The following is a 44,314-nucleotide window of genomic DNA, read 5'->3' on the forward strand; positions in this document are numbered from 1 at the left end:
GTTTGATGTTCTAACGTAGGTCCCTTATCGGGATTGCGGACAGTGTCTGGTGGGTAGTTTGACTGGGGCGGTCTCCTCCCAAAGAGTAACGGAGGAGCACGAAGGTTGGCTAAACATGGTTGGACATCATGTGGTTAGTGCAAAGGCATAAGCCAGCTTAACTGCGAGACAGACACGTCGAGCAGGTACGAAAGTAGGTCTTAGTGATCCGGTGGTTCTGAATGGAAGGGCCATCGCTCAACGGATAAAAGGTACTCCGGGGATAACAGGCTGATACCGCCCAAGAGTTCATATCGACGGCGGTGTTTGGCACCTCGATGTCGGCTCATCACATCCTGGGGCTGAAGTTGGTCCCAAGGGTATGGCTGTTCGCCATTTAAAGTGGTACGCGAGCTGGGTTTAGAACGTCGTGAGACAGTTCGGTCCCTATCTGCCGTGGGCGTTTGAGAATTGAGAGGAGCTGCTCCTAGTACGAGAGGACCGGAGTGGACGAACCACTGGTGTTCGGGTTGTCATGCCAATGGCATTGCCCGGTAGCTAAGTTCGGAACTGATAACCGCTGAAAGCATCTAAGCGGGAAGCAGGCCTCGAGATGAGTTCTCACTGGAGCTTTAAGCTCCCTGAAGGGCCGTTGGAGACTACAACGTTGATAGGCAAGGTGTGTAAGTGCTGTGAGGCATTGAGCTAACTTGTACTAATTACCCGTGAGGCTTAACCATACAAATTAAAGTATGATTAATTGAAATTTGACTTAAGAATTGATTGAACACTTTATGTTTTAAAGACTTCTTTATTTATAGCTTTTCAGATTTACAATAGAAACGTAAGTTTCTTATATAGAAAGCAAACCAGATTTGCTTGGTGACCATAGTGTTGCGGTACCACCTGACTCCATTCCGAACTCAGTAGTGAAACGTAATAACGCCGATGGTAGTGTGGGGTTTCCCCATGTGAGAGTAGGGCATCGCCAAGCGCCAAATTAAATTCAAAGCGTAGCTTTGAATAAGAGCAGATGATTCGTAAGACTCGAAGAATTTGTTTGGTGACCATAGTGTTGCGGTACCACCTGATCCCATTCCGAACTCAGTAGTGAAACGTAATAACGCCGATGGTAGTGTGGGGTTTCCCCATGTGAGAGTAGGGCATCGCCAAACGCTAAATCAAGATTCAAGACGCTGTCTTGAACGAAAAAAGCCGATATCATTGATATCGGCTTTTTTATATCTGTAATTTATTAACAGCTAAAACTAAGTGCTGCGTCTTGAACTGTGAAACCCTGATGAATTAAGAATGCTGATAACTCAGGTGTTATTTGCGTCGTTTTCATTATTTTAACAGTTTTAAAATTTTTCGTTCTAGCATGCTCGATTACTTGTTGGATTAGATACTTACCAACTCCGCGTTGCTGGGTTATCTCTCTCACTGCAATGCAGCTTAATACTAGCGCTGAGCTGCTATAATGCATGATGAGCCCACCAATGTGGCGATCATTAAATTTAGCTACAAATAATGCTTTGCTGCTATCTTGAAGCAGTTCATCGAAATCGTTTTTAATTTCTGCTTCATTAGATTGAAATGGTAGATACAATTTAGTCATATCAATTAGTAACTGTGGTGTCGACTCTGTTACGGTAAATGCTGATAATCTCATGCTGTTCCCTTTTTTAGATGCAGGATGATACTACGCTATAATCATTAGATATTTAAGGTTTGTTTTATGCAATGCAGAATGAATTGTGGCGCGTGTTGCGAAGCGCCAAGCATTACCAGTTATATTCCGGGAATGCCTGATGGCAAGCCTGCAGGCGTGCGCTGTGTTAATTTATCTGCGGATAATTTATGTCTGATATTTACCGACCCTGAGCGACCAGCATTGTGTGATACGTTTAAGGCCGCTAGTGATGTCTGTGGTGAAAACCGTGATGAAGCATTATTTCTCATCACTGATTTAGAAATACAAACAGCGTAATGCTATGAACGCTTAAGCCATGAGCGTGGGTTAACTGCTTTACCTTTATGGCGGATCTCGAAGTAAACGCCAGACACTAGTTGGCCACCACTACGCCCAGCTAATGAAATCACATCACCTTTACGTACTTTTTCTCCGGTCACTTTGAGTAATGTTTGGTTGTGGCCATACAGGCTCATATATCCCTGACCGTGATCAATAATCATCACCATACCGAAACCGCGTAACCAATCCGCAAAGACTACCTTGCCTGCACTCACTGCTTTCACTTTAGCGCCTTCACTCGCACTGATAACGAGACCTCGCCAACTGACATTATTAAAACGCTTGCTGTTAAAGTTGTGAAGCACTTTGCCTTTTATTGGCCAGTCGAGTTTTCCTTTATAGCCTTTTAAGCCTGCGAGTGATATCTGCAAGCTCTGTTTTTGTCTTAATAATGCGATTTGTTGTTTTAGTTTTTGTTCTGAAATGCTGAGTTCTGTCAGGGTCTTCTTTTGTTTACTAATGTTACGGGCGATATTTTTATTGCTTTTTTTCTGTTGGTTTTTTTGTTGTGCTAACTGTCTGGCTTTTTGCTGTTGTGAGGTCTTGATGACAATTAACTGTCGCTTAATTTTTTCCTGCTCGAACTCATTTTCAGTTATTTTATCTATCGTGATATTAAATTCTACAATCGACTGGGCTCGCGCTGCATGGAGGTGCTTATAATAAACCAATGAGCGTTCAATTTCGCTGCTGTCCTGTTGATTTAAAAGTAATTTAAGGTAATCATTATTACCACTTAAGTAGGCGGTTTCGATTTGCGCAGAAAGAATATTTTGCTGCTTTTTTTTATTTTTAAATAATACTTTTTGTTGCGCAACGAGTGCGCTGAGATCTTGCTCAATATTACGGATTAAAGATTTGGTATTACTCAGCTGTGCTGCGACTTTACTAATCGCGCGATCGGTGTTTTGTGTTTGTGTTGATAAATTGTTTAAGTAGCGATGCTGCTTTTTGATGGCTGCATTTTGGGCTTTGATTTGGTTGCGAAGTTGATTCAGCTCAGACTGATTATTGGCTGCAAAAGCGTTTAATGATAGCAATATCAGCAGGCCTATAACGCTATAGGCCATGCTGTTTTTTAAAAATTTCATGACGTCATCCTTTCCCCGTAGGGAAACGATTATTTCAGATTCATCAGGTTCTTACCAGTCATTTCCGCTGGAATTTCTTGACCAAGTAAAGTTAACATGGTCGGAGCCAAATCACATAGGCGACCTGTCTCGGCAGGCTCGGCATCACGCCCAAAATAAATAAGTGGTACAGGTAAGTTAGTATGTGCAGTATGAACTCCACCTGTTTCTGGATTGATCATCATCTCAGCATTACCGTGATCGGCTGTGATCAAGCATTCACCACCGACTTTTTCTAATGCTTCAACGACACGACCAATTGATTGATCAACGGCTTCACACGCTTTTACTGCCGCATCAAATACACCGGTATGGCCAACCATATCTCCGTTCGGATAGTTACAAATGATCACATCGTACTTTTCACTCTCAATTGCCGCTACGAACTTGTCAGTGAGCATTTCTGAATTCATTTCAGGTTGTAAGTCGTAAGTTGCTACTTGGGGTGATGGGATCAATTCACGATCTTCACCTGTGAAAGGGTCTTCAACGCCACCATTAAAAAAGAAGGTCACGTGGGCATATTTTTCTGTTTCAGAAATACGTAATTGGGTTTTATTTTGCTGCTCAAGTATTGAACCTAAGGTATTAACTAATTTAACAGAAGGAAAAGCGATGCTAGTATCAATGCTCGCTGCATATTCAGTTAGCATAACGAAATCAGCAAGTTTCGGTGTTACTGCGCGTTCAAAGCCAGTGAAATCAGTATCGACGAATGCACGGGTAATTTCGCGTGCACGATCGGCACGGAAATTCATAAAGATGACAGCATCACCATCCGAAATTGGAGCAGCTTCGCCAATGACTGTTGCTTTGACGAACTCATCATTTTCATCACGTGCATAAGCGGCGTCAAGACCTGCTACTGCAGTATCTGCTGTATATTGGCTTTCAGCTTGAGTAAATAATTTATATGCTTCTTCAACACGGTCCCAGCGATTATCTCGGTCCATTGCAAAATAGCGACCGATTAATGTGGCCGTTTTACCTGCACCAACTTCAGCAAATTTAGCATCAAATTTTTCTAATGTAGCCAGTGCGCTACGCGGAGGAGTATCACGGCCATCTAAGAATGCGTGTAGATAAATCTTTGTTGCACCTTGCCTTGCTGCAAGTTCGATCATGGCTAAGATCTGATCATCATGACTGTGTACGCCACCTGGTGACGCTAAGCCTAGGATATGCACTGCTTTATCATTCGCCACTGCTGCATCAACTGCCTTAACAAGTGCTGGATTTTGATAGAATTCGCCATCACCGATTGCTTTATCGATTTTAGTTAAATTTTGATACACGATACGACCAGCACCAATATTGACATGGCCGACTTCTGAATTACCCATTTGACCATCTGGCAATCCCACATCTAAACCTGAACTTGAAATCAACATGCTTGGGTAATCTTGCCAAAGCTTATCTAAAATGGGTGTTTTTGCATGGGCAATGGCATTATCTTGTTGATCAAGGCGGTGGCCCCAGCCATCCATAATGATAAGTGCAATTGTTTTCTTCGCCTTAGACATGAGTTTACCTCTCGGTTATTAAAGTTAAATATAGGAATATTACTACACTTTCCGGGGATAAATTGGCTCTTATTTATGATCCAGGTAGAATATTGAAGATATTTACTGGTAAATATCGGTAATATTACTACATATCCAGCTATTTCATCCTACGAGTTCTGCGTGTCATTATACAAATCACGTGATTAACGTTATCTTTGAGTTATTCATAACGGTGGTGAGGAATGTATTATTGAGCTGCTTTTATTCCTTGGCACATGTATACTGCGTTGAGAATAATCCATTATTATTAAATTTTAGAGTCATAATCACATGCAAGAATATATTGAATTTGCTTCAAATAATCCAGCCTTATCTCTCGCTTGGGTAGCTATTGCTGGTTTCCTTATTTATTCATTTGGCACCAGTGCCCTGTCAAAAGTGAAGTCGGTGAACAATCAAGAAGCGACAACTTTGATGAATAAAGAAAATGCTATTGTTGTTGATGTTCGCGCTGCAGAACATTATCGTAAGTCACATATTTTAAACGCAATTAACGTTCCTACTGCTGATATCGAAGCAAATAAGCTAACGATGATTGAAAAATACAAAAATACCCCAATTATCGTTATGTGTGACACAGGAATGAGTTCAGGTCGCGCTGCGAATCGTCTATCTAAAATGGACTTTACTACTGTTTATAATTTATCTGGTGGCATGGCAGCTTGGCAAGAAGCCAACTTACCGACTGTTAAAAAATAATAGTCTACTAGCCAGATAACTAAGCAATTAATTATTCAGTTTGAAACTATAAAATATTGGAATTTACTTATGTCAGAATCAGCAAGCCAACAAGAATTTAATATCCAACGCATTTTCATCAAAGATGTATCTTTTGAATGTCCTAATTCTCCAGCGATCTTCCAACAAGAATGGAAACCTGAAGTTAAATTAGATCTTGATACGCGTAGCTCTAAGTTGGGTGACGGTGTATTTGAAGTTGTATTATCACTTACTGTAACCGCTAAAGATGGCGACACAGTGGCGTTCCTATGTGAAGTTCAACAAGCGGGTATCTTTAGTGTTGGCGAATTAAGCGAAGGTCAACTAGCACATTGTCTCGGTGCTTTCTGTCCAAATATCTTATTCCCATATGCGCGTGAAACAATTGCTAGCTTAGTAAGTCGTGGTTCTTTCCCACAACTTAATCTTGCGCCAGTTAACTTCGATGCACTGTTTGCATCTTATGTTCAACAAGCACAACAAGCAGCTGAAGCTCCTGCTCTTGCAGAGCAAAAACTGGACTCTTAAGTGATGGCGACTGATACAGCTTTGATTACAGTTCTGGGTGCTGGTTCTTACGGTACTTCATTAGCGATGTCCTTAGCACGTAATGGTAACAAAACCGTGTTGTGGGGTCATAATCCACAGCACGTTGCCGAGCTTGCTAAAGCGCGCAGTAATGAAGCTTACTTACCTGGTATCGCTTTTCCGGATGCTTTGGTATTGGAGGCGGATCTTGAACAAGCTGTGGCCGCAAGTCGAGATATTCTGATTGTGGTACCGAGCCATGTTTTTGGTGATGTATTAAAGCAGATTAAACCATTTTTGCGTGAAAACTCGCGTATATCTTGGGCTACAAAAGGGCTAGAAGCTGACACGGGACGTCTATTGCAAGATGTTGCGACTGATATTCTTGGCAGTGGTTATCCATTAGCGGTACTTTCTGGACCTACATTTGCGAAAGAGTTAGCTGCTGGTTTACCAACTGCAATCAGTATCTCGTCAACGGATCCAAAATTTGCTGATGATATCTCACACTTATTGCATTGTGGCCGTAGCTTACGTACTTATACCAATAATGATTTTATTGGCGTGCAACTTGGCGGCGCGGTGAAAAACGTGATTGCTATTGGCGCTGGTTTATCTGATGGACTTGGTTTTGGTGCTAATGCGCGTACTGCATTAATTACTCGCGGTTTGGCAGAGTTATGTCGTCTTGGTGAAGCATTAGGTGCAGAAAAAAATACCTTTATGGGTATGTCTTGCTTGGGTGATTTAGTACTAACCTGTACTGATAATCAAAGTCGAAATCGTCGTTTTGGTCTTGCACTGGGTGCAGGTAAAGGCGTTGATGAAGCACAAGTTGAGATTGGTCAAGTTGTTGAAGGCTATCGCAATACCAAAGAAGTTTATTTGTTATCTGCGCGTCTTGGTGTGGAAATGCCAATTACGGAGCAAATATATCTAGTGTTATATGAGAATAAGCCTCCCAAAGAAGCTGCTTTAGCATTATTAGCACGAGATAAAAAAGGCGAATAAATATTTTTGTCTATAAAAAAAGTGACGGCTAAGACCGTCACTTTTTATCTATTCTATCGTTTAATTTTAACTGTACTTGATTGATTAAAGCTTAGTAGTAAGAATGCTCACCAGCTTGGTGTTCTGTCGCATCTTTAACAGCCGTTAGTTCTTCAGGGAACAATTCGAGTAACTGTTTTTCAATCCCTTCTTTCAACGTAAAGTCTACTTGGCTACAACCATTACAACCGCCACCAAACTGTAAGATAGCAATGCCATCATCAGTAATTTCAGTCAATACCACGTTACCGCCATGTCCTGCAAGTTGTGGATTAACTTCAGTTTGGATCACATAGTCAACGCGTTCTGTCAGTGGTGCATCATCTGCAACCGCTCTTATTTTTGCGTTAGGCGCTTTAAGTGTTAATTGAGAACCCATTTTATCCGTCACAAAATCGATATAAGCATCGGTTAGGAATGGTTTGCTCATGTCATCAATTAATGCATCAAAGCCACTGTATGGTAATACAATATCAGTACTTTCAATTGCTTCAGGTGGACAATATGATACGCCACACTCTGCATTTGCTGTGCCTGGATTAACGACGAATACACGAATGTTAGTGCCGTCTTTTTGGTTGCTAAGTAATTTTACAAAATGAGTTTGTGCCGCTTCAGTAATTGTTATCATGGTGCCCTCGTTGTCATACCTGACTAATTTACTATGTCTTTAATTGTAACGCTATTTAAGATGATAAACCACTAATCCGCTAATGTTCTGGCTATACACCATATATCAATACGTTCTATTCCTGCTGCAAATAATGTTAAGCAGGCTGCTTTGATGGTCTCACCTGTCGTGACGACATCATCTATCAGGGCGATATGTTTAACGCTAAAACGCTGAGTTACTTGAAATGCATTGTGCATATTGGCGCTACGCTCGGCTGCTGTTTGTTGTGCTTGCGGAGCTGTATATCTTGCGCGGATAAACTGTTTTTCGGCAATGAGCGGTATTTGTAATTGTTTAGATATAGCACTGGCAAGTAACTGGGCTTGGTTATAACCCCGTTTGGCTTGACGTTTTTTATGTAGCGGAATGCAAATTAGCGCTTCAGGTAAATTGTAATTATGTTGCATTATATTGCTGGTTATTGTGCGGCTTAATAAACCAGAAAAGAGTAAATGCAATTGTGGTTGATGGGAAAATTTGTATTGTTTAATTAAATATTGGCATTCTAAGGTATAGCTCATACAGGCAATTAATTGCTGCCAAGGTGGTGTTTGTTGGTTGCATTCATCACATTGTTGCTGATTTTTACGTTGTGGTAGCGCGCAACGAAGGCAGTGCGAATTGGGTAAATAAGGCAGTTCTTGTAAGCATAATAAACATAGAAAAGGTTGCGGATTATCGATGGGCATATCGCACAAATAACAACGAGGTTGTAATAGTGTCATGCTGAGTTTGCGGATCATGGCTATATCTACACGTTTGATTAGTATATCCTCATTGCTAAGTAATTCGTCAAGTGTAGAGTCAAATGTCAGAAATCGTCGTCACAGAAAGTAAAAATGTAAGCCCTTGCACAACGTTGTATGTCGACATTGTCGGTGATGGCCCAGATTTAGTGCTGTTACATGGTTGGGGACTAAATGGTGCGTGTTGGCAATCGATTGTGCCGTTATTATCTCAACATTATCGCTTACATTTAGTTGATCTACCTGGTTTTGGTTTTAGTCATGACAGTCATGTTGCCAGCGGTACTCTTGCTGATATCACTGACGCCTTAATAAAGGTCGCCCCTGCTAATGCAGTTTGGTTGGGGTGGTCGTTAGGTGGACTTTGCGCCACTGATTTTGCATTACAATATCCGCACCGGGTTTCTGCTTTGGTTACTGTTGCTAGCTCGCCGAAATTTATGGCGGCATCAAAAGTCGATGACTCTGCGACTTGGCCTGGCATTGCTGAACAAGTATTAGCGCAATTTCAACAACAGTTGCAACAGGATCTCTCGCAAACCATCAATCGATTTTTAGCTATCCAGGGCATGGGTAGTGCAACAGCGAAGCAAGATATTAAGCAATTAAAATTATTATTAGCCGCCAGACCACAGCCGCATGAACAAGCGCTTAGTAATGGCTTAACGTTATTATCGACGGTGGATTTACGTGCTCAGTTAGCAACTTTAACAATGCCATTCTATCGTTGTTATGGGCGGTTAGATTCGCTGGTGCCACAAGCGACTGTTGCGTGGATGGATAACTATCTGCCGCAATCCCCGAGTTGGATATTTAAAGCGTCTTCTCATGCGCCTTTTATTTCTGAACCCACGCTTTTTGTTAATAAACTACAGGCATTTATTAACCATTCGTTATAAACTCAACTAGCTTGGGTATATTGATGATGTGCTGCTGAGCCGTTATTTATAATAATGAGGGAAAGATATGTTCATACCATTACAAGTTACGATTAGTGATCTGCACTGTATGAATATTATCAAGGGAGACGCTAGCACATGGTATTAGTTATTCCACCTCCTACGGGGATCCCTAATGCATTAAATCCAACCACCGCTGCGGTAGAGCGTGACGCGGAAAAGCGTGAGATCACGCCAGCGATCACCCCTGATAGTGCATCTGCCTCAACGAGTGACAGCACAGAAGAGAAAGATCTTCTCAGTTATAACCCGAAGAAAAACGACCCTGACCGTAAGAAAAAGTCCGCTCAAGATCCATCGCTGCTTACATCTGATGACGATGAAACTGCAGTCGTTATCGAACATCTGGTCGATGACGTAGGTACGAGCTACAATGGTTTTGGACCCGTTACATTGCCGATTGATATGACGGATCCCCCTGAAACTATTATTGTTGCAGTGCTGCTGTTACGACAGGCGATCTTAGCTAAACCAGCGCTCGATATTGAAGATCGCCGGCAACTTGCTGAAATTAATCACATCATTAAAAATGCGCTTGCCGATCTATTACGATTGAAGCAGCTTGATGAGATTAAAGAGTTAGCGGCACAGCTCCCCGGTGTAACAGGGGTATTAAAAGGTAACAATGTGCATTCTCACGTTGTCGCACTGGATGATCTTTTTGCTGCTTCTTTTGATGATGATGTCGATGTAGCAAAGGGGTCTGTATCGGCAAAATCCAAATTAGCCGGCGCTGTTGTTGGTTATTTTTATGGCGAGAATATCGAACCGCAGCCACCTTCTCAGATCGATCACCAAGAATAATTTATATTTATTGTCGGTTTATAGATAACTTCCTTTGTGCTTTGCTAATATGGACTTATAACCATACTAATAACGAGGATGTCATGTCAGAGCAACGGATACAGCAAGCAATACAATTAATTGATGAAATAAATCAGTGTGATCCAGTCAGTGAAATTGTAGATGGAATAGCACAGCCAAAAGAATGGTTATATGGTCTGCGTATGAGTGAATGCTTGGCTGAGTTTATGCCTGAAGCATCCACAGCATTGCAGATAGCTGCACGTGCACAGCATATTAAACGTTGGAGTATTCCGCGTAGCGAGCATCCATTAGGGCGTGAAGGTTATTACAAATGGCGTCAATCATTAGGTCGTCTGCATGCTGAAGAAGCCATGGCGATTGCTGCACAAGTAGGTTGTGAGCAAGCCGAAATACAAGCTATTGGCCGCATGTTACGTAAAGAGAAATTAAAACGTGATCCACAGGTTCAAGCGCTAGAAGATGTTATCTGCTTGGTATTCTTAAAATATTATTTTACCGCATTTACAGAAAAGCACACACCAGAGAAATTGATTGTGATTGTGCAAAAGACCTGGGCTAAAATGTCAGAAAAGGGCCATGAAGCGGCATTGAAATTACCGTTTACACCAGATCAGCAAGCCTTACTGGCTAAAGCGCTCGGTTAATATAATCGGTGTTATTACCTAATTGAGTCATAACTAATTCACTGTGCTGTGTGTCAGTGAATTATAATTTCTATTTTCACTGTTACTCTTTATCTTCTTTCATTTCCTCTGCCAATATCACCAAGCTTACTGACTGCATTGCCCCGTTTTATTAGCAATAGTGTATATGACTATTTTAGTGGTTGTATTTCTTTGCTTTTGACTATCATTAAAGCCTTTATATATGCTATCTCTCTGGTATATTGAATTCAGCAATTACAGTCGGCTAATTGGATGATTTAGGGAGTTTAAGTTAATGGAAATGGAAATAATCTCGGCAGCGGTGATGCTATTTTTGATCATGGATCCGCTAGGTAACTTACCAATATTTTTGTCTATTTTAAAACATATTGATAAAAAGCGTCGACGTGCGGTCATGATCCGCGAGTTGCTAATTGCCCTGTTTGTAATGCTGCTATTCTTATTCTTAGGAGAAAAGATCCTTGGTTTCTTAAGTTTAAAACAAGAAGCGGTGAGGATCGCCGGTGGTATTATTTTATTCTTGATTGCCATTAAGATGATCTTCCCGACCGAAGGTGGATTAACCGGCCTAGCTGCAGGTGAAGAACCATTTATTGTGCCAATGGCGATCCCATTATTAGCGGGACCATCAATCCTCGCTGCATTGTTGTTATTAGCCCATCAAGATCCCGATAAAATGTTTGAATGGTCTGCGGCCTTGCTTATTGCCTGGGGATTGAGTGCCTTTATTCTGATGTTTTATGAAGGATTTAATCGTATTCTCGGTGATAAAGGCCTAGCGGCTGTTGAGCGATTAATGGGCATGTTACTCGTGATGATATCGGTGCAGATGTTACTGGATGGTATTGCTGATTATCTGGCGACGTTAAGTTGATAAACTTTTTTGTAACTGAAATGTAAACAAAACTTTGCTTTGTTGTTTTCAATACGCCGTTGCAATGGTAAATTAATCTATCTTAATACCTAAAAGCTTAACAGATAGTTTAGAACGTAGGGCAAAGCAGTATCATTTAGAGATACTGCTTCTGATCATAAGTTCTCACAATATGACAAGGAAAGTGAATGAGCATTACCTCTTTTTACCCACCACAACGTACTTTGATGGGCCCAGGTCCTTCAGATGTTTATCCTAATGTATTACAGGCATTAAGCCGCCCGACCATTGGCCACCTTGATCCGGTCTTTGTAAACATGATGGATGAAGTAAAAGAACTGCTGCAATATGCATTTCAAACCAAGAACCCTTGTACTATGGCTGTTTCTGCTCCGGGCTCTGCAGGGATGGAAACTTGCTTTGTGAATTTAATTGAGCCAGGTGACAAAGTCATTGTGTGTATCAATGGTGTGTTTGGTGGCCGTATGGCTGAAAACGTCACCCGCTCTGGTGGTGTACTGGTGAAAGTCGAAGATGAATGGGGTAAACCTGTTGATCCTGCAAAACTGGAAGCCGCGTTAAAAGCCCATCCGGATGCAAAAATTGTCGCGTTTGTACATGCTGAAACCTCAACCGGTGTACTTTCTGATGCCAAAACATTATGTGCGTTAGCCAGACAATACGGTTGTTTATCCATTGTTGATGCGGTGACATCACTTGGCGGTGTCCCTCTGTATGTCGATGATTGGGGTATTGATGCGATTTATTCTGGTACCCAGAAATGTTTGTCGTGTGTTCCGGGTATTTCACCAGTGAGCTTCAGTCCTGCAGCTGTTGAAAGAATTCAAAACCGAACTGTACCAGTGCAAAGTTGGTTCTTAGATCAAACACTCGTGATGAGCTATTGGTCAGGTGAAGGTAAACGCAGTTATCACCATACAGCGCCAGTAAATACTTTATATGCATTACACGAATCTCTGGTGCAATTACAAACTGAAGGTCTAGAGAACGCATGGGCACGCCATGCACAACAACATTTAGCATTACGTGCTGGTTTAGAAAAAATGGGCATTGAGTTTATTGTTGATGAGGCGTGTCGTTTACCACAGCTTAATACCGTCGTTATTCCTGACGGTGTTGATGACGCCGCGGTACGTAACCACTTATTACAAACCTATAATCTTGAAATTGGTGCTGGTCTGGGGGCATTCGCAGGCAAAGCATGGCGTATTGGGTTAATGGGTTATGCTGCACGTGCCGAAAATGTGGCTCTGTGTTTACGTGCGCTAGAAGAAACGTTGAACTAGATTGATGTAGTTCAGCTAATCAAGCGTATTAAGATGTAAAAGCCACACCTCATGGATCCTGAAGTGTGGCTTTTTTGATTTTATTCTGCAGGAAATAAACGTCCGTTTTTATCTACTTAGGTTGAGTATCAGCCTTAATCGCGGCAAACCGTTGTACCAATCGATTACCTGGGTAGAGTAGGGCTGTCTGTTGCATTAATATCTTCGCCTCTGCGTTTTTCCCGAGCTTGGTTAATACGCGTACCCAATTAATATAAATATTCGCTCTGGGTGTTTTCTGACTTATCTCAGTAGCCCAATTTAAGTAGTTATTCAGCTCTTCGATGTCATTGTTGTACATGGCGATTTGCAAGCGATACATCATGGCATTGAACTCTAATCGGGTGATCCAAGCCACCGGATTAACGACTTTTGTTAGCGGGGTGATATCACTGCGATCACTGCGCTCATATTGCGTGAGCAGTTTATTGGTATGTAACGTGGTTAACATGAACAAACCAGTTACCAAGGGGATCAATAAGGCTAAAGTACGTAATAAAAAGGTGTAATTGAATGCAATGCTCTTCGTATTGCCATAACGACTGCCGATATACCAAACCAAGGTTAAGAATACTAACCAGTGTACGATAGCATGGTAAAACGGGTATTCGGTCTGGCTATGTAAGACCAGGGGGAATACGAGTCCCAATAGCGCCAGTGCCTGCCAGAATGGCTGTTTGAGGATAATACGTAGGAAACCAATCACCAATAAAGCGATGCCGGATAACGCTATCAAGCCACCTTCAATGCCCCAATACAGTAATTCATTATGGGGATGATCAAGATTCTCTGGTGATCCTGGTAAGGCCAATCCTTGGCTTAGCGCGTCACTGTATGAGTTAAGATAAGCCACTTCAAAACTGCCATAACCCCAACCTAGTATTGGCTTGTCTAACCACATAGCCAAACCATGTAGATAGATAGGAACACGTGCGCCTGGATCGGTGAGAGCTGCAGCTGAACGCGTGACTTTTTCGACTGTTTCTAACGAATAAACACCAATGCCAACCGCTATGACACCGCAAACGAGCCAAAGTAATAAGCTTTTTGATTGTTCAGTATCACGTAATTGTTGCCACGCCCAAGGTAATAGCAGCAATGGTGCGATCAATAATGACAAATAACCAGTACGAGACTGCAATAACACCACTGGAATAACTGCCATGAAGGTGGTGACATAACAAAATAGTCGTTTGTTTTTTTCATCTAACTTGGTGAGTGTCAGCAGGTATAAGGCAAGGGCAATACCGGTAGTTAAAAATGACGCGGAAACATTGGGTTGTTGAAAAATACCATAAGGGCGATTGGCAATCTTCTGATAACCAACGGTATTATTGACTGGTAATAGGTAATATTGCACCAGACTAAATAACGCCTCGACAAATACCGCCGCTAATATTAGATACAATAACAGCAGCCGTTGTTGTTGATTAAGCTGCAATTGTTGCAAGGCAATAAAAAACAATAACCCCCCGATTAAACCGAATAATCGGGTATAGCTGAGACCTGCAACTATTGGGTCGGCATATAATACCGGAATGAGCATCACTAGCGTGGCGGCGATAAACATTAAGCTCAGTGGGGAGTAAACCAACTTCCCTTGCAATGTGGCTTGCCACAGACCAATGCCGATTAAGGTTGAAATAAACATCCAACCTATGGCATTAAAAGGCAGGTGCAGACCTGAACCGCCACCATTATGCTGAAAATAGTGCATCCCGATCAGCATATAGACGGCGAACGTAATGAAAAATCCTTTTTTCAATGGTGTTAAGTTCATACTATGACTCTTGGTTGATAATACTTTTTTGGTTGATAGTACTAAGCTGTTTCGCGCGTTCTAACATAGGTTTTAAGAAGCGTGCTGTATGGCTATCAGGGTGCTCAGATACGGTTTCCGGTGTTCCTGCAACCAGAATTTCACCGCCGCCACTGCCGCCTTCAGGGCCGAGATCGATAACCCAATCTGCTGTTTTCACCACATCAAGATTATGTTCAATAATGACGATGGTATTGCCGTGATCACGTAAGCGATGTAATACTTTCATGAGTAACTTAATATCATGAAAATGCAGACCTGTGGTTGGCTCGTCTAAGATATACAAGGTTTGGCCGGTATCGCGTTTGGATAACTCTTTCGCCAGTTTCACCCGTTGTGCTTCACCACCGGATAACGTCGTCGCTGATTGGCCAAGGCGTATGTAAGACAGCCCGACATCCACTAAGGTTTGTAACTTACGTGCGATAGGGGGGATCGGTGCAAAGAAGGTATTGGCTTCTTCGACTGTCATATCCAATACTTCGTGAATATTTTTGCCTTTGTAACGGACTTCCAATGTTTCACGGTTATAACGTTGGCTCTTACAGTTGTCACAAGGAACGTACACATCCGGTAAGAAGTGCATCTCGACTTTGATTAGGCCATCACCTTGGCAAGCTTCACAGCGGCCGCCCTTAACGTTGAAGCTAAAGCGTCCTGGTTTATAACCACGAGAACGCGCTTCGTGGGTGCCTGCAAATATCTCGCGGATAGCCGTGAAAATACCGGTATAGGTTGCTGGGTTAGAGCGTGGGGTACGGCCGATTGGACTTTGATCAATATCGACGACTTTATCAAGCTGATCTAAGCCTTCAATCGAGGTATAAGGTGACGGGGTTGTCACCGTAGCGCCATTTAATTCGATATGGGCGATCTTAAAGAAGGTATCATTAATGAGGGTCGATTTACCTGAACCTGATACTCCGGTGACACACGTCATCACGCCAATAGGCACGGACAAATCAACATTTTTAAGGTTGTTACCGCTGGCGCCTTTTAAATGCACCCATTTGCCGGTTAATGGGGTGCGTTGCGCTGGCACCGCGATGCACTTACGGCCACTGAGGTAATCGGCGGTCAGTGAATTTTCACTTTTTAAGATATCATCAATACTGCCTCGGGCCACGATCTCACCGCCGTGCACACCAGCGCCAGGACCAATATCCAGCACATAGTCGGCAGCGCGGATCGCATCTTCATCGTGTTCAACCACAATCACGGTATTACCAAGATCACGTAGATGGATCAGGGTTTGTAATAAGCGTTCGTTATCCCGTTGGTGCAAACCGATCGAGGGCTCATCGAGTACGTACATCACGCCAACTAAGCCTGCACCAATTTGGCTGGCAAGACGAATGCGCTGCGCTTCACCACCAGATAATGTTTCGGCGCTGCGCTCTAGACTTAAATAATTCAGGCCGACATTGACTAAGAAACCCAGACGATCACCAATTTCTTTAAGGATCTTTTCGGCTATCTGGCCTTTTTGACCCGGTAGCGTCATTTTGGAAAAGAATTCGAATGCATCACCAATCGCCATACGTGATACTTCTGGCAATGTTGTTTCTTGAATATAAACATGGCGAGCTTCTTGGCGCAGTCGCGAACCTGAGCAGGTTTCGCAAGATTTGGTGGTTAGGTATTTACCGAGCTCGTCACGGACCGCATTGGATTCTGTTTCTTTATAGCGGCGTTGCATGTTGGGAATAATGCCTTCAAAAGCGTGGCGGCGAATGACAATATCACCGCGATCATTGACATAGTTAAATTCAATCTCTTGTTCGCCACTGCCTTGCAGGATGTAATCTTGTACTTCACTGGTTAAGGAATTAAACGGTTTGGTGACATCGAATTTATAGTGCTTAGCCAGTGAGGTGAGCATTTGGAAGTAATAAAAATTACGTTTATCCCAACCGCGGATGGCCCCCCCTGAGAGACTAAGACCCGCATTAATGATGACACGATCGAGGTCAAAGTATTGTTGAATACCAAGACCGTCACAGGTATGGCAGGCGCCGGCTGGATTGTTGAATGAGAAGACCCTCGGTTCAAGCTCGGCCATGCTGTAACCACACTGTGGGCAAGCAAAGTTAGCCGAAAACACGATCGGCTCTGCCTCGCTGTCATCCATATCGCTAATATAAGCAGTGCCGCCAGACATATTGAGTGCGGTTTCAAACGATTCCGCCAGACGCAGTTGCAGATCATCACGCACTTTAAAGCGATCGATCACAACCTCAATGGTATGCTTTTTATGTAGGTCTAATGTTGGTGGATCGGACAGATCACAGACTTCACCGTCAATACGCGCCCGGATATAACCTTGGCTGGCTAAACTGGCTAGGGTTTTAACATGCTCACCTTTACGCTCTTTCACGATCGGCGCGAGTAACATCAGTTTACGGCCAGTCTCTAATTCCAACACATGATCGACCATTTGGGTAATGGTTTGCGCCGCTAAAGGGGCATTATGGGTTGGACAGCGTGGTTCACCAACACGGGCAAATAACAAGCGCAGGTAATCATAGATCTCGGTAATGGTGCCGACCGTTGAGCGTGGGTTATGGGATGTTGATTTTTGCTCGATTGAGATCGCGGGTGACAGACCTTCAATATGGTCGACATCAGGCTTCTCCATCAAGGATAAGAACTGTCTGGCGTAGGCAGAAAGCGATTCTACATAACGGCGTTGACCTTCTGCATAAAGCGTATCAAATGCTAATGACGATTTGCCAGAACCCGATAACCCTGTGATCACAATCAGCTTATCGCGAGGTAGTTCAACATTGATATCTTTAAGGTTATGGGTGCGTGCGCCCCGAACAATGATTTGATCCATACATAACTCACACTACATAAAATAATCAATCAGTATCGCATATTAGGGCTTGTTAGGCATTACTTTAGAAGAAACTCTGTTCAATATTCAGAATGTCATCAGGTGAGACATGATCGTCAGTTGTCACCTTATGTCCTTGCTTGAGGTTGCTGTTATTCGACAGCATAATAGATTGTCTTGCCGCGCGCTCAGTGAAACCGCCTGCCAGCGCTATGGCTTTATCGACGGTTAATCCTGGCCTAAATGGATAGCCTCCGGGACGTTTTACTTCACCTTTAATATAAAACTGTCGAAATGAAGCGATACTGACCATGACTTTAGGTGAGATCAGGTAGGGACCTTTTAATCCGCGATAAATCTTTTGTTTGATTTCAGCGGGGGTGAAACCGACAACGTGAATTTCGCCAAGGTAGGGGTAATCAATACTGCCTGAGGTATCAATCAATACTGACATACTGAGGTCTGCTTCGCCATAGACCTTAATCGCGATCTTATCGCCTGCCCCCAGTTTATAATTGTGCTGTTCCTGCGCCATTGTTTGACTACTTAATAACAGTAGGAACACCAGTATAATACGTTGTGATTGCATGAATCCGTTCATTAAAATACACCTTACAGTTAAAATACCAAGCGACTGGTTAACCCATAAATATTGTTGTCATAACCTAAGCGAACATCTGATGATGACTTGGTCTCATGCTCATAGCTCAGTCCAAATGTTAGCCAATACCTTAATTGATAAGACAGCGCGATATTGATGCTATTGCTGTTATCCTCACGCGCACTGTATTGGTACGTCTCATTGACATGTTGGTAAGCCAGTGTAGTGGATAAATTATAACGCCAAACGTGCTGCCAGTTAACCGAGCCCGTATTTTCTTTTATACTGTCGGCGGCGGTGATGGCATTCGTGATTTTTTGACTGGCCTTGATGTTGAATATGGAGTACGTTTTTGGCGACCAGCGAATACCGATATCCCAACTTGGGTTGGTTTTAGAGCCGCGGCTATTATCGGTAACATTAATTTTTTCATAGCCGAGTTTAACGCTGCCCTGTGTTTTACCACTGATATCCCAATTGATACCGCTATAGAGTAGGCTATTGATACTGTCTTTTGCGTTACTGTTGCCAGGGTAATTAGTCACCTTGTTACTGATATCCACTAATAAGTTAACGCTGGCTGCGAGACGATAATAGAGCGCTATCCCGTAGTGATACTCATTAAAATCTGCCAAGGGTGTGTAATTGCTATTGCCCTCATCATAGCGTTTATTATTAACACTCAGCCTAGGAGCAAAGGTTAGTGTCGAGGATTGACTGCCATAGCGATAGTTAAGCGCTATATCCTGAGTATAAAAAATAGCGGGATCTGTCGCTTGGTCGTTACCCTCTGATATCCCGGTGTTAGCCGCGTCGTGGCTACGTTCAAATTGATATGATACTGCCAGTTGATGATGACTGTTCATCGCACGATTAATGTCTGCTTGTAATTTGTGGTCAGTATAGTTACTGGCTTTATTGTCACGGTATAAGCTTTGTTTGGCGCTGTAACTGAGAGAAAATTGATTGTTGTATTTCTCTCCTTGAATACGTAATTCTGGCATTATTTCAACTAAATTAGAGGCTTGCTTGTTATTCTTTACATTGGTGACGTTGTCATCGTGTTTATAATTAATCGCAATAGTGGGTATTATCTCAATGCCTAAGTCAACCATACCGGAGGGGGCGGGTGACGAGGCTGCAAGCAAGTAAAATGGCGCGGCGCATAGGGTGAATAATAAGTAACGTAATATCAGCATTGGTGATTAAGCACGACTATGATGCCAGTGCCGTCTCCTTCTTATATTGATACTGGTACTGATAGCGTTTATCGTTTTTTAATGATTCTTGATTTAATATAATGCCATCGGTACTGACGCCATGTTTTGCCAGTAATTCGATAGTATTGCTGAGATCGCCAATTTTAGATTTGTTTGAACGGGTCACTAAAATATTAAAATCAGAGTGTTGACCAATAATGAATGCGTCACTGACTAACAGGCTTGGTGGTGAATCAATAATAATATAATCATATTGCGCTCTTAAAATGGCCAGGCAGCTGGCGAAGCGTGTTGAGCTAAGTAAATTTGACGGACTATCGGTTAATTCACCGGCACAAAGCACGGCTAATTTTGAGTGTGGGTCATGCCAGATATAGCTATTTAAATTACCACTTGTGGTCAAAATATCGACCAATCCCTTTTGGGTATTTGGGATCCCCATTTTTTTTCTTACCGATGGTTTCCTCATATCTGCTTCTAAAATAATGGTTTTATGAGATTGTGCTAATGCCATGGCGAGATAAATAGCCGAGGTACTTTTACCTTCCGCTATGGTGCTTGAGGTGAGCATAATGATTTGCTGCTTTTTGGTTCTCGCTGATAACTGCAGTGACGTACGTAAACTTTGGGTGGCTTCAAAAATCATGCTGTTGGTCAGGAATAACTGTTGTGGAGACTTTAGGTGGAATTTTTTATCAATCATTTTTAAATTTGGCAGTGAGCCTAATAATGGCACAGATAAATTTTTCAGATTGTCTTGGTTGACGAAAAATAATGCGGTGATTAGCGCGTGTGCCACTAGCAGCATTAGCGTTAACAGGATCACTAACACTAATATCAATACCCGTTTGGGTTTGAAAGGGGAACGCGGCGTTTTGGCTATGTCGGTGATGGTGACTGTGGATAGATTAAGATCATTGGTTAAACTGGTTTCTTTTAACCGCATCAAAAACATATTATAGAGTTGGTTACTGGACGTTAACTCGCGATTGAGCTCTGTATAGCGTGCTTTTTGTTTTATCAGGGTGCGGTGATCGGCTTTTTTTGCTTCTAATGCAGCAATTACCGCAGATTCATTTTGTTCCAGCAAGGTTAAGCTTTTTTTAAAACCGAGCGCCAATTGCTGCAGCGCTTTTTGGGCATTATCTTCTGCGACACTGAGTTGGGCATTGGCGTGGATCATTTTATCGTGAAGCGGGCCATAACGTTTCGATAGTTGCGCTATATTATTTTTGGCGCGGGTATAATCATTTCTTAACTCGACGATCACGACTTGATTCGATAACGCTTTGATTGATGTCGAGGTGAGTAAATCTAAATCTTGCGCTTGATTGATTTGTCGGTATAAGGTTTGCGCGCTGATTAACTCACTTCTGATGGTATTTAATTTGGTGGTGAGGTTTTGTAACTCTGTGGTGGTGAAATTATCAATACCGCTGTCATGAATTAAGTTTTCTTGCTGCAGGAAATCGGTCAGATTACTTTCTGCTAGATTCAAATTATCTTTGAGTACCTGTACGCCATCTTTGAGCCAGAGTGACGCGGTGACCGTCTGCTGCACCCGAAAATTACGATTATGCTGGATATATACATCGGCATAAGTATTGGCGATTAATGCCGCTAAATCTGCCGAGTAATGTTCATAACTGATAGTCAGTAATGGGGTGTTTTTAATCAGGCTAATATGGACTGCGGATTTTATTTGGCCAATAAAATCTTGTGGGTCAATGATCGGTACTGACGTTGTTGTTGGTGACAGTCTGTTTTTTAGGTTATGCAATATTTCGGCGAATTTATTGCGCGGTTTATGCTGGGTGTAAAAAGGATGCTGAGATAGCGTTAATTTGCTAATGACTTTTTCGGTGATTAAATCGGAACGTAAGATCTCTATTTGAGTTTGAAAGTAGTCTTTATTGTTTATATCGTTTTGCAACACACCTTGGATGGCGATGGGTTTAGCTTGTTGTATTTGTAATTGTAAAACGGTACTGGCTTTATAAATCGGCGGCAGGTCGGATATAAACATGGCGGCAATAATGGCGACCAGGGTGGTGAGTACACAGATCCGCAAGAAAGAACGTCTAATTATATTAACTAGGTGCGTCAGATCAATTTCGTCTTGGCCTTGGCCTCCTTGTTGGAGTCCGCTGTGCGTCTCGAATTTTTGCCCCACTTCAGATCCTTTGAATGCTGAGCGATAAGTTCACGTATCCATACGTCCTCATTACTTAGCATTAGAAGTACCATGATTTTAACAAAAATGAAACATCATAAGTGGGAGCGGTCACAGAATTATTTAATTTAATGATAAAAAAACCATATTGGCTATGGTTTTTAAGAAGTTTAGTCTAAGGGACTTTTGCTTAGCTGCTTTTTTAGATAAGACTTTCTTTTGCCCAAGATACTGCTTGCAGGCGATTTTTGACTTTGATCTTTTTAAATACATTATATAAATGTGACTTGATCGTGTGCTCACTGACATATAATGCATCGGCAATTTCTAAATTTGATGATCCCGTCATTAGCTGGCGTAAGATCTCTTGTTCACGTGTTGTTAGCTCTGGTTTTCGGTCTAAATCAACGGCTTTAGTTGAACGATAAATAGAGATCAAGGAGCTTAGCGTGCGTCTTGGCATCCAGAATTCACCTTCAGTGATCTTTTGTATGCCTTTGCACACCACATCGAGTTCATCACGCTTATTAAACACGCCGAATATCGATGGCCAAGTGGAAATGTTTTCCATCGTGGTATCATCACTTAAATTAATCAATGCTAACCGAAACATACCGTGATATTGCTTTAATTTGTTTTTCAGTTGTTCTTGCGAAGTGGCACTGAGATTATCTGTATCAACGAGTAATAATAAGTTGTCATCAATCGAGATCCGTTCAATCTCAGCTACTTCACGCAGCTGTTGCACCGGTATATCGAGTTTAGCTCTTAAGCAAGAGACTAACGTGGCAACTTGCAGACTAGGCTGAGACAGCAGTACTACATTTGGGTAATCCGACATATGACTAAATCCTTTAGTTTGTGTGGTGATATCCATATCTATGCTTAATTGCATTATAAAGCGATTAAACTTAGCTAATGACTTAATTAAAGTGTTAAATGTAGTACCTAAGTTCAATGTAACTTGGTACTAAAGTATTAACGCCTAGTGGAGGCGGCAAGTTAACCTCGCTGGAAACTTAATGTTAACCAGTTGTTAACTTCAGTTAACATATCGGGGTGGCATAAATGAGTCAAGTTGGCATTGAGTTTTATCGCGACTCATACTTTTATCTTTTAGCTATATTGATGGTTTAATCGGGTGTAAAACTTTTGTTTTCATTGTGTTAGCAGGTTATATTGGCGTTTTATTTCGTTAGATATTATTAACTTGGTGTTTTACGGTTATTTTTGTTTTTTGTTAATGCTAAAGCATGGCTAGCATCATTGTGGTTGTTTTAAATAAATTTTATTGTCAGCTGGAATGACGTGTTAACATGGCGCTGTAAATATTAAGGGGTTGATGGATTAATTATGGATAATGTAGCTTTATCTAAATTAGAGCAAAAAACAGCAGTGTCGTTAGCATTGGTCTTTGGCTTAAGAATGCTTGGTTTATTTATGATCATGCCGGTTTTTGCTATTTATGGACGCGATTTAATTGGTTATTCACCACTTTGGGTCGGTATCGTCATTGGTGCTTATGGGTTAACCCAAGCGATATTGCAAATACCGATGGGACAATTATCTGACCGTATCGGTCGTAAGCCGGTTATTATTGCGGGTTTAGGTTTGTTTTGTGTAGGCAGTATCGTTGCTGGTATGGCTGATTCTGTTTATGGTGTGGCTTTTGGACGTATAATCCAAGGTACGGGGGCTGTTGCCAGTGCAATTCTTGCGTTAGCGGCGGATATAACCCGTGAGCAACAACGTCCGAAAGTGATGGCTGTTATCGGTATGTGTATCGGGCTGTCCTTTGCTTTTTCGCTGGTGGCTGGACCAGTTTTAGCACAGTGGATCGGCCTTAAAGGTATTTTCTTTGTCACTGCAGCATTGGCGATTGTTGGTATGTTGGTGGTGCATTATATTGTACCGAACTCGACAACCAAAGCACCTGCTGGTGATGCGAGTACCAATAGCAAAAAATTAAGAGCCATGTTGCGTAATCCGCAATTATTGCGTCTCGATGTTGGTATCTTTTTATTACACTTAACCCTGACGGCGGTATTTGTATCACTGCCATTTGAATTAGAAGCGGCAGGACTGGTTGGTGAGCACCACTGGTGGGTATATTTCCCGGCATTACTGCTATCATTTGTACTGATGGTGCCTATGTTGATTATTGCGGCGAAAAAGAAAATGAATAAACAATTTTTCTTATTCTCGATTGCATTAATGGGCCTTGCGCTGTGCGTGATGGGTTTTGCAAGTGGTAGTGTGTGGTTATTTGCACTTGCTATCGTGTTGTATTTTACCGCCTTTAACTTTTTAGAAGCATCGTTACCTGCGATGATCTCGATGTCGGCACCGGCGGGTGCAAAAGGCTCGGCAATGGGCATCTATTCTACATCACAATTTGCAGGTGCATTTTGTGGCGGTATTATCGCCGGTAGTTTGTATTCTCAACTGGGTTCACAAGGTTTATTTTTTATCATTGCTGCAGTAATGATAGTGTGGTTTGTTATTTCTTTGGGTTTAGAAAATGTCGGTCAAGTGAAGGCGCATACCATCGCAGTGACGATCGCAAACCAAAGAGAAGCTGAATTAATAGCCGAAAAGCTAATATCGCTTTCCGGTATTAATGAAGCTGTAGTAGTATTAGAAGAGCAGGTTGCTTATTTAAAAGCGACCAAAGATTTTGAAATAGACCAGGCTTTGAACCTGGTTCGTGAACAGCACAGGAGCTAGCATGGCCAGTCGTGGCGTAAATAAAGTAATTATTCTTGGTAATTTAGGTAATGATCCTGAAATCCGCTCATTTCCAAATGGTGGCGCGGTTGCCAATCTAACAATTGCGACAAGTGAATCATGGCGTGATAAGCAAACTGGCGAACAGCGTGAGAAAACAGAGTGGCACCGTGTTGCAGTATTCGGGAAATTAGCTGAAATTGCAGGTGAATACTTACGTAAAGGTTCACAGGTGTATATTGAAGGCGCATTACAAACACGTAAATGGCAAGATCAAAATGGCCAAGACCGTTACACTACAGAAGTAGTAGTACAAGGTTTTAACGGCGTAATGCAAATGATTGGTTCGCGTCAAGGCGGTCAACAACAGCCTGCTGCTGGTGGTACTTACAATAGTAATAGCAACCAACAGCCACAACAGCAGAACCAAAATGCGGGTTGGGGTCAACCACAACAGCCTGCTGCTGCACCGCAACAACAGGGTGGTTATAACCAACAACCACAACAACCATCACAGCAAGCACCACAACAGGCGCCACAGCAACAAAGTTATGCTCCACAACAGCAAACTCCAGCTGCAGCACCTCAGCAACAAGCTCCGCAACAAGGTTTTAACGAACCGTCTGCAGATTTTGATGATGATATTCCGTTCTAGATCCCGTATTTATTAAAAGTGTAATAATAAGTACCTTTAACTAGATGAATATCCCTAAACCCAGCGTAACTGCTGGGTTTTTTTATTTTTGATGATTTTGGAGTAATCGATAATTATCTATGCTTAGTGTCTGCTTTGGTATTTTTTATTGTGTTAAGACCACATGATATTAGTTTTTTATATGTTATTAACAGCAGAATACAGTAGAATAATTAACTATATCGGTACTCTGTTGCCGTTACCATAATTTGTGTTTTAATCATGAAATTCTGATATAGGGATGTATAAGAATATATGAAATTTACCAATAAACTGATTGGTTTTATTATTTTTTGTGTGCTCTCATCAGTCGGTGTGGTACTGCTCGGCGGCGGCGTTAGTTTACGTGGTCTGGCGATTGAAACCCAAAAACAAAATATCTCTCGATTGATTGATGTGATGGATGAGCAGTTGGCAATGGAAGATAGCGAACCACGCTTTGCATTCTGGCTACCTGAATTATTACGTGCGCATTCGGTATTAGAGCTTACGGTGGAAAAAAATGGCATCGTCAGTTACGACTTTAGGGCGCTAACGCCAGATACCTTTGCCGTCACTTCTTTCCTGAAAGAATACCATTTTGAGTTGCAAGCAAACAGTGATTTTACGGCTAAAGTTGTCATGCTTTCGCCGTATTATGCGATGGAATACCCACCGGAATTATTCACCGGTGTAAGTATGGGGTTACTCATTGCTTTGTTCGGGTTAGTTATTGCAATTAGGCTGCTTAAAAAGGGCATGTATGGGGCTGAATTACTGTCCATGCGCAGTTATAAGATCCTTAATGGCGATCACGTTAAAGTGGCGGTGGGCTCTGAGTCTGAGTGGCCCAAAGCAACTAGCCGAGCGTTTGATAAACTCATTGCCGATCTCGAAGATACCAAGCAAGAGCGTAGTCGTTTTGATTCTTATATGCGTACCAATGCTTTTGTTGACGCATCTACTGGTATTGGTAATCGTGACTTCTTTTTAAATCAATTAGAAGCGATGCTATCTGATCCCGGTGTCATCGCGGGTACCGTTATCAAGATTGAACTCTATGAGTTATCGCAATTAAATTATGACCATGGTGTTGCAGGTGTCGACGGAATGGTGAAGTCGGTCAGTGAACTGTTAAGTAAATTTGTCGACCGTTTTACTGGCTCTGTGCTGGCGCGCTACCGCGGTGATCAGTTTATGATTTTGCTGCCCAGGATCACCGGCTCGGAATCTGAAATTGTGATGAAGCAGTTGTATAAACTGCTAACGAGAGTGGGCTTATCAACGCCGGTCGATTGCGATGAGTTGTTTTATACTGGTGTCGCTATCTATCATTATGGCGAACAGGCAGAAGAGGTATTAGAAAACGTTGATCAAGCATTAAAAATTGCGGTGTTACAAGGCTGTTCAGGTTGGTTTTTATATGAGCAAGATGAGCAGACGCCTGTCTATGCCAAAGGTACCGTAAGATGGCGTGGCTTGTTTGAGCAAACCTTTAAAAATAACGCGTTTCATTATGAGCAGCAATTAATTCTAAGCATGGCTGATAATAAGGTACTGGGTCATGAAATTTACCCAAGATTGCAAGATGAAAATAATGAATGGATCCATGCTGGGGTCTTTTTGCCGATGGCAGAGAAGTGTGGTGTATTGAAACGAATTGACCGTCTGACTGTGGAACATGCAATTTCTAATTTAGAGACTAGTGACCCTATTGCTTGCGGGATAAACTTAGATATTCAGAGTTATTTAGATAAGCGCTTTATGCGCGCTGTGTACTTAGATATTATTCGCTTACCCGTGGCATTACGTTCATTATTGTATTTTGAGATCCATGAATATCAAATTAATCGTAATCTGGAGATGTTATTAGAACCGGCTAAAAACCTAAAAGCACTCGGTTGTTGCATCGCCGTGGATATGGTTGGTCAGGATGTGGTTGATTCTTCTTATATTAAGAAATTAAACGTGGACGTTATTAAGATCCACCCGAGTTTGGTACGTGACTTACATAAACGCCAAATCAATCAATTAGCGATTCGAAGTATTCTTGGTGGCACTGTTAACTTGGCCACGACTGTGGTCGCTGTTGGTGTTGAGTCGAAAGGTGAATGGGATGCGCTCAATAAACTGGGTGTTTATGGCGCCCAAGGTTATTTTTGTAATAAAGTCAGTGTATTGGAAGAATCATAAAGTGACTTTACGGAGATGATTTTATTATTTTAAAGTGTCGTTATTGTGCTAACCTCACACTTTGCTTACTACTTAAAGCCGATTAAAGTATGATGGCCATCAAGTGATTTATAATGTAAGTATTCATTTATTTAGGTGCAATAGAATTTTATGCGTATACCCTGGTTAAAAAATCGTAAGGCACAAGCAAAACTGGGTGTTTTTATCGCTAAACAGCGCGTTGATATTTGTGCTTTATCAGCGGGTAATGAGGCAATTGCAGTACTTGACTCAAGTGCGTTTAATGATGTTTCGGAACTGATTAAAACCCTCAGTGAGCTGATTTCAAAACATAATCTGCAGGCTGCAACTTGCCATGTGGTGCTGTCGAATCAACTGTATCAGTTATTACAAATTGATAAGCCAAATGTGCCTGATGATGAAATTTCCAGTTCATTACCTTTCATTGCTAAAGAATTTATTAATGAAGCGATTGATACAGTCGTCTTTGATTATTTTTCGGTACCGAATCAAAATAAAATTAATCTCGTTTATTGTCCGAAAAATTTGGTTGAATTAATTGTTACAGCAATCCAGCAAGCAAAACTCGAACTGGTAACTATCGGCATTGAGGAATTAGCGACAGCCAATCTATTTAATACCAGTGCTGATGATGACCGAAAAAGTACCCAAATGTTAATTGCTCAGCAGGATCACCAAGAAATTAATTTGACGATTATTCATGATAATCAGCTGTATTTCTCACGACGCTTACGTGGTTTTTCGCGATTACGTGATTTACAGGAAGATCAACTTGATACCGCGCTATTAGATAATTTTAGTTTAGAAATTCAACGCTCAGCTGATTTTGTTGTTAGCCAATTAAAGTTACCTGAAGTAAAAGAAATTAACTTAGCCTTGCCGAGTACGATTTTAGCACCGTTAATTGCCCGCCTTCAACTCAACTTCACCATTCCGGTGACGCCGTTAAAGCATGCGTTTATTGCTGATAATGTCGATACTGGATTTTTACCTGCCATTGGCGGCGCGTTGGAAAAACTGTGATGAAGACTCGCGTAAATTTATATACTCAGGCGTTTAGGCCAAAGAAAGAGCGTCTTACCTTAACGCAGGCGATTGTTGCTATTGCCGGTTCTTTATTGCTGATGCTGACATTGACCATACTGTCTGAAAATGAAAATAGCTTGCTAACGCACAAAGTGGCGCTGGCGAAAAAAGCGGTGAGTGAGTTAGCTGGTGAAGTCGACGTATTATCTGCTAAGGTTGCGCGTCATGTGCAAAATCCAGCCTTAGCTCAACAATTAGCATTATTGAATACCCGCTTACAATATCGTGACGAGTTACTTGTGCAACTGTCTGCATTGGCGCAGGTGCAAACTAGTGGTTTCGCAATTCTGATGTCTGATCTGGCCGCACAGCGAGATAAAGATATTCGCATCACTCAAATTCGTTTAGCGGGTGAGAGTATGACGTTGACTGGTCTTGCGCGAAATCATGATGCGATACCACGCTGGATTGGTAAATTTTCGGCCGCTAAATCGTTGCAAGGACGAGAGTTTAGCCAGTTAAATATTACCCGTAACGAGGACGATATTATCGTGTTTACCTTGACGAATCAGGCGATCACGGAGGCCAGTAAATGATGAAGCAACATTGGCTAACGATTAATGATAAATTCAGACAATTATCGATGCGTGAGCGTATCCTTATTGTCGTGTCATTAGTCGCATCGGTTATTTATGTTATTGATAGCTTTGTGCTGGCACCAAATTATGCTCGTCATAAACAACTAACATCACAATTGTCGTCTTTAGGCCAACAGCAACGCCAACACGGCTTTACTCTCGCTGAGTTACAGCGTGTATTGGCGACAGACCCGAATAAAGTGATAAAACTACGTATTTTACGTGCTGAAAATACGCTTAAAAAAGCCAATGGTAAATTAACGGATCTGACTGCGGATTTAATCAATTCCAATCAAATGGCCTTGGTGCTTGGTGATGTATTAAGTCGAGCAAAAAAGGTGAAGTTGATCGCTATTGAATCATTACCGGTAACAATAATCACGGGCAATAGTAATAAGCAGGCATTAGCAAAAGACCAAGGTAAAGCTAAACCGAAATTGACGAGTCGCAAAGGTAAAGATCTCAATGCAGATGAAATTACCAACAAGCAACCGCTGACCAGCAATATTGATACCATGCTCGACTCGAGCGGTGCTGAAGTACTGCTTTATCGTCATGGTTTACGCATTACTATGACGGGCGCATTTTTTGATATTCAAGCCTACCTCGATTCAATTGAGCAATTACCGAAGAAATTTTATTGGAAAGTATTTGATTATCAAATGCAAGAATATCCAACTGCCGAAGTGGTAATGGAAATCTATACCTTGAGTATTAATAAGGAGTTTATTCGTGGTTAAACTACTACTGCCTATATTCATACTATTAAGCGCAAGCATCGCGCAAGCAGGTCAAGGTGTGATTAATGGCAATGTACTTGATGATCCAACCGGTCCTTGGGGTGCGGCAGATCCCGTTGTACGCAGTCAAAACAAAGCAAAGGTGAAGATCCCCCGCTTACAGGCTATTTTTGTGCGAGATAATAGCCATATCGCCATTATGAACGATAAAGAAGTCGCCGCTGGCAGCTGGGTATCGGGCTTTCAGGTACGTCGCATTACCGACGATTTTGTGTATTTTATACGTAACGATAAAGAATTTAGATTGTCATTATTCGGCAGCAAAATTAAACATTAAGGCTCAGATTTAATTATGAATAAGTTGTATCTTGCAATTATTTTAGGGATGTTTTTAACGGGTTGCGAAACAACGCGTAGTTCACTTGAGCCTGTGGAGATCAAAGCATCCATTCAAGCAGAACTTGCTCGTGCTGATGCCCAACAACAAGCTTGGACTGTCCCTGATGATGTGAATGCTGAATTGTTACCAGAATTTGATGGTCATGATGCGTTAAACCGTCCGATGATTGAGCCGCGTATGGATATTTCGGCTAAATCAGTCACCGCGCGTCAATTCTTTGGGTCGTTATTAAAAGGCACTAAATATAACTTAACCGTTAGCCCTGATGTATCGGGTCGTATCACGGTGGTGCTCAATGATGTGACGATTGCAGAAACTATGGATGCGGTTGCCGATATGTATGGTTATGATATTAAGCGTCAAGGTAATACCTACCGTGTTAATGGTGCCGGCGTTCGCACCGAAATCATCCCGATGAATTATTTATTGATGAAGCGTAATGGGTTATCAAACAGCTCGATTAGCTCGGGTTATCTCACCGATAATAGTTCGTCGAGCAGTTCTTCAGATAATGACAGTTCATCAAGTTCGTCATCAAGCAGTACCGGCACCGAAATTTCAACGCAAACTAATACCGATTATTGGGCGGAATTAGAGTATACCTTATTAGCATTAACGGCGAATCAAGAAGAGACCCAGGTGATCATCAGCCCACAAGCCGGTTTAGTGACAGTACAGGGTTATCCAAAAGATATTCGTAAGATCAAAGATTTTCTGGCTAAATCTGAGCAGCATTTACAACGTCAAGTCTTGCTTGAAGTGAAAATCATGGAAGTGACGTTAAATGACGGTTATAAGCAAGGTATTGATTGGAACGTCAATAATAGCAACGTCGCCGCAGATTCATCGTTCAATTTTAGTATTACTGATATTACCGACCTCGCGTCTGGTGCTGGGGTGTTCACACTGGCAGGTAATGACTTTAGTGCGGCGATCAGTTTGTTAAAAACCCAAGGTGATGTCAACGTCCTCTCTAGCCCACGGGTCACTGCGCTGAATAATCAAAAGGCGGTGATTAAAGTCGGCAGTGATGAATACTTTGTGACGGGTTACAGCAGTACCAAATCAACATCATCAGACGATGATTCTATTGAGCAAGATGTTGAGTTAACCCCATTTTTCTCTGGTATCGCGCTCGATGTTACACCGCAAATTGATAGCGACGGCGGGGTATTATTACACGTTCATCCGTCGATTATAGAGGTCACTGACTCAAATAAAATTGTTGCCGGTATTGAATTACCGTTGGCGAAAAGCGATGTGCGGGAAACCGATACCGTGGTAAAAGCGAAAAGCGGTGAAATTATTGTGATTGGCGGTTTAATGAAAACAGCGAATAAAGATCTGGTTTCTAAAGTACCCTTCTTAGGCGATATTCCTTGGTTAGGCGAACTCTTTACGTATCGTTCGCAATCAGTACAAAAAACCGAATTAATCATTTTAATTAAACCGATTGTGGTTGATCAAAATACCTGGCGTATTGAGCTAGAGCGATCAGCTGAATTACTTGAGCAATGGTATCCAACTGAATCAAAAAATGAGCAAGAGTAATGTATAAAGCGCATTTTGGTTTGACCGAAGTACCGTTCGGTCTGACCCCCAACACGCAATTTTACCATCCGTTAGTGCCCCATTTTGAAGCGCTGCAAGTGTTGACGACAGCGCTTGCTGCTGGCGAAGGTTTTATTAAAGTCACGGGTGAGGTAGGGACGGGTAAAACACTCATTTGCCGGAAATTGCTGAATGAGCTTGGCGACAATTATGTCATCGCTTATTTACCGAATCCGTATTTAACGCCAAATGAAATACGGGCGGCGATTGCCAGTGAATTAAGTATTGATGCAAGTTTAGATCAGCACCAGTTAACCGAAGCCTTAAATCATCATTTAATTGCATTATCAGCAGCAGATAAACAAGTTGTGCTGTTAATTGATGAAGCACAGGTGCTGCCACATGAAACATTAGAGGCTTTGCGTTTAATTAGTAATTTAGAGACTGAAAGCAAAAAACTGCTGCAGGTGGTGTTATTTGGTCAGCCCGAATTAGACACTCGCTTGCAGCAAGATAATTTACGCCAGTTACGTCAGCGTATTACTTTCTCTTACCAACTTCGTCCTTTACTCGCTAATGAAACCTCGAGCTATGTTGAACATCGTTTAACGATCTCGGGTTATCGTGGTGCACCGTTGTTTGAAGTAAAAGCATTGCGATTATTACATCAGGCCAGTGGCGGCATTCCACGTTTAATCAATATATTAGCGCATAAATGCTTAATGTTAAGTTATGGCGAAAACGTGCGGAATATTAATACCAATTTAGTGAAACTCGCGATACAAGATACAGAGAGTGCCATGCAGCCACGTAATCTCCGGTTACCGATAATGGCGGGTATTTTAGTGATTGAAATGATGTTAGTCATTTGGTGGTTTGGAGAATCAATACTGTGAGTGTTATTAATCAAATGCTGCAAGGCCTAGATAAAGGGACACAGCAGCAACAAGCCGATGTTGAATCGAGTGGCGCGGTGATTGTGGCGGCGCCAAAAAGTCAAAATAAACTTGTCATCGTATTGATCTCTTCCATTGTTATTTTTGCTGCGCTAGCAGGGTATTTGTTTGTACAAAAACAAAGTCGTGCCGCAAAAGTGAGTGTGCAACAAAATATTGTCGTGCCAGTTGTAAGCCGTGATAATAATACCCAAGTTAATGGGCCGTTGATCGCTAAAATAATATCAGCAGAGTTAGTTGAACAACCAGTGGTCATTAAGCTGGATGACGATAAAGTGACAATGGCTGAGCCGAGAGTAATGAAGCCAATAGTGGCGAAACCTGTAATGACAAAACAAGTGGTTGCTCAATTGGCTGTCGCACCAGTAACTGAAACTTCGGCGGCAGTGGTCAGCAGCACCAATAAAGTAGCGGGTTCAGCAGCAACTAAAATGACTCATGTTAAAAACGTTGTAGTCGCTCGAGTCGAAAAGGTAACGCCGAAAACGATTACACCTGTCGCCGTTACAGCACCGCAAACTGTTGCTAAACACGTTAAGGCGACAACGCCTGAGTCAGAGCATGTCGAAGACAGCGTATTAATTAAAGCGGTAACGCGAACGCCTCTGCAGCAAGCGCAGTTATATGCTACGCAAGCGGATAGTGCCTTACTTGCGGGTGATAAAGAACGGGCTAAGCAACTATTTTCTAAGGTGTTAGCCTTTGATAAGCAACATAATTTATCGCGAGAAACATTAGCCGCTATCTTATATGGTGAGCAACGAACACAATCTGCGGTTAATTTGTTGCAAGAAGGCTTGAGTGTATCGCCTGACTACACGAATTTCCGGTTAATGCTGGCGCGTATTTATTTAAAGAATAAAAATAAACAGCAAGCCTATTATTACCTGAAGCCACACCGACCGGAAGTGGCCGGTAATGTTGATTATTACGCGCTCCTCGCTGGCTTGGCACAAAGTCTTGATGATTTAGATAGCGCATTAATGGCTTATAAGACCTTGACCGAACACGAGCCTAACCGTGCCAAATGGTGGTTAGGGCTGGGTATTTCCGCAGATAAAGCCAAGCAAGTGACGTTAGCGTTAAATGCTTACCACACGGCACAAAACATGGGGCAGCTATCAGCATCATCACGTAATTATATCAATGCTCGAATTATCCAGTTGGAGAAACAGTAATGGCGCAATTAAAATTAAAACAACGACTGGGTGACTTACTTGTTGGTGAAGGCATCATCAGTGATGAGCAGCTCGGTTTAGCGTTAAAAGAACAGCGCAGTAGTGGCCGTAAACTCGGTGCCACGTTAACGCATCTCGGTTTTATTACTGAAGAGCAACTGCTGAACTTTTTATCTCAACAGTTGGATATTCCATTTTTAAATATCGCCACACTGACTATCGATCCGCAAAGCGTGATGAAGTTACCGGAAGTACACGCACGTCGTCACCGGGCATTAGTGGTAAAAGCCGAACATGATGTACTGACGATTGCGTTAAGTGATCCGGCTGATCTAAACGCGGTTGAAGCGATATCGAATGTATTATCGGCGTATCAACTTGAATTTGCGATTGTTAGAGAAAGTGAATTATTACCCGCCTATGATCGCTTATACCGTCGAACCAAAGACATTGAAGCGTTTGCTGGTCAGTTAGAAGATGAGCATAGACCGGCGCAAGAATTTGATATTTTTAGAGATGTCGATGATGCCTCGAGTGAAGCCACCGTGGTTAAATTTCTTAACTCGGTGTTTGAAGATGCGGTGCAAGTGGGCGCCTCGGATATTCATATTGAACCCGATGAAAACGCGCTGCGTATTCGTTTACGTGTTGATGGTGTGCTGCAAGAAAATGTATTGAATGAAGTGGCTATCGTACCAGCGCTGGTATTACGGTTAAAATTAATGGCCGGTTTAGATATTTCTGAAAAACGGTTACCGCAAGATGGCCGCTTTAACTTAAAGGTACGTAATCAATCGATTGATATACGTATGTCGACCATGCCGGTGCAATACGGTGAATCTGTGGTCATGCGATTACTGAATCAAGATTCCGGTATTTTCCAGTTAGAAAGTACCGGGATGCCTGCAGACTTAATTAAACGCTTACGTGGTTTGATCCGCCGTCCTCATGGCATGGTATTGGTAACCGGCCCGACCGGTAGTGGTAAAACCACCACCTTATATTCTGCCTTGAGTGAGCTAAATGAACCCGGTAAAAAGATCATTACCGTGGAAGATCCGGTGGAATACCGTTTGCCGCGGATCAGTCAAGTGCAGGTCAACCCTAAGATTGGTTTAGACTTCGCGCATATTTTACGCACGTGTTTACGTCAGGATCCGGATATTTTATTAGTCGGCGAAATGCGTGACAAAGAAACCGTCGAAATTGGTTTACGTGGTGCATTAACGGGTCACATGGTGTTATCGACGCTGCATACTAACGACGCGATCACGTGTGCATTACGGTTAATGGATATGGGCGCACCGGGTTATTTAATTGGCGCGGCATTACGGGCGGTTGTTGCTCAGCGTTTAGTGCGCAAATTATGTAATCAATGTAAAAGCAGCCATGCGCTGACCAGCAGTGAACATTATTGTTTAGAAAAAATAGCCAAAGCACCGTTAGGTGATGAACAGTTCTATCGCAGCGTTGGTTGTCAAAGTTGTAACTATAGCGGCTACCGTGGTCGTATCGGTGTGTTTGAGTTATTGGAAATAAGTGATGCGATGGGTGATGCATTACGACGTGAATCGGCGGCTGAATTTGAGGTCGAAGCACGTAAGAGTAAACATTATCGTCCATTAGTATTATCAGCGCTGGATTTTGCTAAGCAAGGCTTGACCTCTATTGAGGAAGTATTAAAACTGGCAGATGAAGTGACCCTTGATGATCATGACAGCGACATCAGTAATGATAGCCATCATTCAGCAACTGTTAGCGTGAGTGAACCCGCTGTTTCTAATACCTTAGGTGCCAATATTGCCGCCCATGTCAGGGAGTTAGATAAAGTCGATAATGTTGATATTGAAAATATTTTACGCTTGGTCAACGCGGTTAGATCGCTGGACCGCAGTGGTCAGTAAACAGGACGATTAAGGTTAGCCAATGCCAAATTTTACGTATAAAGGCCGCGATAGCCAAGGCAATGCTGTTTCTGGTAAACAAGAAGCGCAGAACCAAGATGCATTAGTACAATCGTTAATGGCGAAAGGTATTACCCCTACTGACATTAAAGTGGTGAGCAGCAGCGGTAACAACATTGATCTTAGCCAGTTGCTGACCCCGAAGATCCCGCTGGCCGAGTTAGTTATTTTTGCCCGTCAGATGTATTCACTGACACGAGCAGGTATTCCGATGATCCGTGCGATCAAAGGTTTATCAGAATCGAGTTCACATGCGAAGCTTAAAGACGTGCTTAATGATGTGGTTGTTCGCTTAAACAGTGGTAATACACTATCGGCATCCATGGCAGCACACCCGCATGTATTTGCCTCTATTTTTGTTTCCATTGTGCGCGTGGGTGAGAATACCGGTCGTTTAGATGATTCATTTTTACAAATCGCCAATTATTTAGAATTAGAAATGGATACTCGACGTCGTATTGCCAGTGCTGTGCGTTATCCTATTTTTGTATTAATCGCTATTACAGGCGCGATGGTGATCTTGAATATTTTTGTTATTCCGACGTTTGCTAATATGTTTAATAAGTTTGGTGTGGAACTTCCGTGGGCAACACGGACATTATTAGCCTCATCGGCTTTTTTTGTGAATTATTGGCACTTATTAATTATTGCGGTGATTGCCGCTGTTATTGGTTTTAAATATTATATTCAAACTGATAAAGGCAAATTGCGTTGGGGGCTGTTTACTATTCGCATTCCGATTGTTGGTCCTGTGATTGAAAAAACCTTGTTATCCCGTTTTGCGCGCAGCTTTTCATTGATGCTCAGGGGCGGTGTGCCCTTGAATAACAGTTTGTCACTGGTGGCATCAACCGTGGATAATGCCTGGATGGAAGTGCGTATTTTAGGGATGCGAGCAGGTATTGAAGAAGGTAAAAGCCTGACTATAACGGCGAGTGAAAGCGGTATGTTTACCCCGCTTATTTTACAAATGATCTCGGTGGGTGATGAAACTGGTCAAGTGGATGATTTGTTATTAGAAGCGGCGCAGTTTTATGAACGCGAAGTGGATTATGAATTGCAATCACTGACCGCTAAGATCGAACCAATATTGATCGGCATTGTTGCCATCATGGTATTAATTTTAGCACTGGGTATTTTTGTGCCGATGTGGGATATGATGGGTGTAGTTCAAGGTTAACCTTAAACTACCACCATGGTATTATACTGATGCTAATGCTTTATAACATTCTTTATTATTACGCTGGTTGTAATATAGAAAATTATAAGCGGGCAGAATGTTGAGATTAATTGGCATTAATGAAAAAAAACTAGTGAAACTGTGACTTTTTTGGCATAGTATCGAAAAATATACTAAGACGTGCATAAATGTAAATTAGGTGGATGTTCTACCGGTTATATGTTCATGTAATTTATACAAAAAATGCTTTTGGAGCTAAAATGAAAAGAAATGCAGGTTTTACACTAATCGAATTAGTGATCGTAATTATTGTTCTAGGTATCTTAGCTGCAACGGCAGTGCCGAAGTTTATTAATCTTCAAGATGATGCTAAAGAAGCGGCAATGAAAGGTGTTGAGTCTGCGCTGCATAGTGCTGCTAATATCGTTTATTCTAAGTCAGCTATTGATGGTGTTGAAAGTAATGCATCAGATAGTATTTCTACATCTAGCGGTGATGTTAATGTTATTTGGGGTTATCCTGCTGCTACGTCAGCAGGTATTGCAAGTGCAGTTGAATTAAGTGGCTTCGATTCTGGGACTTCTGGGACTTCTTATACATTCTGGAATGGAGCTTCAAGCTCAAGTGATACTTGTGTTACTTATAGCCAGCCAGCAACTAGCGCTGCAGGTTACACAATCGTAAGTGGAAATTGCTCATAATAACGTGATTAACTGTTAAATGGGTATTAATCTATTTAATGAGCAAAAGGCTTACTTCGGTAAGCCTTTTTATTTTCAGCAACGTATTGGTTAATGCCTGTTATTAATGCAACTTACTTAATTTTATAATATTATCAATATCCAATATGGGAAAACGCTAATACCTAGTATCCACCATTTTTAAGCCATCAAGTACGGTCGCTATGCATAAAAAATCAGGCTTTACCCTTATCGAACTCGTTATTGTTATCATCCTTTTAGGTATTCTGGCTGCGACCGCGCTCCCTAAATTCATCGGTAATAATAGTTTTGAAGCCCAAACTTATCGTGATCAACTACTGCAATTATTAAAAACGGTGCAGCAGCAAGCGATGAGTTGTGATCTTGATTGTCGAGCTTCTCTTGCTGGTAACCCTCGCGACCCTTTAACGGGTAATGCCTATGCGTGTAATCGAGTTGTCATCACAACTGAGCGATTTGGTATTCCAACAAATTGTGGCACAAGTTTACCAACTAGTTTTTCTGCTAATCAATTAGGCATGAGTGTTACAGAAGCAAATAGCGCCAATGTCAGTTTCTCGGTTAGTGGGACTGTAAACATAAGTACTACAACGCTTGAATTTGATTCATGGGGTATTGTTAGTAACTGCACATCAGGCTGTAATATCAGTATCATCGGCGATCAACCATTAACAATCCGCATCGAACCTCAAGGTTACATCCATGAATTATAGACAACGTGGTTTCACCTTAATCGAGATAGTGGTTGGCATCGTTGTACTTGCTGTGGCGATGACCATTGTCACCAGCATATTTCTACCGCAGGCTAATAAGATGACTGGGCCCATGTATCAGATAAAAGCCACGGCCTTAGGTAAGAGCATCATGAACCAAGTGCTTATTCGTTATTATGATGATGTTAACGCCCGTGCCAATGGTTCTATCCGTTGTGGCCAAGTTATTGCCGGTAGTGTGACCGTTTCGTGCAGCGCTAGCTTAGGGTTAGATGTTGTCGAGACTAAAGCTAGCCCAAATGGTTTTAATGACGTTGATGATTATCATATTTATTGTGACGACCAAACGGGTTATGATCCCAAAGTGGCGTTAGGTCTTTTCACTAGTGAGTATCCAGGTTATGGCGTTAGAATTTGTGCCTCGCTGGCAGCAGATAAGTTTGGTGGTAGCAGTGGTGAAAACCATGTCGCTAAACGGATCTCAGTGACAATATTCATGCCTAATAATGAAGCTATCACGCTGACTTCATTTAAGGGGAACTATTGATGCCTAGAGCGATTAAACACAAACAGCTCGGTTTCACCTTAGTTGAACTTGTTATGGTGATTATCTTATTAGGCGTTGTCGGCACTTTTAGTAGCCGTTTTATCAGTGATAACGTGATTCTTTATCAAACGTCGGTCAATCAGAATGAACGTCTAAATGATGCCCGTTTTGTGCTGAATCGGATGAGTAAAGAGCTGGATTCTGCAATTGCATTTAGTGTCACTGCTGTGTCTAATATTCCGGGGCAAATGTGCATTCAATTTGTGCCGTTCACGGCTGCAGGCCAGTACATTAATAATGTCGGAGGGCAAAGCTCAATTGAGTTGATAATGGATCCCATGACTCGCTCTGGCAGCCGTGCGGTAACTACGTTTATAGGTCTGCGTATCAGTGTGTTAACCACGAATGCTGACGATTTCTACATTACGACTGAAAATGCGAGCGATAGTATAGCGACAATTAGTACTTATACAGCGTCGGGTTCACAAGCGACTCTGGATCTAGATGAACCACTAGACCGAGACTCTGCGGTATCACGCTATTTTATTGCTGAAAATAAAGTGCAATATTGTTTACGCTCTAGCGGTGATGCTATGGAGTTGTCACGCAGTGAAGCATCCTTAACTGACTCTGTTTATCCTCTCTCTGTCTTGATGGTGGATAATTTAAGTACTAATAGCAGCATGACATTAACGACCGCGACGCAGTTTAGTAATGCTATTTTGGAGTTAAGCTTCGGGTTTTTACTGCGGGATGGCAGTGAAATCAAATTTGAACATCAGGTGGTAATGACTAATGTCCCGTAATCATTGCGCTAGCAGCTATCAGCAACAACAGGGCAGTATGCTGGTCATTGCGGTATTTATCATCGTTGTTATTTCGTTATTAGCAGCGTCATTAAGTCGTATTTTGAGTTCGACTGCTGACGGTGTTGCTAATGAAGTGTATAGCGCGAAAGCTTATTTTGCTGCTGATAGTGGTATGGAATATGGGATTTATCGGGTGTTGAATGGTACTTTGGCGTGTAACATATTCCCAGTTCCCCCGCCTATAACGCCCTTTGCTATTGATGGTGAAACTGGATTGGAAAATTGTAGAGTGAGTGTTACATGTCAAACGATTAACTTACCTGATGGCAGTGAGCAATATTATTTAATCTCTACGGGTACTTGCGATGGTGGAAAAATTGTTGCTGAACATAAAGTTGAAGCAGAGGTTAAATTATGACGTTATTCAGGTCATGACAGACTATCTACCGCGTCGTTTAAATTAGAGGTTACACGCAAGCTAGCAGTATTGGAGCAGATTCGAGGTTATATGTATTTGTAAAGGTTTGTATAAGTACCATTGTTATTATTAATGTATCGTCAATAATATATTATAATAACGGCTGGTGTTTTTATGGGTTTTAATTGTGCATTTCACGAACGATTTTAGATTTAATACTTTCACGTACCAATGCTTTGCATTGTCACTCTGTTTATTTGTAGCGTTTTCAGCTGGTGCTGATGTGTTATTAACAGGCAGTATGAAAGTCGGCGATAATGATACCAAGCGTATTCATCCCCGCTATTTGTTAACCGCGAAAGACTCCAGAACAAATGATAAGTTGGAGGAGCCTCAAGCATCGAACGCAATCAATTTTCATCTCAGTAAAGACATTAATTTAACGCAAATTCGCCTAAATAATGCAAAGTCGATAAACGCTTCGTTGTATTTTGTTATCTGGAATAGTCGTGATCAGGTGATGGTTAATACCCGCTCTACCTCTTATTTATATTCAAGTAGTCAATTACTCAATACTCGTTTACCTGCTGGTGACTATAAATTGGTTGTTGTTGGGCAATGTTTTAATCGTGGGGGCAAACCAAAAGGTTGGTCTAATCGTTGCGGTAAAAACTGGGATTATGAAGATTTTTCTTTTTCTGATATTCAGCTAATCACTCCGCAAACCTCAAACAGTATTACCTTTTTACAACGCCGTCATATTGGTGATTCAAATGAGCGTCAAAATGATGGTTATGGCGGACGTTGGTACCCAGATCATCACGAAGGTGATGAAGTCGAATATGAGTTTACCCCGCCTCGTCGCACCAACTTAAAATCGATCACACTATATAATTATCGGGACCTTATTCCCAACCGTGATTATGTCAAGCTGACCCTTTCTGGTGATAACTTTAGCAAGCAAACGACCTATATGAATACGGATTCTAGCTCGGGTAACTTTGTCTGGCGATTGAATAAAACGTTATTACCGGGCGTGGAATATGAGTTGGAAATTGAAGTCGAGGATGATGGTGATGCAGATGACATTTCTTGGGATGATATCGTCCTTACAATGGGCCCCGATAGCAATGTTAATATTAACCATTACCGCTTAACTTATAGCGACCGCGCTTTAACTTGTGAGCCCGCTATCGTTACCGTGCAAGCGTGTATTAATCGTTATCAAACGGGTGATACCTGTGTGGAAGCGACAAGTTCAACAATGGCGACTTTAGTGGCAAAGGCTAAAAATAGTAATGATGTAATACGTCAATCCACGGGCCGTTTTGTTGGGACGACGAATGTTGATTTAGGGTATTTAAGTGCGGATGATTTAGCGCTGTCATTATCGGGTATTAATAAAGCCTATTACTGTAATGGCGCTCCAAGTGATGACAGTAACTGCGATATCAACTTTGCCGATGCCGGTTTTTTCTTTAGTTATGATAATGATAATGACGATGGCAGTAATGATATTGGCAATCAAGTAGCTGGTAAGCGTTTTTCTAAGCCCGTTAAATTAGAGGCTTTTTATAATGATAGAGGTCAGTGTAAAAACATCTTTAAAAATAATGAAGTCATCCCTGTCAATTTGGGTATTCAGTGTAAAGAGCCGGGGTCTTGTTCAGCGTTAGATTTCCTCGCGAATACCATTACATTAGGTAAAAATAACGCTAGTCAAAGTGTTGCATATGCACCTGTTGATCTTAAATTCACGCGAAACGGTACCCAAATTGATAACGCATTATATCAAGACGCGGGTAAGATCAATCTTATTGCCAGTTATACCATCGATGATGATACTCACCATTTAAGTGGCTTAACCATTAAAGGCGCGAGTAATCAGTTTGCTGTAAGACCTTATCAATTTCAAATCAATGCAGAAAATAAAACAACAGCAGCGGATTTAACGGCAAAGACTGCAAGCGATGACTTCATTAATATCCATAAAGCTGGGGAAAATTTTAACTTCAGTGTTAGTGCGGTGAATATCGATGGTATGACAACGACTAACTATCAGCCTGATAGTGGTACGCGTATAAAATTTAAATTAACGCGCTTAATACCTCAACTCACGGGAGTGGATGGAAGTTTTACTTATGCTAAAGGTAACTTAGGCATAGTCCAGACGAGTGGTGAATGGGTTACTGCTCAGCTTGAACCGTTTAAGAGTGGTGTTTCTTGGTATAGCCAAGCGCACTATGATGAAGCTGGCGCGATTCAAGTTAATGTGATGGATGATGGTTATTATGGCATGTCGTTCTCTGTTGATGAAAATGATGATGCAGAGGCAGCAGGGCAAGCTATAGGGCGTTTTATTCCATCACACTTTAAATTAACATCATCGAAAGTGGATAACTATGTTGGCAGTAATAATGCTTCTGCAAGTGGTTATGATTATGTCTTTCCTGATCAACTCGCCAATTATATTGCGGGAACAAAAGTACTACAGAACGACGATGGTAATATTTATGAATGTAGAGAAGAATGGGACCATTCCCAATGGTGTACAATATGGACCGAAGGATCGAATCAATATGAACCGGGTGTTGGTACTGCTTGGGAGATGGCTTGGACATTATCCGATGAGCCTGTTTCTGGCGCTGTATTTACTTATATGGACCAACCGGAGTTAGTATTTGACTATCGCCTTGAGGCGCAAAATGCACTTGGTTTAGTGACTCAAAATTACGATAAAGATAAAGCTACTGTCACCTTTACTGCGGACTCAGACGGACTGGACTTATCTTCTCGTTTACAAAATTTTGGGGGCGGGTGGTGTTATGGCGTTTATCAGCCTGGGCTGTGCGATGTAGATAGTACTTATGGCGTTGGCGATGACGGTTTGTTTACCCGCTTAGTGAGTGGTGAAGATGGCCCCATACTCAATACATTTTTTGGCATTGCGATATCAGATCTTGATGGTGTTGAGCTTGAAGACAAAGATATGCCGACGAATGTGAATACAGCCAAGCGCTTGTCTGCACTGGCTAGCGAACTACGTTATGGCCGTTGGAATATTAATGACGGTTATGGCCCAATTAATGATAAATTACCTGTTGTTATGCAATTAGAATATTATGATGGACAGCAGTTTATTATTAATCCTGATGATAGTTTGACAAGTTTTGTTGCTACTGGTGCTGAAGCGAAGATTAAAGGCAGTACATTGGGCATTAATCTGAGTGGTAGTGGTCAATTTAGGTATGGGGAGAGCCAAGAGCTGATGATTTCTTCGGTAAATCCTGGCGAGGCTATTTTAGAATATATAAATACACCGCCTTGGTTACAGTATGATTGGTCAGCAAGCACTAAAACCCCCACCGCTATTATTACTTTCGGCTTTTTCTATGGCAATGATCGCGTTATTTACCGTCGGCGATTAAATTAATGTTTGTCAGTCATAAAGTCTGATAAACTTGCCTCATTCTTTGCGCATTGGTAAAGTTAACCGATCCTGCAATATTTTACTAATAGGAATGCCCATAACCATGTTTAAGAAGTTAAGAGGCCTATTCTCTAGCGATTTATCAATCGACTTGGGAACCGCAAACACACTCATTTATGTTAAAGGTCAAGGTATTGTACTTGACGAGCCTTCTGTTGTTGCCATCCGCCAAGAGCGTGGTGCAAATAAGAGTGTTGCAGCAGTAGGTACGGCGGCTAAGCAAATGTTGGGTCGTACTCCCGGTAATATCGCCGCTATTCGCCCAATGAAAGATGGTGTAATTGCCGACTTTTACGTGACTGAAAAAATGTTACAACACTTTATTAAACAAGTGCATGACAATAATTTTTTCCGTCCAAGCCCACGTGTTCTGGTATGTGTGCCTTGTGGTTCAACACAAGTCGAACGTCGTGCTATCCGTGAATCTGCACAAGGTGCGGGCGCACGTGAAGTATTTTTGATTGATGAGCCGATGGCGGCAGCAATCGGTGCTGGTTTACCTGTTTCTGAAGCAACGGGTTCTATGGTTGTTGATATAGGCGGTGGTACCACCGAAGTTGCGATCATCTCACTAAACGGTGTGGTTTATTCTTCATCGGTACGTATTGGCGGTGATAA

General features: G+C 41.9%; 39 protein-coding genes and 3 rRNA genes. 31 read left to right on the plus strand and 11 right to left on the minus strand.

Annotation, left to right across the window (positions count from 1 at the left end; all coding sequences use genetic code 11):
• The 3 genes from PE36_RS17085 to rrf (PE36_RS17095) all read left to right on the plus strand — a co-directional run.
• Positions 1 to 719: ribosomal RNA gene (locus PE36_RS17085) — 23S ribosomal RNA — on the plus strand; the annotation flags it as partial.
• Between the two features lie 138 nt (positions 720 to 857).
• Positions 858 to 973 (plus strand): 5S ribosomal RNA (gene rrf / locus PE36_RS17090).
• A 65-nt stretch (positions 974 to 1,038) separates the two neighbouring features.
• Positions 1,039 to 1,154, plus strand: a 5S ribosomal RNA gene (gene rrf / locus PE36_RS17095).
• 80 nt (positions 1,155 to 1,234) lie between these two features.
• On the opposite strand, the gene PE36_RS17100 is transcribed toward rrf (PE36_RS17095), so the two are convergent.
• The gene (locus tag PE36_RS17100) at positions 1,235 to 1,651 is read right to left on the minus strand and encodes an acetyl-CoA sensor PanZ family protein (RefSeq protein ID WP_006033313.1); all 417 of its coding nucleotides are present in this window, start codon (positions 1,649 to 1,651) and stop codon (positions 1,235 to 1,237) included.
• Positions 1,652 to 1,717: 66 nt separating this feature from the next.
• Here PE36_RS17100 and PE36_RS17105 point away from each other — a divergent pair, with 66 nt between their 5' ends.
• Positions 1,718 to 1,969 carry a YkgJ family cysteine cluster protein gene (locus tag PE36_RS17105; protein ID WP_043994698.1) on the plus strand — a complete coding sequence of 84 codons (252 nt, stop codon included), beginning with the start codon at positions 1,718 to 1,720 and terminating at the stop codon, positions 1,967 to 1,969.
• Positions 1,970 to 1,971: 2 nt separating this feature from the next.
• Here the strand turns inward: PE36_RS17105 and PE36_RS17110 are convergent, their stop codons facing one another.
• Together PE36_RS17110 and gpmM are read right to left on the minus strand one after the other, a co-directional pair.
• Entirely contained in the window at positions 1,972 to 3,105 is a 1,134-nt protein-coding gene (locus PE36_RS17110; protein ID WP_006033315.1) for a murein hydrolase activator EnvC, read from the minus strand.
• 29 nt (positions 3,106 to 3,134) lie between these two features.
• Complete coding sequence (gene gpmM / locus PE36_RS17115) at positions 3,135 to 4,667, minus strand: 2,3-bisphosphoglycerate-independent phosphoglycerate mutase (protein WP_006033316.1); 1,533 nt, start codon at positions 4,665 to 4,667, stop codon at positions 3,135 to 3,137.
• Between the two features lie 312 nt (positions 4,668 to 4,979).
• Between gpmM and PE36_RS17120 the strand changes: the two genes are divergently transcribed.
• The 3 genes from PE36_RS17120 to gpsA all read left to right on the plus strand — a co-directional run bounded on the left by PE36_RS17120 (position 4,980) and on the right by gpsA (position 6,968).
• Positions 4,980 to 5,408 carry a rhodanese-like domain-containing protein gene (locus PE36_RS17120; protein ID WP_006033317.1) on the plus strand — a complete coding sequence of 143 codons (429 nt, stop codon included), beginning with the start codon at positions 4,980 to 4,982 and terminating at the stop codon, positions 5,406 to 5,408.
• A 69-nt stretch (positions 5,409 to 5,477) separates the two neighbouring features.
• A complete protein-coding gene (secB, locus tag PE36_RS17125; protein WP_006033318.1) occupies positions 5,478 to 5,957 on the plus strand; it encodes a protein-export chaperone SecB in 480 nt (159 codons plus the stop codon).
• Positions 5,958 to 5,960: 3 nt separating this feature from the next.
• Positions 5,961 to 6,968: an NAD(P)H-dependent glycerol-3-phosphate dehydrogenase gene (gene gpsA, locus PE36_RS17130; RefSeq protein ID WP_006033319.1), complete on the plus strand. Its 1,008-nt coding sequence runs from the start codon at positions 5,961 to 5,963 to the stop codon at positions 6,966 to 6,968.
• Between the two features lie 91 nt (positions 6,969 to 7,059).
• Here the strand turns inward: gpsA and nfuA are convergent, their stop codons facing one another.
• Both nfuA and PE36_RS17140 read right to left on the minus strand, forming a co-directional pair.
• A complete protein-coding gene (gene nfuA, locus PE36_RS17135) occupies positions 7,060 to 7,638 on the minus strand; it encodes a Fe-S biogenesis protein NfuA (RefSeq protein ID WP_006033320.1) in 579 nt (192 codons plus the stop codon).
• A gap of 71 nt (positions 7,639 to 7,709) precedes the next feature.
• Entirely contained in the window at positions 7,710 to 8,423 is a 714-nt protein-coding gene (locus tag PE36_RS17140; protein ID WP_006033321.1) for an amidophosphoribosyltransferase, read from the minus strand.
• A 65-nt stretch (positions 8,424 to 8,488) separates the two neighbouring features.
• Here PE36_RS17140 and bioH point away from each other — a divergent pair, with 65 nt between their 5' ends.
• The 5 genes from bioH (at position 8,489) to PE36_RS17165 (ending at position 13,059) form a co-directional block, all read left to right on the plus strand.
• Positions 8,489 to 9,325, plus strand: coding sequence for a pimeloyl-ACP methyl ester esterase BioH (gene bioH / locus PE36_RS17145; protein WP_006033322.1), 837 nt, complete (start codon positions 8,489 to 8,491; stop codon positions 9,323 to 9,325).
• A 138-nt stretch (positions 9,326 to 9,463) separates the two neighbouring features.
• On the plus strand, positions 9,464 to 10,189 hold the full coding sequence (locus tag PE36_RS17150) for a hypothetical protein (protein ID WP_006033323.1): 726 nt from the start codon (positions 9,464 to 9,466) through the stop codon (positions 10,187 to 10,189).
• 83 nt (positions 10,190 to 10,272) lie between these two features.
• Positions 10,273 to 10,857: a DUF4202 domain-containing protein gene (locus tag PE36_RS17155; RefSeq protein WP_006033324.1), complete on the plus strand. Its 585-nt coding sequence runs from the start codon at positions 10,273 to 10,275 to the stop codon at positions 10,855 to 10,857.
• A 301-nt stretch (positions 10,858 to 11,158) separates the two neighbouring features.
• Positions 11,159 to 11,752, plus strand: a complete 594-nt coding sequence (locus PE36_RS17160) for a YhgN family NAAT transporter (protein WP_198138631.1) — start codon at positions 11,159 to 11,161, stop codon at positions 11,750 to 11,752.
• Between the two features lie 188 nt (positions 11,753 to 11,940).
• Positions 11,941 to 13,059: an alanine--glyoxylate aminotransferase family protein gene (locus tag PE36_RS17165; protein ID WP_006033326.1), complete on the plus strand. Its 1,119-nt coding sequence runs from the start codon at positions 11,941 to 11,943 to the stop codon at positions 13,057 to 13,059.
• Positions 13,060 to 13,171: 112 nt separating this feature from the next.
• On the opposite strand, the gene PE36_RS17170 is transcribed toward PE36_RS17165, so the two are convergent.
• From PE36_RS17170 to PE36_RS17195, 6 genes are all read right to left on the minus strand, one after another.
• Complete coding sequence (locus PE36_RS17170) at positions 13,172 to 14,878, minus strand: PglL family O-oligosaccharyltransferase (protein WP_006033327.1); 1,707 nt, start codon at positions 14,876 to 14,878, stop codon at positions 13,172 to 13,174.
• A 1-nt stretch (position 14,879) separates the two neighbouring features.
• A complete protein-coding gene (gene uvrA / locus PE36_RS17175; RefSeq protein WP_006033328.1) occupies positions 14,880 to 17,756 on the minus strand; it encodes an excinuclease ABC subunit UvrA in 2,877 nt (958 codons plus the stop codon).
• Between the two features lie 64 nt (positions 17,757 to 17,820).
• A complete protein-coding gene (locus tag PE36_RS17180; protein WP_232286603.1) occupies positions 17,821 to 18,357 on the minus strand; it encodes a polysaccharide biosynthesis/export family protein in 537 nt (178 codons plus the stop codon).
• 17 nt (positions 18,358 to 18,374) lie between these two features.
• A complete protein-coding gene (locus tag PE36_RS17185) occupies positions 18,375 to 19,556 on the minus strand; it encodes an outer membrane beta-barrel protein (RefSeq protein ID WP_006033330.1) in 1,182 nt (393 codons plus the stop codon).
• A gap of 16 nt (positions 19,557 to 19,572) precedes the next feature.
• On the minus strand, positions 19,573 to 21,750 hold the full coding sequence (locus PE36_RS17190; protein ID WP_083798023.1) for a polysaccharide biosynthesis tyrosine autokinase: 2,178 nt from the start codon (positions 21,748 to 21,750) through the stop codon (positions 19,573 to 19,575).
• 202 nt (positions 21,751 to 21,952) lie between these two features.
• The gene (locus tag PE36_RS17195) at positions 21,953 to 22,591 is read right to left on the minus strand and encodes a LuxR C-terminal-related transcriptional regulator (protein WP_043994699.1); all 639 of its coding nucleotides are present in this window, start codon (positions 22,589 to 22,591) and stop codon (positions 21,953 to 21,955) included.
• 512 nt (positions 22,592 to 23,103) lie between these two features.
• Here PE36_RS17195 and PE36_RS17200 point away from each other — a divergent pair.
• The 19 genes from PE36_RS17200 to PE36_RS17290 form a co-directional block, all read left to right on the plus strand.
• Positions 23,104 to 24,477 (plus strand): MFS transporter, encoded by a 1,374-nt coding sequence (locus PE36_RS17200; protein ID WP_006033334.1) that lies wholly within the window; start codon positions 23,104 to 23,106, stop codon positions 24,475 to 24,477.
• Between the two features lies 1 nt (position 24,478).
• Positions 24,479 to 25,132 carry a single-stranded DNA-binding protein gene (ssb, locus tag PE36_RS17205; protein WP_006033335.1) on the plus strand — a complete coding sequence of 218 codons (654 nt, stop codon included), beginning with the start codon at positions 24,479 to 24,481 and terminating at the stop codon, positions 25,130 to 25,132.
• Between the two features lie 294 nt (positions 25,133 to 25,426).
• Entirely contained in the window at positions 25,427 to 27,343 is a 1,917-nt protein-coding gene (locus PE36_RS17210) for an EAL domain-containing protein (RefSeq protein ID WP_006033336.1), read from the plus strand.
• 150 nt (positions 27,344 to 27,493) lie between these two features.
• The gene (gene pilM, locus PE36_RS17215; protein ID WP_006033337.1) at positions 27,494 to 28,387 is read left to right on the plus strand and encodes a pilus assembly protein PilM; all 894 of its coding nucleotides are present in this window, start codon (positions 27,494 to 27,496) and stop codon (positions 28,385 to 28,387) included.
• Positions 28,387 to 28,986 (plus strand): hypothetical protein, encoded by a 600-nt coding sequence (locus PE36_RS17220; protein ID WP_006033338.1) that lies wholly within the window; start codon positions 28,387 to 28,389, stop codon positions 28,984 to 28,986. Before pilM ends, PE36_RS17220 begins: the two co-directional genes overlap by 1 nt.
• Positions 28,983 to 29,768, plus strand: coding sequence for a hypothetical protein (locus PE36_RS17225; RefSeq protein WP_006033339.1), 786 nt, complete (start codon positions 28,983 to 28,985; stop codon positions 29,766 to 29,768). The genes PE36_RS17220 and PE36_RS17225 overlap by 4 nt, the downstream gene beginning before the upstream one ends.
• Complete coding sequence (locus tag PE36_RS17230) at positions 29,761 to 30,105, plus strand: hypothetical protein (protein ID WP_006033340.1); 345 nt, start codon at positions 29,761 to 29,763, stop codon at positions 30,103 to 30,105. The genes PE36_RS17225 and PE36_RS17230 overlap by 8 nt, the downstream gene beginning before the upstream one ends.
• Before the next feature lie 15 nt (positions 30,106 to 30,120).
• Positions 30,121 to 31,719, plus strand: coding sequence for a pilus (MSHA type) biogenesis protein MshL (gene mshL / locus PE36_RS17235; protein WP_006033341.1), 1,599 nt, complete (start codon positions 30,121 to 30,123; stop codon positions 31,717 to 31,719).
• Positions 31,719 to 32,615: an ExeA family protein gene (locus PE36_RS17240; RefSeq protein WP_006033342.1), complete on the plus strand. Its 897-nt coding sequence runs from the start codon at positions 31,719 to 31,721 to the stop codon at positions 32,613 to 32,615. Before mshL ends, PE36_RS17240 begins: the two co-directional genes overlap by 1 nt.
• The gene (locus tag PE36_RS17245; protein WP_006033343.1) at positions 32,612 to 33,853 is read left to right on the plus strand and encodes a lipopolysaccharide assembly protein LapB; all 1,242 of its coding nucleotides are present in this window, start codon (positions 32,612 to 32,614) and stop codon (positions 33,851 to 33,853) included. Before PE36_RS17240 ends, PE36_RS17245 begins: the two co-directional genes overlap by 4 nt.
• Complete coding sequence (locus PE36_RS17250; RefSeq protein WP_006033344.1) at positions 33,853 to 35,757, plus strand: GspE/PulE family protein; 1,905 nt, start codon at positions 33,853 to 33,855, stop codon at positions 35,755 to 35,757. The genes PE36_RS17245 and PE36_RS17250 overlap by 1 nt, the downstream gene beginning before the upstream one ends.
• Positions 35,758 to 35,779: 22 nt before the next feature.
• The gene (locus PE36_RS17255) at positions 35,780 to 36,997 is read left to right on the plus strand and encodes a type II secretion system F family protein (RefSeq protein WP_006033345.1); all 1,218 of its coding nucleotides are present in this window, start codon (positions 35,780 to 35,782) and stop codon (positions 36,995 to 36,997) included.
• A gap of 260 nt (positions 36,998 to 37,257) precedes the next feature.
• Positions 37,258 to 37,698 carry a type II secretion system protein gene (locus PE36_RS24910; protein WP_006033346.1) on the plus strand — a complete coding sequence of 147 codons (441 nt, stop codon included), beginning with the start codon at positions 37,258 to 37,260 and terminating at the stop codon, positions 37,696 to 37,698.
• Positions 37,699 to 37,901: 203 nt separating this feature from the next.
• Positions 37,902 to 38,432 (plus strand): prepilin-type N-terminal cleavage/methylation domain-containing protein, encoded by a 531-nt coding sequence (locus tag PE36_RS17265; RefSeq protein ID WP_006033348.1) that lies wholly within the window; start codon positions 37,902 to 37,904, stop codon positions 38,430 to 38,432.
• Positions 38,422 to 38,979, plus strand: a complete 558-nt coding sequence (locus tag PE36_RS17270; protein ID WP_006033349.1) for a prepilin-type N-terminal cleavage/methylation domain-containing protein — start codon at positions 38,422 to 38,424, stop codon at positions 38,977 to 38,979. The genes PE36_RS17265 and PE36_RS17270 overlap by 11 nt, the downstream gene beginning before the upstream one ends.
• On the plus strand, positions 38,979 to 39,785 hold the full coding sequence (locus PE36_RS17275) for a type II secretion system protein (protein WP_006033350.1): 807 nt from the start codon (positions 38,979 to 38,981) through the stop codon (positions 39,783 to 39,785). The genes PE36_RS17270 and PE36_RS17275 overlap by 1 nt, the downstream gene beginning before the upstream one ends.
• Positions 39,775 to 40,206 carry a PilX N-terminal domain-containing pilus assembly protein gene (locus PE36_RS17280; RefSeq protein ID WP_006033351.1) on the plus strand — a complete coding sequence of 144 codons (432 nt, stop codon included), beginning with the start codon at positions 39,775 to 39,777 and terminating at the stop codon, positions 40,204 to 40,206. The genes PE36_RS17275 and PE36_RS17280 overlap by 11 nt, the downstream gene beginning before the upstream one ends.
• Before the next feature lie 187 nt (positions 40,207 to 40,393).
• Positions 40,394 to 43,639: a DUF6701 domain-containing protein gene (locus PE36_RS17285; RefSeq protein ID WP_198138630.1), complete on the plus strand. Its 3,246-nt coding sequence runs from the start codon at positions 40,394 to 40,396 to the stop codon at positions 43,637 to 43,639.
• 100 nt (positions 43,640 to 43,739) lie between these two features.
• The coding region (locus PE36_RS17290) for a rod shape-determining protein (protein WP_006033353.1) at positions 43,740 to 44,314 on the plus strand (575 nt) is incomplete at its 3' end.

Source organism: Moritella sp. PE36 (assembly GCF_000170855.1).
In the GTDB taxonomy this organism is placed as follows: Bacteria; Pseudomonadota; Gammaproteobacteria; order Enterobacterales; family Moritellaceae; genus Moritella.

Bases quoted from the DNA above. Each gene is read 5' to 3' on its own strand.
- PE36_RS17100 (WP_006033313.1), bottom strand. From the start codon at position 1,651: ATGAGATTATCAGCATTTACCGTAACAGAGTCGACACCACAGTTACTA.
- PE36_RS17105 (WP_043994698.1), top strand. From the start codon at position 1,718: ATGCAATGCAGAATGAATTGTGGCGCGTGTTGCGAAGCGCCAAGCATT.
- PE36_RS17110 (WP_006033315.1), bottom strand. From the start codon at position 3,105: ATGAAATTTTTAAAAAACAGCATGGCCTATAGCGTTATAGGCCTGCTG.
- gpmM (WP_006033316.1), bottom strand. From the start codon at position 4,667: ATGTCTAAGGCGAAGAAAACAATTGCACTTATCATTATGGATGGCTGG.
- PE36_RS17120 (WP_006033317.1), top strand. From the start codon at position 4,980: ATGCAAGAATATATTGAATTTGCTTCAAATAATCCAGCCTTATCTCTC.
- secB (WP_006033318.1), top strand. From the start codon at position 5,478: ATGTCAGAATCAGCAAGCCAACAAGAATTTAATATCCAACGCATTTTC.
- gpsA (WP_006033319.1), top strand. From the start codon at position 5,961: ATGGCGACTGATACAGCTTTGATTACAGTTCTGGGTGCTGGTTCTTAC.
- nfuA (WP_006033320.1), bottom strand. From the start codon at position 7,638: ATGATAACAATTACTGAAGCGGCACAAACTCATTTTGTAAAATTACTT.
- PE36_RS17140 (WP_006033321.1), bottom strand. From the start codon at position 8,423: ATGATCCGCAAACTCAGCATGACACTATTACAACCTCGTTGTTATTTG.
- bioH (WP_006033322.1), top strand. From the start codon at position 8,489: ATGTCAGAAATCGTCGTCACAGAAAGTAAAAATGTAAGCCCTTGCACA.
- PE36_RS17150 (WP_006033323.1), top strand. From the start codon at position 9,464: ATGGTATTAGTTATTCCACCTCCTACGGGGATCCCTAATGCATTAAAT.
- PE36_RS17155 (WP_006033324.1), top strand. From the start codon at position 10,273: ATGTCAGAGCAACGGATACAGCAAGCAATACAATTAATTGATGAAATA.
- PE36_RS17160 (WP_198138631.1), top strand. From the start codon at position 11,159: ATGGAAATAATCTCGGCAGCGGTGATGCTATTTTTGATCATGGATCCG.
- PE36_RS17165 (WP_006033326.1), top strand. From the start codon at position 11,941: ATGAGCATTACCTCTTTTTACCCACCACAACGTACTTTGATGGGCCCA.
- PE36_RS17170 (WP_006033327.1), bottom strand. From the start codon at position 14,878: ATGAACTTAACACCATTGAAAAAAGGATTTTTCATTACGTTCGCCGTC.
- uvrA (WP_006033328.1), bottom strand. From the start codon at position 17,756: ATGGATCAAATCATTGTTCGGGGCGCACGCACCCATAACCTTAAAGAT.
- PE36_RS17180 (WP_232286603.1), bottom strand. From the start codon at position 18,357: ATGAACGGATTCATGCAATCACAACGTATTATACTGGTGTTCCTACTG.
- PE36_RS17185 (WP_006033330.1), bottom strand. From the start codon at position 19,556: ATGCTGATATTACGTTACTTATTATTCACCCTATGCGCCGCGCCATTT.
- PE36_RS17195 (WP_043994699.1), bottom strand. From the start codon at position 22,591: ATGTCGGATTACCCAAATGTAGTACTGCTGTCTCAGCCTAGTCTGCAA.
- PE36_RS17200 (WP_006033334.1), top strand. From the start codon at position 23,104: ATGGATAATGTAGCTTTATCTAAATTAGAGCAAAAAACAGCAGTGTCG.
- ssb (WP_006033335.1), top strand. From the start codon at position 24,479: ATGGCCAGTCGTGGCGTAAATAAAGTAATTATTCTTGGTAATTTAGGT.
- PE36_RS17210 (WP_006033336.1), top strand. From the start codon at position 25,427: ATGAAATTTACCAATAAACTGATTGGTTTTATTATTTTTTGTGTGCTC.
- pilM (WP_006033337.1), top strand. From the start codon at position 27,494: ATGCGTATACCCTGGTTAAAAAATCGTAAGGCACAAGCAAAACTGGGT.
- PE36_RS17220 (WP_006033338.1), top strand. From the start codon at position 28,387: ATGAAGACTCGCGTAAATTTATATACTCAGGCGTTTAGGCCAAAGAAA.
- PE36_RS17225 (WP_006033339.1), top strand. From the start codon at position 28,983: ATGATGAAGCAACATTGGCTAACGATTAATGATAAATTCAGACAATTA.
- mshL (WP_006033341.1), top strand. From the start codon at position 30,121: ATGAATAAGTTGTATCTTGCAATTATTTTAGGGATGTTTTTAACGGGT.
- PE36_RS17240 (WP_006033342.1), top strand. From the start codon at position 31,719: ATGTATAAAGCGCATTTTGGTTTGACCGAAGTACCGTTCGGTCTGACC.
- PE36_RS17250 (WP_006033344.1), top strand. From the start codon at position 33,853: ATGGCGCAATTAAAATTAAAACAACGACTGGGTGACTTACTTGTTGGT.
- PE36_RS17255 (WP_006033345.1), top strand. From the start codon at position 35,780: ATGCCAAATTTTACGTATAAAGGCCGCGATAGCCAAGGCAATGCTGTT.
- PE36_RS24910 (WP_006033346.1), top strand. From the start codon at position 37,258: ATGAAAAGAAATGCAGGTTTTACACTAATCGAATTAGTGATCGTAATT.
- PE36_RS17265 (WP_006033348.1), top strand. From the start codon at position 37,902: ATGCATAAAAAATCAGGCTTTACCCTTATCGAACTCGTTATTGTTATC.
- PE36_RS17270 (WP_006033349.1), top strand. From the start codon at position 38,422: ATGAATTATAGACAACGTGGTTTCACCTTAATCGAGATAGTGGTTGGC.
- PE36_RS17275 (WP_006033350.1), top strand. From the start codon at position 38,979: ATGCCTAGAGCGATTAAACACAAACAGCTCGGTTTCACCTTAGTTGAA.
- PE36_RS17280 (WP_006033351.1), top strand. From the start codon at position 39,775: ATGTCCCGTAATCATTGCGCTAGCAGCTATCAGCAACAACAGGGCAGT.